Source organism: Candidatus Methanoperedens sp. (assembly GCA_012026795.1).
GTDB lineage: Archaea > Halobacteriota > Methanosarcinia > Methanosarcinales > Methanoperedenaceae > Methanoperedens.
Map to the genome: position 1 here is coordinate 1 of VEPM01000023.1, position 57671 is coordinate 57671.

At 39.9% G+C, this 57671-nt stretch carries 62 protein-coding genes, 1 tRNA gene and 1 pseudogene (1 of these 64 running past the window's edge); 37 read left to right on the forward strand and 27 right to left on the reverse strand.

The annotated features are described in order from the left end of the window. From FIB07_11980 to FIB07_11990, 3 genes are all read left to right on the forward strand, one after another. Window positions 1-516 (forward strand): transposase (locus FIB07_11980; protein NJD53574.1); only part of this gene is annotated, 516 nt, incomplete at its 5' end. Between the two features lie 218 nt (window positions 517-734). Continuing rightward, entirely contained in the window at window positions 735-968 is a 234-nt protein-coding gene (locus tag FIB07_11985; GenBank protein ID NJD53575.1) for a winged helix-turn-helix transcriptional regulator, read from the forward strand. Between the two features lie 91 nt (window positions 969-1059). Further along, window positions 1060-1887 (forward strand): F420-dependent methylenetetrahydromethanopterin dehydrogenase, encoded by an 828-nt coding sequence (locus tag FIB07_11990; GenBank protein NJD53576.1) that lies wholly within the window; start codon window positions 1060-1062, stop codon window positions 1885-1887. A 125-nt stretch (window positions 1888-2012) separates the two neighbouring features. On the opposite strand, the gene FIB07_11995 is transcribed toward FIB07_11990, so the two are convergent. Both FIB07_11995 and yciH read right to left on the reverse strand, forming a co-directional pair. Then, on the reverse strand, window positions 2013-2303 hold the full coding sequence (locus FIB07_11995) for a hypothetical protein (protein NJD53577.1): 291 nt from the start codon (window positions 2301-2303) through the stop codon (window positions 2013-2015). A 177-nt stretch (window positions 2304-2480) separates the two neighbouring features. Continuing rightward, window positions 2481-2789 (reverse strand): stress response translation initiation inhibitor YciH, encoded by a 309-nt coding sequence (yciH, locus tag FIB07_12000; protein NJD53578.1) that lies wholly within the window; start codon window positions 2787-2789, stop codon window positions 2481-2483. Window positions 2790-2845: 56 nt separating this feature from the next. On the opposite strand from yciH, the gene FIB07_12005 reads away from it, so the two are divergent. Next, entirely contained in the window at window positions 2846-3211 is a 366-nt protein-coding gene (locus FIB07_12005) for a DUF192 domain-containing protein (GenBank protein ID NJD53579.1), read from the forward strand. Window positions 3212-3243: 32 nt separating this feature from the next. After that, the gene (gene endA / locus FIB07_12010; protein ID NJD53580.1) at window positions 3244-4299 is read left to right on the forward strand and encodes a tRNA-intron lyase; all 1056 of its coding nucleotides are present in this window, start codon (window positions 3244-3246) and stop codon (window positions 4297-4299) included. Between the two features lie 7 nt (window positions 4300-4306). Here endA and FIB07_12015 read toward each other — a convergent pair whose 3' ends face one another. The 3 genes from FIB07_12015 to FIB07_12025 form a co-directional block, all read right to left on the reverse strand. Continuing rightward, the gene (locus FIB07_12015) at window positions 4307-4513 is read right to left on the reverse strand and encodes a hypothetical protein (GenBank protein ID NJD53581.1); all 207 of its coding nucleotides are present in this window, start codon (window positions 4511-4513) and stop codon (window positions 4307-4309) included. A gap of 110 nt (window positions 4514-4623) precedes the next feature. After that, window positions 4624-5643 (reverse strand): hypothetical protein, encoded by a 1020-nt coding sequence (locus tag FIB07_12020; protein NJD53582.1) that lies wholly within the window; start codon window positions 5641-5643, stop codon window positions 4624-4626. A gap of 66 nt (window positions 5644-5709) precedes the next feature. Next, entirely contained in the window at window positions 5710-7632 is a 1923-nt protein-coding gene (locus tag FIB07_12025) for a molybdopterin biosynthesis protein (GenBank protein NJD53583.1), read from the reverse strand. A 92-nt stretch (window positions 7633-7724) separates the two neighbouring features. Between FIB07_12025 and FIB07_12030 the strand changes: the two genes are divergently transcribed. Together FIB07_12030 and FIB07_12035 are read left to right on the forward strand one after the other, a co-directional pair. Continuing rightward, window positions 7725-8501, forward strand: coding sequence for an MBL fold metallo-hydrolase (locus tag FIB07_12030; protein NJD53584.1), 777 nt, complete (start codon window positions 7725-7727; stop codon window positions 8499-8501). An 82-nt stretch (window positions 8502-8583) separates the two neighbouring features. Next, window positions 8584-9327 (forward strand): hypothetical protein, encoded by a 744-nt coding sequence (locus FIB07_12035; protein NJD53585.1) that lies wholly within the window; start codon window positions 8584-8586, stop codon window positions 9325-9327. Here FIB07_12035 and FIB07_12040 read toward each other — a convergent pair. Both FIB07_12040 and FIB07_12045 read right to left on the reverse strand, forming a co-directional pair. Further along, complete coding sequence (locus FIB07_12040) at window positions 9306-10046, reverse strand: MinD/ParA family protein (protein NJD53586.1); 741 nt, start codon at window positions 10044-10046, stop codon at window positions 9306-9308. The two genes, FIB07_12035 and FIB07_12040, sit on opposite strands and share 22 nt — an antisense overlap. Before the next feature lie 32 nt (window positions 10047-10078). Next, window positions 10079-10483: a hypothetical protein gene (locus FIB07_12045; protein NJD53587.1), complete on the reverse strand. Its 405-nt coding sequence runs from the start codon at window positions 10481-10483 to the stop codon at window positions 10079-10081. Between the two features lie 341 nt (window positions 10484-10824). Between FIB07_12045 and mqnB the strand changes: the two genes are divergently transcribed. Together mqnB and FIB07_12055 are read left to right on the forward strand one after the other, a co-directional pair. Next, complete coding sequence (mqnB, locus tag FIB07_12050) at window positions 10825-11538, forward strand: futalosine hydrolase (GenBank protein NJD53588.1); 714 nt, start codon at window positions 10825-10827, stop codon at window positions 11536-11538. Continuing rightward, entirely contained in the window at window positions 11535-12359 is an 825-nt protein-coding gene (locus FIB07_12055; protein ID NJD53589.1) for a 1,4-dihydroxy-6-naphthoate synthase, read from the forward strand. Before mqnB ends, FIB07_12055 begins: the two co-directional genes overlap by 4 nt. Here the strand turns inward: FIB07_12055 and FIB07_12060 are convergent. Further along, window positions 12356-12673, reverse strand: a complete 318-nt coding sequence (locus FIB07_12060) for a hypothetical protein (GenBank protein NJD53590.1) — start codon at window positions 12671-12673, stop codon at window positions 12356-12358. The two genes, FIB07_12055 and FIB07_12060, sit on opposite strands and share 4 nt — an antisense overlap. A gap of 332 nt (window positions 12674-13005) precedes the next feature. Here FIB07_12060 and FIB07_12065 point away from each other — a divergent pair, with 332 nt between their 5' ends. From FIB07_12065 to FIB07_12075, 3 genes are all read left to right on the forward strand, one after another. Further along, on the forward strand, window positions 13006-13611 hold the full coding sequence (locus FIB07_12065) for a phosphoribosylglycinamide formyltransferase (protein ID NJD53591.1): 606 nt from the start codon (window positions 13006-13008) through the stop codon (window positions 13609-13611). Window positions 13612-13676: 65 nt separating this feature from the next. Then, complete coding sequence (locus FIB07_12070) at window positions 13677-14912, forward strand: serine hydroxymethyltransferase (GenBank protein NJD53592.1); 1236 nt, start codon at window positions 13677-13679, stop codon at window positions 14910-14912. A gap of 6 nt (window positions 14913-14918) precedes the next feature. Beyond that, complete coding sequence (locus tag FIB07_12075; protein ID NJD53593.1) at window positions 14919-15791, forward strand: bifunctional methylenetetrahydrofolate dehydrogenase/methenyltetrahydrofolate cyclohydrolase; 873 nt, start codon at window positions 14919-14921, stop codon at window positions 15789-15791. A gap of 369 nt (window positions 15792-16160) precedes the next feature. On the opposite strand, the gene FIB07_12080 is transcribed toward FIB07_12075, so the two are convergent. Further along, window positions 16161-17009, reverse strand: a complete 849-nt coding sequence (locus FIB07_12080; GenBank protein NJD53594.1) for a radical SAM protein — start codon at window positions 17007-17009, stop codon at window positions 16161-16163. Window positions 17010-17023: 14 nt separating this feature from the next. Beyond that, window positions 17024-18277: a hypothetical protein gene (locus FIB07_12085; GenBank protein ID NJD53595.1), complete on the reverse strand. Its 1254-nt coding sequence runs from the start codon at window positions 18275-18277 to the stop codon at window positions 17024-17026. Window positions 18278-18779: 502 nt separating this feature from the next. On the opposite strand from FIB07_12085, the gene FIB07_12090 reads away from it, so the two are divergent. The 5 genes from FIB07_12090 (at window position 18780) to purL (ending at window position 25697) form a co-directional block, all read left to right on the forward strand. Further along, window positions 18780-20318, forward strand: a complete 1539-nt coding sequence (locus tag FIB07_12090) for a hypothetical protein (protein ID NJD53596.1) — start codon at window positions 18780-18782, stop codon at window positions 20316-20318. 48 nt (window positions 20319-20366) lie between these two features. After that, window positions 20367-21605, forward strand: coding sequence for an ATP-binding protein (locus FIB07_12095; GenBank protein NJD53597.1), 1239 nt, complete (start codon window positions 20367-20369; stop codon window positions 21603-21605). Window positions 21606-21668: 63 nt separating this feature from the next. Next, window positions 21669-22148, forward strand: coding sequence for a 6-carboxytetrahydropterin synthase QueD (locus FIB07_12100; GenBank protein NJD53598.1), 480 nt, complete (start codon window positions 21669-21671; stop codon window positions 22146-22148). A 271-nt stretch (window positions 22149-22419) separates the two neighbouring features. Further along, on the forward strand, window positions 22420-22611 hold the full coding sequence (locus FIB07_12105) for a hypothetical protein (GenBank protein ID NJD53599.1): 192 nt from the start codon (window positions 22420-22422) through the stop codon (window positions 22609-22611). A gap of 155 nt (window positions 22612-22766) precedes the next feature. Continuing rightward, on the forward strand, window positions 22767-25697 hold the full coding sequence (purL, locus tag FIB07_12110) for a phosphoribosylformylglycinamidine synthase subunit PurL (GenBank protein ID NJD53600.1): 2931 nt from the start codon (window positions 22767-22769) through the stop codon (window positions 25695-25697). Between the two features lie 100 nt (window positions 25698-25797). Here purL and FIB07_12115 read toward each other — a convergent pair whose 3' ends face one another. From FIB07_12115 to FIB07_12130, 4 genes and pseudogenes are all read right to left on the reverse strand, one after another. Further along, on the reverse strand, window positions 25798-26373 hold the full coding sequence (locus FIB07_12115; protein NJD53601.1) for a nitroreductase family protein: 576 nt from the start codon (window positions 26371-26373) through the stop codon (window positions 25798-25800). A 111-nt stretch (window positions 26374-26484) separates the two neighbouring features. Further along, window positions 26485-27378, reverse strand: a complete 894-nt coding sequence (fhcD, locus tag FIB07_12120) for a formylmethanofuran--tetrahydromethanopterin N-formyltransferase (GenBank protein ID NJD53602.1) — start codon at window positions 27376-27378, stop codon at window positions 26485-26487. Between the two features lie 132 nt (window positions 27379-27510). Continuing rightward, window positions 27511-27786 (reverse strand): UPF0058 family protein, encoded by a 276-nt coding sequence (locus FIB07_12125; GenBank protein ID NJD53603.1) that lies wholly within the window; start codon window positions 27784-27786, stop codon window positions 27511-27513. A 512-nt stretch (window positions 27787-28298) separates the two neighbouring features. Further along, window positions 28299-28394, reverse strand: a pseudogene (locus FIB07_12130) (energy transducer TonB). Between the two features lie 193 nt (window positions 28395-28587). Between FIB07_12130 and FIB07_12135 the strand changes: the two are divergent. Both FIB07_12135 and FIB07_12140 read left to right on the forward strand, forming a co-directional pair. Then, a complete protein-coding gene (locus FIB07_12135; protein ID NJD53604.1) occupies window positions 28588-29814 on the forward strand; it encodes a hypothetical protein in 1227 nt (408 codons plus the stop codon). 2 nt (window positions 29815-29816) lie between these two features. Beyond that, window positions 29817-30302: a pyridoxamine 5'-phosphate oxidase family protein gene (locus FIB07_12140; protein NJD53605.1), complete on the forward strand. Its 486-nt coding sequence runs from the start codon at window positions 29817-29819 to the stop codon at window positions 30300-30302. Between the two features lie 59 nt (window positions 30303-30361). Here the strand turns inward: FIB07_12140 and FIB07_12145 are convergent, their stop codons facing one another. The 3 genes from FIB07_12145 to FIB07_12155 form a co-directional block, all read right to left on the reverse strand. After that, the gene (locus tag FIB07_12145; protein ID NJD53606.1) at window positions 30362-31006 is read right to left on the reverse strand and encodes a hypothetical protein; all 645 of its coding nucleotides are present in this window, start codon (window positions 31004-31006) and stop codon (window positions 30362-30364) included. Then, window positions 31007-32068, reverse strand: coding sequence for a hypothetical protein (locus FIB07_12150; GenBank protein ID NJD53607.1), 1062 nt, complete (start codon window positions 32066-32068; stop codon window positions 31007-31009). Window positions 32069-32258: 190 nt separating this feature from the next. Next, window positions 32259-33203 (reverse strand): GTP cyclohydrolase I FolE2, encoded by a 945-nt coding sequence (locus FIB07_12155; protein NJD53608.1) that lies wholly within the window; start codon window positions 33201-33203, stop codon window positions 32259-32261. 226 nt (window positions 33204-33429) lie between these two features. Between FIB07_12155 and FIB07_12160 the strand changes: the two genes are divergently transcribed. The 8 genes from FIB07_12160 to FIB07_12195 all read left to right on the forward strand — a co-directional run bounded on the left by FIB07_12160 (window position 33430) and on the right by FIB07_12195 (window position 40844). Beyond that, window positions 33430-34170, forward strand: coding sequence for a hypothetical protein (locus tag FIB07_12160; protein NJD53609.1), 741 nt, complete (start codon window positions 33430-33432; stop codon window positions 34168-34170). Window positions 34171-34221: 51 nt separating this feature from the next. Next, entirely contained in the window at window positions 34222-35967 is a 1746-nt protein-coding gene (mutL, locus tag FIB07_12165; protein NJD53610.1) for a DNA mismatch repair endonuclease MutL, read from the forward strand. 5 nt (window positions 35968-35972) lie between these two features. Then, window positions 35973-36563 (forward strand): hypothetical protein, encoded by a 591-nt coding sequence (locus FIB07_12170; protein NJD53611.1) that lies wholly within the window; start codon window positions 35973-35975, stop codon window positions 36561-36563. Further along, on the forward strand, window positions 36548-37057 hold the full coding sequence (locus tag FIB07_12175; protein ID NJD53612.1) for a hypothetical protein: 510 nt from the start codon (window positions 36548-36550) through the stop codon (window positions 37055-37057). The genes FIB07_12170 and FIB07_12175 overlap by 16 nt, the downstream gene beginning before the upstream one ends. 160 nt (window positions 37058-37217) lie before the next feature. Then, window positions 37218-38399, forward strand: coding sequence for a hypothetical protein (locus FIB07_12180; protein NJD53613.1), 1182 nt, complete (start codon window positions 37218-37220; stop codon window positions 38397-38399). Then, on the forward strand, window positions 38396-39586 hold the full coding sequence (locus FIB07_12185; protein ID NJD53614.1) for an ABC transporter permease: 1191 nt from the start codon (window positions 38396-38398) through the stop codon (window positions 39584-39586). The genes FIB07_12180 and FIB07_12185 overlap by 4 nt, the downstream gene beginning before the upstream one ends. Window positions 39587-39596: 10 nt before the next feature. Further along, window positions 39597-40211 (forward strand): YIP1 family protein, encoded by a 615-nt coding sequence (locus FIB07_12190; GenBank protein NJD53615.1) that lies wholly within the window; start codon window positions 39597-39599, stop codon window positions 40209-40211. A gap of 21 nt (window positions 40212-40232) precedes the next feature. Continuing rightward, window positions 40233-40844 (forward strand): stage II sporulation protein M, encoded by a 612-nt coding sequence (locus FIB07_12195; GenBank protein NJD53616.1) that lies wholly within the window; start codon window positions 40233-40235, stop codon window positions 40842-40844. Between the two features lie 383 nt (window positions 40845-41227). Here the strand turns inward: FIB07_12195 and FIB07_12200 are convergent, their stop codons facing one another. Continuing rightward, entirely contained in the window at window positions 41228-41905 is a 678-nt protein-coding gene (locus tag FIB07_12200; protein ID NJD53617.1) for an ABC transporter ATP-binding protein, read from the reverse strand. 208 nt (window positions 41906-42113) lie between these two features. On the opposite strand from FIB07_12200, the gene FIB07_12205 reads away from it, so the two are divergent. The 5 genes from FIB07_12205 to FIB07_12225 all read left to right on the forward strand — a co-directional run bounded on the left by FIB07_12205 (window position 42114) and on the right by FIB07_12225 (window position 48040). Then, window positions 42114-42374, forward strand: coding sequence for a hypothetical protein (locus FIB07_12205; GenBank protein NJD53618.1), 261 nt, complete (start codon window positions 42114-42116; stop codon window positions 42372-42374). Between the two features lie 246 nt (window positions 42375-42620). Then, window positions 42621-42899 (forward strand): transcriptional regulator, encoded by a 279-nt coding sequence (locus FIB07_12210; protein ID NJD53619.1) that lies wholly within the window; start codon window positions 42621-42623, stop codon window positions 42897-42899. A gap of 84 nt (window positions 42900-42983) precedes the next feature. Continuing rightward, window positions 42984-46493, forward strand: a complete 3510-nt coding sequence (locus FIB07_12215; protein NJD53620.1) for a PGF-pre-PGF domain-containing protein — start codon at window positions 42984-42986, stop codon at window positions 46491-46493. A gap of 63 nt (window positions 46494-46556) precedes the next feature. Next, window positions 46557-47756, forward strand: coding sequence for a bifunctional phosphopantothenoylcysteine decarboxylase/phosphopantothenate--cysteine ligase CoaBC (coaBC, locus tag FIB07_12220; GenBank protein ID NJD53621.1), 1200 nt, complete (start codon window positions 46557-46559; stop codon window positions 47754-47756). Continuing rightward, window positions 47753-48040: a hypothetical protein gene (locus tag FIB07_12225; GenBank protein ID NJD53622.1), complete on the forward strand. Its 288-nt coding sequence runs from the start codon at window positions 47753-47755 to the stop codon at window positions 48038-48040. The genes coaBC and FIB07_12225 overlap by 4 nt, the downstream gene beginning before the upstream one ends. On the opposite strand, the gene FIB07_12230 is transcribed toward FIB07_12225, so the two are convergent. From FIB07_12230 to FIB07_12270, 9 genes are all read right to left on the reverse strand, one after another. Continuing rightward, entirely contained in the window at window positions 48026-49009 is a 984-nt protein-coding gene (locus FIB07_12230; GenBank protein ID NJD53623.1) for an inorganic phosphate transporter, read from the reverse strand. The two genes, FIB07_12225 and FIB07_12230, sit on opposite strands and share 15 nt — an antisense overlap. Before the next feature lie 80 nt (window positions 49010-49089). Next, window positions 49090-49884, reverse strand: a complete 795-nt coding sequence (locus FIB07_12235; GenBank protein ID NJD53624.1) for an MEMO1 family protein — start codon at window positions 49882-49884, stop codon at window positions 49090-49092. A 12-nt stretch (window positions 49885-49896) separates the two neighbouring features. After that, complete coding sequence (locus FIB07_12240; protein NJD53625.1) at window positions 49897-50523, reverse strand: 30S ribosomal protein S2; 627 nt, start codon at window positions 50521-50523, stop codon at window positions 49897-49899. Between the two features lie 13 nt (window positions 50524-50536). After that, window positions 50537-50737: a DNA-directed RNA polymerase subunit K gene (locus tag FIB07_12245; protein ID NJD53626.1), complete on the reverse strand. Its 201-nt coding sequence runs from the start codon at window positions 50735-50737 to the stop codon at window positions 50537-50539. A 125-nt stretch (window positions 50738-50862) separates the two neighbouring features. After that, window positions 50863-50937, reverse strand: a tRNA-Pro gene (locus FIB07_12250). A 3-nt stretch (window positions 50938-50940) separates the two neighbouring features. Next, on the reverse strand, window positions 50941-51126 hold the full coding sequence (locus FIB07_12255; protein NJD53627.1) for a DNA-directed RNA polymerase subunit N: 186 nt from the start codon (window positions 51124-51126) through the stop codon (window positions 50941-50943). 3 nt (window positions 51127-51129) lie between these two features. Further along, window positions 51130-51528, reverse strand: a complete 399-nt coding sequence (locus FIB07_12260) for a 30S ribosomal protein S9 (GenBank protein NJD53628.1) — start codon at window positions 51526-51528, stop codon at window positions 51130-51132. 9 nt (window positions 51529-51537) lie between these two features. Beyond that, window positions 51538-51957 (reverse strand): 50S ribosomal protein L13, encoded by a 420-nt coding sequence (locus tag FIB07_12265; protein ID NJD53629.1) that lies wholly within the window; start codon window positions 51955-51957, stop codon window positions 51538-51540. Window positions 51958-51961: 4 nt separating this feature from the next. Continuing rightward, window positions 51962-52324: a 50S ribosomal protein L18e gene (locus FIB07_12270; GenBank protein NJD53630.1), complete on the reverse strand. Its 363-nt coding sequence runs from the start codon at window positions 52322-52324 to the stop codon at window positions 51962-51964. Window positions 52325-52549: 225 nt separating this feature from the next. Here FIB07_12270 and FIB07_12275 point away from each other — a divergent pair, with 225 nt between their 5' ends. From FIB07_12275 to FIB07_12295, 5 genes are all read left to right on the forward strand, one after another. Beyond that, window positions 52550-53422, forward strand: a complete 873-nt coding sequence (locus FIB07_12275) for a hypothetical protein (GenBank protein ID NJD53631.1) — start codon at window positions 52550-52552, stop codon at window positions 53420-53422. Window positions 53423-53434: 12 nt separating this feature from the next. Then, on the forward strand, window positions 53435-54382 hold the full coding sequence (locus FIB07_12280; protein NJD53632.1) for a MoxR family ATPase: 948 nt from the start codon (window positions 53435-53437) through the stop codon (window positions 54380-54382). 53 nt (window positions 54383-54435) lie between these two features. Then, window positions 54436-55287, forward strand: a complete 852-nt coding sequence (locus tag FIB07_12285; GenBank protein NJD53633.1) for a hypothetical protein — start codon at window positions 54436-54438, stop codon at window positions 55285-55287. Between the two features lie 374 nt (window positions 55288-55661). Then, the gene (locus FIB07_12290) at window positions 55662-56522 is read left to right on the forward strand and encodes a DUF58 domain-containing protein (protein ID NJD53634.1); all 861 of its coding nucleotides are present in this window, start codon (window positions 55662-55664) and stop codon (window positions 56520-56522) included. A gap of 9 nt (window positions 56523-56531) precedes the next feature. Next, window positions 56532-57671, forward strand: partial view of a hypothetical protein gene (locus FIB07_12295; GenBank protein NJD53635.1) — the 5' portion only. It continues 744 nt past the right edge of the window; the window shows 1140 of its 1884 coding nt (coding positions 1-1140); the start codon lies at window positions 56532-56534; its stop codon lies off the right edge, out of view.

The window sequence follows — 57671 nt, forward strand, 5'->3', positions numbered from 1 at the left end:
GGAATATATGAGAATTATTACCAGCTATGGTCAAATGATATGAAAGCTTTGCTTCTTGAAATCAAAAAATGTGTAGATGAAACACGAAACACATCTGATTTCTTAGAACCGGATCAAATCAGATACTTCGAAGAGAAGTATGATACGATAATAAAAATTGGCATGAAGGAAAACCCACCACCTTTGATATTTCAAGATCAGCCAAAAAAACGTGGAAAAAAGAAACAGACTACTGCAAAAAATCTACTCGATCGTTTCATAGGTTACAAAGATGATATTCTCAGGTTTATGCATGACTTTGATGTTCCTTTTGAAAATAATCAAGCTGAAAGAGATGTCAGGATGATGAAAGTGCAACAGAAAATTTCCGGAACTTTTCGTAGTATTCAGGGGGCTGTTACTTTCTGCCGCATCAGGGGTTACATTTCAACAGTGAAAAAAAACAAACTTTCGGTTATCGATGCTATTATGGGTGTTTTTAGAGGAGAAGCATTTATTCCGAATATAGCAGAATAAAAAATGAACTCAATTTTTTAGGATGAACGGAATATGTTATGGGATAATTTGGGGGGTCTGAATAGTCACGAAACAGGATTGAACAAAGGATCGGTCGAATACCACCTGAAAACGATGAAAACAGAAAAAATGATAGAATCTACAAAACAAACGGAAAACTTCGCTATTTTCTGAACCACTCCACCTATACGAAAGAAGATCAGATATTGATTGCTTCGTTGAAAAATGATGTACATAGGAGGATTATTTTAGAGATGCTCAATAATCCAAGTATAAATCATAAAACCCTTGCAGAAAAAATCGGGGTTTCTGGACCTACAATTACGCAGCACATCAAGTACCTGAAAGAACAGGGGATTGTTAAAGCTGATACAAATGGCAGATACACAATTTACAGCATCAATTCCAATTACTTCGATTCTTTGCACAAGTTTATAAGTATAACTGCATAAATTTCAGGCCGAATTGAATATCTCAAGAAATTACCAGAACAATTTCAAAAACCTTATAAATGAACCCAGCGAAATTCCGGTGTGATCAAATATGGTCGTTAAAGTAGGTTTTATTAAACTTGGAAATCTTGGAACCTCACAGGTAATAGATCTATTACTTGATGAGATCGCAGCGAGAGAGGGAATAGCAGTCCGTGTATTCGGAACAGGGGCAAAGATGGGGAAGGATGAAGCCGCAGAAACAGCATCCTTCAAGAATTGGGGGCCGAATTTTGTTGTTATGATCAGTCCCAACTCAAGTGCACCTGGCCCAACAGCAGCACGTGATGTCTGGAAAGATACACCCACAATAGTAGTATCCGACGGGCCCACAAAGAAAGAGGACAGGGAAAAACTGGAGCAGGCAGGCTTTGGCTACATGATCCTTCCGGTTGACCCGTTGATCGGTGCAAAAAGGGAATTCCTTGACCCGACAGAGATGGTTATTTTCAACACCGATGCTGCAAAGGTATTGTCCGTATGCGGCGCAATAAGGCTGGTCCAGACAGAGATCGACAAAGTCATAGACCAGGTGGCAGCAGGCACAAAACCACTTGTGCTCCCAAAGATACTTGCAAAACCAGAGAAATGTGTGGAAAGCGCGGGATTCAATAACCCCTACGCAAAGGCAAAAGCCCTTGCAGCCCTGCACATAGCTACCAAGGTCGCAGAGATCGACTTCCCGGCATGCTTTGTTTTAAAAGAGGTAGACCAGATAGCTACAGCAGCAGCAGCAGGCCATGAAGCCATGCGCGCAGCAGCAAGACTTGCTGATGAAGCCCGCGAAATGGAAAAAGCAAATGACTCAGTGCTCAGGAAGCCCCATGCCAAGGACGGCAGATTGCTGACCAAGACAAAACTCCTGGAGAAACCCCAGTAAAGTGAATCTCTTCACAGCAGGGTTCTGTGAGGATAGTACAAAAAATCATGTCAGGAAGCATTATTGCTTCCTGTTTTTCTTTTCCAGGTAAAATGTTTATTTATAATATCAGGCGGAATTAAGATTTAGCTTGTATCTTCATTGCCAAATCTTAAATAATAATAAACTGCTTTTGAAATTGCTTCTCTTACATGTGCTTCTCGTGTTTTCACTTTCAGTGCAATAATATCATCCTGGGGAAAAATAGATTGTACATGAACCAGGTTTTTTGGTTCGGTTCCGTCTTTCAATAAGCTGTCTGGATTTTCTTTATTATTATTTTTTAGAAGCATCCCATTTCTTCGCAACTCTTTTTCAGCCTTTCGTTTTTGTTTTTCGCGCTCTTCGATCAATTTAATGGCAGTTATAAGTTTCATATTTTTCAACCCGGTCAGTTTATGTCATGATAATAAGTATCATGATTTCACAAAGATAAAAAGATACTTCACACAAAAAGGCTACAATATAATTTCAAAAAATATTATATACATAATTATTGAAAATAAAATCTAAAATGAGAGACCTGTTTTTAGACCCACCCCGCAAGGAATAATTTATATTTTGATCTGTTCCGGCAAAAATCCTTTCTTAATAAGAACTTCTTTCATTCTGCTTTTATGATTTCCCTGAAGTTCGATAACATTATCTTTTATAGTACCACCGCATGCGAATTTTGATTTGAGATAAGATGTTAATTCCTGCAAATTAATCTCGCTTGGATTAAGACCATCGATCACAGTTACTTCTTTTTTATATTTTCGTGTATCTACCTTAATTACTATTCTCTGTTGTTCTTTTGCTACTTCTTCGCAGATGCAAAGCTCTTTTGGCAAACCGCATACAGCACACATTTCTGAACTCATTTATTGGATTAATACCTCCATTCTTATATTACACAAGATTGTTATATAGCTACTTGATGCTTCCCGTATTAAAATATGATGGTGTAATGATAGCGAATAACATTGAGTTTGCACGAACAATGGCAAAACAGGCAATAGGATTGATGTTCAGGAGAAGTATCCTGCCGGATTATTCAATGATATTTATCTTAAAAAAACCATCCGGGGTCAATGTTCATATGTTCTTTGTATTTTTCCCGATCGATGTAATATTCCTGAATAACGAAAAAAAAGTCATGGGATTTTCAGGATTAAAACCCTGGGTTGGATATAAAGCAATGAAGGACATCAAGTATGTTCTTGAAATGAAAGCAGGAACAATCGTAAAGTTCAATCTGTCTATAGGCGGACAAATGGAATTTGATGAGAATTTAAATAGATAGAATATAACCCGAATAGAACATTAACTAATATTATGACACTCAAAGGAAAATTAACTGGAGATAATGTATTACTTGAAAAAAATGCAATTGAAGAATTGCATAATAAGAGTTATTATGGGCGGCCTAAAGGTGACAACCTCGAAGTTTCTCTTACAGAAACCGCCTTTCTCATTTATATGGGAAAAATAAAAGTTGAATTTGGGGGAAAAGAAATTGGTTTTGAGGATTTTTTCCTGAAAGCATCCTCACTACTAAAAAATTTTGAATTATTTTATATCGTTTATAAAGATATGAGGGAACGCGGATATTATGTCCAGCCAGGGGTAACTGGCTTTCGTGTTTATCCACGTGGCGGACACCCCGGAAAAACACCTGCTGAGTTTTTCATATTTGTAACATCAGAAAGGATACCTTTATTACTATCCCAGTTAAGGACCCATCTGGAGACAGTCGAGAACCTTAAAAAACGCCTGGTTCTTGCTATAGTTGACGAAGAAAGTGATATTACATATTACGAAGTGAAAAAAACAGCTCTAACAGGCACTTATGAATTAAGATTGGGCAAAAAGTTATCAACTGCGATCCTGCTTGAAGACAGGGTGATGGTCTGGAACCCCGATGCTTCTTTAGCACTTCAAAAAAATGGTTTTTTTGGTAAACCTATGGATGAAGGCCACCTGCAACTATCACTTATTGAGTCATGTTATCTTTTAAAAAAAGGGATACTGGACATTGAGAACAAGAATAAGGAAGTGCTTGATTTTGATAGTTTTTCAAAATCAGCTTCCGATATAGAATCAAATTTCATGGTAAAATATTCTGTGTATGAAAAACTAAGGAATGACGGGCTCTTTCCGAAGACAGGATTCAAATTCGGAACACACTTTCGGGTCTATAAGAAAATTGATGATATGACAAAACTGCCCCATTCAGATTATCTTGTTCATGCAATTGAAGAGGATCATATTTTTTCTCTGCAGCAGCTTTCACGCGCAGTGCGCCTGGCCAACAGCGTAAGAAAAGAAATGATATTTGGTACAGTCGATTCGCATGTTGATTTTTTTATGATAGGGCGGATGCGACTGTAACCTGTATTTATTCTTCTTCTTCTTTCTGTTTTCTTTTTACTACTTTTTCGAGTTTCTTAGCCCACATATCCTCTACTTTTGTATATTCACACTCAAGGTAATGAGAGACTGCTTTTGCAATTGCATCTTTGGTGCTTGTCTCCCCTGTTTTTTGTTTAAGGGCTTCAATATCATCTTCTGTAAGAACCGTTTGTGCGTGCATTATTTTTGCCATTTTATAACTCCTTAAAAAAAAAGCAATGCCACCACATAGAGGCATACTTTTAATTACTACCTCATTATCATAGGATAGTATTTAAACATTACTGATAAAAATAAAAAACGCTATGGTTTAGACCTGATTATCCTCAACATCATAAAAGAACTTATAATCATAAGAATCAGGCTAACTGCACCAAAACCAGGAGTTTTGTTATTATCATTTGTTTCTTCTGTAGCTGTAGCTTTGATTTCCGTCTTTCCTGATATAGCAAAACTCTTTTCAGCAAGATTTAATTCATTCTCGGCATATCCGATGAATTCAAGAGCAGATGTGCCATCTTTTTTCCAGAACGAAGATAGGGCTGAATTTGCATTATTTGTATTATAATCTTCAGCTTGCTTAAGGTGTGCTTCAGATTCTGTGACATCAATACCTTTCATTTTTGCTTCTTTTATTTGTTTGGATAATGTCTTTGATCTTTCATCGATATCTGCTATTTTTTTCAATATTTCTGAAAATGAGCCTTTTAATATAATAGTGTCCTTTATATGAAGATTTTCCGGGGTCCATGTCGGAACCATATGACTATTCTGGAAAAGTATCCTGAATGGTTTGGGTGTTACTGATATCACTTCAATTCCTTTTGGCAAGAACACCTGGCTCCTGATATCTGCGTCCTGAGAAACCCCGATATCCGCAGTTTTCCCGGCTATTATTGCCTGCGGCATATCAATGGGAATTTCAATTGAATAATCGCCGGCTTCTTTCCTGGCAAAATTCTCTGCCCTGAAACCGATACGCCCGTTCCATGTTTCACCGGTTTTTATAGACGCATTGAAACTCACTGTCAATTTTATCCCATTTCCAACAATCTGCTGTTCTACTACCTGGCCTTTTGAGCTGAAAGTATGTTCGAAATCATATATAACTATAATATTCGATGCAGGGACTACGAATGAAATACCATCAAGAGGTGATGGGCCGCTATTTGCAACCTCAACCTGTATTAATTCATCCACCATGCCGTCTTCATTCACAGTTACGTTCAATATCCAGCGGTTAAGGCTTATATCTGCTGCCGATGCCGGAAAAACCATCAATAAGACAATAATAAAACAAACAAGAACTTTTTTTATGGACATATAAAATCTCCAGCCTATTGTTGACTTTTAGAACTAATAACGTTTGCGTTATGCAAATAATTTTTGTTATTTAATAATTTGTTCTACCACTTGTACTACTTCCCCTGTTCTTTCGTATGCCTTTAGCCCCGAAGGTAAATTATCAATGAGCTCTTGCGATCTTAGCCCTTTCAGGAATTTCTTAATCTCATGATATTCCATAATCCTTTTTGGAATCACAAAATCATATTCCTCATCAGCTATTTTTATGAATTTCAAACCATTCATTTCTGCAACTGTACGAATTCCTACCCCGACATCGGCTTTACCCAGTTTTACCGCAGCAGCGACCGCACTGTGGGTTTTTGCTTCAGTATGATAACCTTTAATCGAATTAGCGAGTTCTTCGAAAGATATTCCACGCTGCCTTGCGACTTCCTTTAGCCTGAGATCGGTCATGACTCTTGTTCCCGAACCTGTATTCCTGTTAATGAACCTGGCATTGATCAAATCCTCAAACTCCTTTATTTTGCTGTCCTTTCGTATTATCAGGCCCTGTTCCCTCAGGTATCCTTTAACAAGAACAACATCAAAAAGCCCGATCCTTTCAAGAAAAGGAATGTTATAGGCACCGGATTCATCAAGGAGATGCACTCCGGCTATATCGGCAATACCGTTTTTGACAGCATTTATTCCGCCGGATGAACCCACATTTATTATCCGCATTTTAAGCCCGGTTATGTCCGCGAGTATATCAAGGCCAAGACAGTGGCTGCCAACAAAGAATATATCAGGGTTTTCAGGTTCACCATACAATGTGACTTCAACATTATCACCTGCTTCTATTATCTCAACTGTTGACGGGATCTCTATAAAACCATCGGCCTCAGAAAGCGTTGTAATAGCTCCCGACCCTTTTTCTATAGGATAGGCGATGCCCCTTATAAGACCTACAGGAAGAAGCTGGCTTCTGCCCTCGGAACGTATCCTGATAGCCGCTCTTGCATGTATTTTATTATTTATGCTTGTTTTTCCGGTCATTTTCCTGATCAGTGGTGCCACAAATTCATTGAAAATCGTAAGGGATGAAGCAGGATATCCAGGTAGCCCAAAAACAGGTTTTCCAAAGATCTTCCCGATAATTGCGGGTTTTCCGGGTTTTATATCGATCCCATGGGCAAGGACTATGCCGTTTTCTTCAATTATCCTGTACATTATGTCGCCAGAACCTGCTGATGTGCTTCCCGACGTGATAATAAGATCACAGTTTTTTGAGAGTTCATTTAATGCTTTTTTGATCTTTGTCTCATCATCCTTTACATTACAGTAACGGATAGGTGTGCCCCCGCACTCACTGACCGCGCATGAGAGTGAAAAAGAATTTACATCATATATCTCACCTGAGTTGAGTGAGCAGCCCGGTGCTTTCAGCTCATTTCCTGTTGAGATTATTCCGACTGTAAGCCCGAAGATGCTTATTTTTTGTTTACCGATCGCACAAAGAACACCTATTTCCCGTGCACCGAGGCAGGTTCCCTTTTTTAAAATCCGCTCTCCGGCCATTATATCCGAGCCTGCCTGCATGACATTTTCATTAATGGAGACAGGACGGTGGATGAAAATATCTTTATCAAAATGCGTATATTCAACCATGACGACGGAATCAGCCCCTTCCGGCATTACCGCACCGGTTGCGATCTCAGCAGCCTCTCCCTTTTGAAGAAAAATACCAGGATCGATTCCCGCCGGGATAGATCCAATAATTTTAAGCCGGACCGGCCTGTCCTCACGCGCAGTATAAGTGTCAGAAGCATAAACTGCATAACCATCCATCGATGCCCTGGTAAAAGGAGGAACATCCACCTGCGAAATAACATCCATTGCAAGGATATGTCCTGAAGCATCTTCTATGTTTACTTCGAATATCTGAGGTTTAATATCAAGGCTGTTGATGATCTGCCTTGCTTCATCACGGGTTACAAGTTTCCTGAATTCTTTTCTCACAGGCATTATTATGGGTCATGTGGTTAAATCGTTTTCCGGAATTTTTAGAAAAATTCTTCAGATATTTTTTTGTACAACTTATACATTTATAATAATATATGTCAAGTGTAACCTTTCTCGGAACTGGCGGCGGAAGGATGGTCGTTCTTAACCAGTTGCGAAAAAGCGGCGGGTTCTGGTTAAAACTTGATGACCTGAATATCCTCCATGATCCGGGTCCTGGTTCCCTTGTAATGATGCACCAGCTTGGCCTTAAACCAAGAGAACTTGATGCTATTATTTTATCCCACAGGCATATAGATCATTCATGTGATGTAAATGTACTAACGGAAGCAATGACAGGTGGAGGATTTACTCCAAGAGGGCGCTTGATCGCACCTTCTGATTGCTTTAATACTGACCCTGTTATACTCCAATATGTGAGGCCTTTTGTTGAAATAAATGAAATTAAAAAAGGAATGGAGATAACTATTAAGGATATCAAAATGAAGTTCCCTGTTGAAAATATGCATCCTGTGGAGACTTACGGCGTCATTTATACCTTCAGGTCCGGGCGCCTTGGATATATTCCTGATACTGAATATTTTCCAGGACTTGCAGATGCTTATGAGGGTATTGATTACCTGATACTTAATGTTGTGCGGATGAAGACCGATAAAAGGATCCGTCACCTGAACATAGATGAGGCATCAGAGTTGATCAACAGGATAAGACCGAAAAAGGCCATACTGACACATTTCGGTTTACAGGTATTGAAATCATCCCCGGAGCACCAGGCAAAGCTCATATCAGAAAAAACCGGTGTGAATGTCATTGCTGCCCGGGATGGCATGACAGTGAATTTTAAGAACGGGAATATAAAGAAATGGTTTTAGAGCTGTCACATCTCATTTTTTTTTATCATGATCATTGAAATAGCAATGTTTAATGCTATTAATGTGCTAAAACAGATTTATTATGAAGGATATTACTGCTGAATTAAGAACTGCCTTATATGGCAGGAGCAGTGTTTTTATGGGCTCTGCAGAGACGCCCACTGAGCGTATCGTATATCATATATTGTATGAAACTGTCATTGCGAAAAAAAACGTTATATGGATATGCCTCAGGGACACACCAAATACAATATTTTCCAAATTTTCCTCTTATGAGTTGCCCCTGGCAGGATCGATTGAGAATATATGGTTTGTCGATGCCACCATCATCGGAGACAAAACAATTGCGCATCAGACCTCCAGGTGCAATCCCATGGACTACACGTGTATGATTATGGAAGTAGTTAAACTGCTGAAAAAATATCCTGCATCCCTGGTTATGCTTGATAACATTGGCATGATGGCGCTGCTTGATCGTCTGGATGTTATTGTGCGTCCATTGAAATATCTGGATACAAGAATACGGGCGGAAGGAGGGGGTTTTGTGACAATGCTGGCAAATAAAGCACTACCGGGAAGCGTTGAATCTGAACTTCTTGGGCTTATCGATGTTATCATCAGCGTTGAACAAAACGAAATTCATGCACAGGTGGGAAGCAAGGAACTGAGTATTCCTTTTTGCTTCACGGGTAGTGAGCTTATCCTTGGTAGCGTTAATGCGGATAAAGATTTACAGGAATTATTCAGCCTGACCACTGAAGAAAAGAAAAAACTGGAGCTTGAAGTAGAGGAGAAAGCGCATCTTTACGGGGAACCGGTTGATTGATTGATCCGTTCCCAGAGTTGTGCTATCTGTTTACTGTATTCCGAATTGGGATATGCATGTACCATGATCTTTCTTGACCAGGCGCCTGCAATTGCTTCATCATACAGGATAACGCCTATAGGTTCAAGACCTAATTTCCGGCTCAGTTCTTCAAGTGTTTTTTTTGAAGCCTCATATTTATTTTTAGGAAGCTTGTTGAAAAGGATATGTGGCCTGGATTTCAAACGCTGGGCCACACCGGAAATAACATAGGTTCCCCGGATATCCTGTTTGTCCAGTGTACATACTACGATGCTGATTTCAGTCGTACCCATGATAAGGAGGCTTGACCTGTTAAGTCCCGGACTGCAATCAAATATTATATGGTCGGGATTATACATGGTCTGGAAATCCCGCAGTAACACCTGAAGCTTTTCTTTTGCCTGGGCAGGGTCTTTTGAGAAACTCACAATATCTTCCTCAGTTGCATACGATGGAATGATATAAAGCTCTCCCTCATCTCTCTTATGTATGATCTCTTCAAGTGCTGCCTTGTTCTGGACGTAATCTACTAATGTCTTATTGGTCTTCAGGCTAAAAAGCGCATGAATGCCAGGGCCTGAAAAATCAGTATCTACCAGTCCGACTTTATAACCCTTGCTGACAAGATAGCAGGCAAGGTTCCCTGATATATTCGTCTTGCCTGTCCCGCCTTTATAAGAATGAAAGCTTATCCACATTTCTTGCACCTTAAATAAATAATTCCATAATCTTAACCCAGTATTTCCTCAAGTTTCTTATCCAGCTCATCTATTGACCCAATCATTTCAGGGGACTCTTCCTCGTTCTTTTTTCGTGATGAATAGTATACTTTTTTTCCGACCCGTTCCCGTTTTAGCCAGCCCTCCCTGACAAGTTCATTAAGGTATTTGTTCTCAATTGACCTGTGGCGGCCTGTCCGGATGCATACTTCATCCGCAGTGGCCTTTGATAATTCTGATACTGCAAAAAGTGATTTTCTTAAACTGTCAGGAATCGTGAGGTATAAAGCAATCTGGTCTTCTACAACCGGGTGAAGACGCGATTCAATCTCTCCTACCCTGCGTTCAAGTGACTGAAGCCTTTTCTCAAAGACCTTCATATTATCGTTTGAGTTTGTTCTCATATCTGAATTCATTTTATTTCCAATGCACAAATGCAAGTCGCATAACCTGGAATATGATGAGCAACGTTTGCACATTACAGTATACTGTGCAAGCACATATATATACCTAACCGATGTATTGCGAAAAACAATATGAAATATACATGTAAATGTTGTTTTTTGCACAATAGTTATATACTGGTATGAGCATATTATGCAATTGTGAGGAAGTTGCACAATAACGCCTCTTCATCCACCCCTCCATGTTGCAACTTCCCTCAATTTTGATAATAAAGATGAATCAAATTGTTGAAAATGTTAACATATTGCTAACATATAAAAGCTATATCCAATGAAACAAATATGGCTTCTATATGGCAAACATCGGGCTTATCACACCTACTCCTTTAGAATCAGAAGATTTGAGATGCCAGATCGACCCCTCGCCTTATGAAGAACAGGGGATTATTACGAAGGGTTATTTACATGGGAATCATGTTATTTTTTCCCATTGCGGCGTAGGCAAGGTGAACGCGGCGCACACTACAACCCTTATTCTTGAAAACAACGAAATAGATTTCCTGGTACTTTTCGGTATTGCTGGCGCGTATCCGGATGCGGATGCAGCTATCGGGGATGTTGTGGTCGCACAGAGTGAGAATTACGGGGAAGAAGGAGTAATGACCGGCGATGGATGGAAGCCTATGGATTTCACAGGTTTTACGCTTGTGAAAAATAAGATCGGATATTTCAATACTTTCCCGATGGACCGGAAATTATCGCAGCTTGCAATAAATGCTTCAAAAGATGCAGGATTAAACACGCATGCAGGTCATTTCATAACAGTATCGCAGTGTTCCGGAACACGCATTAGCGGTGATATCATGCAAAAGCGTTTTAATGGCTTATGTGAAAACATGGAAGGGGCCGCAGTTGCTCATATTTGTTCCATGTACGCTGTCCCGGTGATCGAGGTCAGGGGAATAAGCAATATTATTGAGGACAGGGATATGAAAAAATGGAACATTCCTCTTGCGGTATCGAATTGTAATAAGGCAGTCAGTGAACTGATCAGGAAGATGGAATGAAAATATCTACAGGTTATTCACCATGTCCCAATGATACATTTATTTTCTATGCCATGACACATAATAAACTATCTCCCGATCTTGAATTCAGTGAGACTTTAAAAGATGTGGAAACTCTTAACCGTCTGGCCTTGCAAAAAGTTTTTGATGTAACAAAAGCGTCATTCCATGGATTTGGTTTTTTAAGGGACGATTATTGTCTCCTGCATTCGGGAAGCGCTCTCGGTAGAGGTTGCGGGCCTCTGATAGTGGCCAGGAACGGAACAGGTCAGCAGGAACTCAGTTCGAAAAAAATTGCCATTCCCGGTAAGATGACCACTGCTTACCTGCTGCTTCAATTGTTCGCGCCCGATGCGAAAAATATTGTCGAGATGCCTTTTGACAGGATCATGAATGCGGTTAGCATGGGTGCCGTTGATGCAGGCTTGATAATCCATGAGAGCCGTTTCACTTATCCCCGATATAATCTTGTAAAGGTAATGGACCTGGGTGAGTGGTGGGAAAATGAAACCGGTTTACCTATCCCGCTTGGAGGAATTCTAGCAAGAAGAGATCTGGGAGCAACCGTGATCGGGAAAATCGATGGTCTCATCAGGCAGAGCCTGGAATATGCAATCCGGAATCCTGAAGAAACAGTGAAGTATATCAAAAAGAACGCACAGGAGCTTGATGACGATGTGATTGAGCAGCACATCAGGCTATATGTAAATGATTATACGAGGGATTTAGGGGACGGCATAGCAGCAGTAGAAAAATTGCTGAAAACTGCGGAGGATTTGAAACTGATTCCTCATTCTGAAAAAACGATTTTTGTTGATTAAAGGAAATTCTTTATCAGATCGTCGCTTGACTGTCTGTTGTTGCCCTCATTTATTTTAATAATTTTCTGTGCTTTCCTTTTTGCCGGAGGACAACCTGAACATTCATATATAAAATGGATAAAACCTGTTTCCGGATTTTCTACCGTATTTTTGTGCTCATATTCTGTGTTACAATCCGAACATATTCCGACTATAGGGACTATTTCATTGCAATGATGGCATTTACGAACAACAACATTGATCACTTCATTTTTTGTATTGATAGCAGATAATGAATATTCGTCATCGCTCTTGATTTTTAATTCTGTAGCCATATTCCATTTCAACTTAATAATAACAGGATATATTAAAACTTTACGGGTTTTTTGCGATAATTCCAAAATCATGCAAAACGGAACGTTTATTTTTAGAGACGTTATCATATGATAGACAGAGGTGAACAGTTTGACTGAAATATTTACATCTAAAATAGACTATCTATGCGCTATTGAAAAAGGTTGCTTACATTGTGGTGATAAACATCAACCGGATTGCCCCGTGGGAATGGCAAAAGCGCAAATCAGCTGTACCAACGATTTATTAACCGAATTTTATAAACGCAAATAAACCAAAACCTATTATATTCCTGAAGGTATAAAGGCATCCTGTGACCAGAATAGCAGTGCTTGCTTCAGGAAGAGGTTCGAACCTCCAGGCTATCATAGATAGTATTGAAAATGGCTATCTGAAAGCTCAAATCTGTGTTGTGGTAAGCGATATTGGAGATGCTTACGCACTGGAACGCGCCAGAAAACACGGAATAAATTCTTTTCACGTAGATCCGAAGGGATTCGGATCAAAGGACTTATACGAGGAAGAGATTCTGAGAGTTTTGAAAAACAATAATGTTCAACTCGTGCTTCTTGCAGGATACATGAAAATTCTCGGAAAGACACTGCTTACAGCTTATAAGGACCGGATACTCAATATCCACCCTGCGCTGCTTCCTGCTTTCCCCGGCCTTCATGCACAGGAACAGGCATTCAGGTATGGTGTAAAAGTTGCGGGATGCACAGTTCATTTTGTGGATGAAGAACTTGACTGCGGACCCATAATACTGCAAAAATGCGTGGAAGTGAAAGAAGACGACACAGACCAGACTCTTGCGGAAAGGATACTTGAGCAGGAGCACAAGATTTATCCCGAAGCGGTTAAATTATTCGTCGAAAATAGGCTGCGTTTTGAAGGACGGAAAGTGAAAATCATAAGATAAATCACAAATAAATCAAAATAAAGCACGATAGGTCATGATAACAGAATAAATTAAGAGGAATTATTATGCCGTTAAAAACAATAGATCCTGAAATTTATGAAATAATGAGACATGAAATTGAAAGGCAAAGAACCAAACTGAATTTGATAGCCTCTGAGAACTATGCAAGCCGTGCAGTTCTGCAGGCTCAGGGCTCTGTAATGACGAATAAATATGCTGAAGGATATCCGGGTAAGAGATACTACGGAGGCTGCGAGTTTGTGGATGCCGCAGAAAACCTTGCAGTGGACAGGGCAAAGAAATTATTTAAGGCAGAACATATCAACGTGCAGCCGCATTCAGGGTCGCAGGCGAATATGGCGGTTTATTTTACGATGCTCAAGTACGGGGATACGATAATGAGCATGGATCTGTCTCACGGCGGTCATCTTTCGCATGGCAGCCCTGTGAATTTTTCAGGAAAATTATTTAAGATAGTCCCGTATGGTGTTTCAAGGGAGACAAGAACCTTAGATTATGATGAATTATCAAAAATCGCAAAGGAACATAAACCAAAAATTATTGTTGCGGGAGCAAGCGCGTATCCACGAGAACTTGATTTCAAAAGATTCAGGGAAATTGCGGATGAGGTAGGAGCACTGCTGCTTTCGGATATCGCGCATATTGCAGGATTGGTTGTTGCAGGGGTACACTGTGACCCTGTGCCATATTCGGATTTTGTTACAACGACAACGCATAAGACCTTGCGTGGACCGCGCGGAGGCATGATCATGTGCAGGGAAGAATATGCAAAAGATATAGATAAGACGGTTTTTCCGGGGATGCAGGGCGGGCCTCTTATGCATGTAATAGCAGCAAAGGCAGTGGCATTTAAAGAAGCGATGAGTAAGGAATTCAATGATTACCAGAAGCAAATCGTTAAAAATGCAAAAAAAGTTGCTGGTGAACTGACGATGCGGGGCAATGAACTTGTATCGGGCGGCACGGATAACCATCTTATGCTTGTTGACCTGAATCCTATTGGCATAACAGGCAAGGAAGCTGAAGCAAAACTTCAGGAAGCAGGTATTATCCTAAACAAGAATACTATTCCTTTTGAGACAAAGAGCCCCTTCATCACAAGCGGTATCCGGATAGGCACGCCTGCCGCAACAACGCGGGGAATGAAAGAAAAGGAAATGATTATTATTGCAGAGGCAATCGACGAGGTCATCAGGAACATTAATGATGTAAATAAGATCAAGGAAGTAAGGAGAAGCATTCTTGAGCTTTGCAACCAGTTCCCGATCCCGTACGAGTGAGTAGCTATGGAGCCGCTTCCTGAAGTTACAGATCCCAGGGTAATAGATGGGAGAAAAATAGCACAGGATATTGAAGCTAAGGTGAAGAACGAAGTTGAGGTGTTTGTAAAAGAGCATGGCATAAAGCCGGCTCTTGCCACAATTCTTGTAGGAGAACATCCCCCGTCAAAACTGTATGTAAAACTTAAACACTGGGCTGCAAAACGTGTGGGAATCATATCTGAAGACCACAAATTTCCACAGGAAACAAAACAGGAAGAGATAATCGAACTTATCGAGACCCTGAACAGGCGTCGGGAAATACACGGCATACTTGTACAACTGCCTTTACCCAGACATATCGATGAACGCGCAGTAATGATGAAAATCGCGCCACAAAAGGATGTAGATGGTTTTAACCCGCTCAATATGGGTAAAATGCTCATCGGAAGCGAAGGTTTTGTTCCCTGTACGCCCAAAGGGATAATAAGGGCGCTTTCCAATTTCAATATCGACCCGAAGGGAATGGAAGTTGTTGTTGTCGGGCACAGCAATGTTGTGGGAAAGCCTGCCGCGATTATGCTTTTAAACCGCAATGCAACCGTGAAGATATGTCATGTTTTTTCAAAAGATCTTAAAAGTCAGACACAAAAAGCAGATATACTCATTGTCGCGACCGGTGTGAAGGGACTGATCAAAGCTGATATGGTGAAGGAAGATGCGATCGTTTTTGATGTTGGTATTACCTGGCAGGATGAAAAGGTCTATGGGGATGTTGATTTTGAAGATGTTTTGCCAAAAGTTAAATTGATCTCACCTGTTCCCGGAGGCGTGGGCCCCATGACAATAGCCATCCTTATGGAGCATACGCTGCAGGCAGCGAAGATACAGTGCGAGTAGATTTAAATTAAAAAACAGAAGGGTGCAGGCCATCAAGCGAGCGCCCCGGCAGTCTGGTAACTGATATCTGATAATTCCAAATCGCAGGTGAACTCGTTCCTCGGCACTTCTTAACCACGATTGAAGCCCCAAATTTATTAGCCGATAAGCGAACAAAGAAGATATATAGAAAAATGGATCAGAGAAAAAGCTAAAGCTACGTCACATCTGAGCTAATTTTTTGAGAGCTTTGTCATGCCTACTCATAGTTTCTTCCAGGAATTTCTCTTGCTTGGGAGTTAACCTTTTTTCCTTTTCTTTTTCAACAACAGGCAGCTCTGATTCATCAGCATAGGATTCTTTTCGAGCATATCTCATTGTGAGTATTAATTAGACATCATCATATTTAGCTTTAAGCTGTATCGAATTTGGAAGAAATCTCTCACACCCCACTCCCTTCTCCTCGCATCTCCTCAAAAACGTCTCAAAAATCTCGCTATAATAATCCTCACCCCTCAAGAAAATCCTTTCATAATCGCCAAGCAGATCAGGCTTAAACCCTGAAATAAACTCCCGAACCCTCTCCCGGACTCCTTCCTTCAGTCTCAACCTATCAACAAGCACATATTTCGGCTTCACCCGAGCGATGGCATCGATCAGCGCATCAACATCAGTAATATGTGGCATTACCGGCCCCAAAAAAACCCATGTATTGATCCCATTTTTCGAAAGTTCCTTCAGCGCGTGCAGCCTTTCCTCAACAGCCGATGCGCCAGGTTCAAGTTTTTCCCTCACCCTCTCATCAAGCGCCGTCAGGGTTACCCCCACTTCAATATTTGAAAAACTCTTCAGCAAATCCATATCCCTCAATACAAGTGACGATTTTGTCTGGATGCAAACCGGGAAATCATGCAATGACAGCAGTTCGAGGCACCGGCGTGTAATCTCATATTTCTTCTCAGCCGGCTGGTATGGATCAGTAACCGTCCCAAGCCCCACAACACCTTTTTTCTTTATCCTGAGTTCTTTTGAAAGTATCCGCGGCAGATTCACTTTTGCTTCTACAAGCTCGCCCCACGCCCCCTTCTCCTTATCCCAATAAATGACCGAGGGCGCGTAGCAATAAACGCAGGCGTGTTCACAGCCCCTGTAGGGATTGAGGGAATAGTCAAGTCCGGGAAGTTTTGAGGGTGAGAGAGCAGTTTTTACTTTTACTTCTTTTATCATATTCTTTTTCATTTACTGTTCCCAACTTATGTAAAAAAATCCTCCAGTCCTCTCTGGTATAATGTATTTTTCAAGACCATACTCTCCTTGATCCACCTCGCTTTCGGAATAACAAGCCTGGTGGAGATATATGAAAAAGCATCATCAAGTGATGAGAACTTTTTAGGTGATGCAGCAAGAGCGGCTCTCACATTCTCCCTCACATTCCACACGCCTACTGGCATGATATAACCTGGATGGGCTTCCCTCAGGATCACAACACGCGCCTGCCGCCTTTCTTTTATGAGATATTCATTCACAGCAAGCCGGGCGGCATAATAACAGCCCCCTATTTCAGCATACGTCGTTCGCCCTTCATAACCTTCAGATGATGACATTATTGCCACATCTTTCCCGAACGGGTTCCATACAGTATTCGGATACCATGCCTCTATCAGCTCATAGCTCCAGGCGCGGGGTATCATCATGACCACAAACCTGTTATCAAGCTGCCACGACTCAAAAACAAGAAACTCATTGATGAGGGGAAAATCCTTCATTTTCTCCATAAGATTTGCGCCAATCATGCTGTCAACTGCTGTTATGCTCCAGCGCGTAGGAACAAAGCGGCGCGCTTTTCCTTCCCCGAATGCACCTACAGAAAATGCTTTCTGGATGCTTGATATGATCGTATCTTTTTTATAAAGTTCAAGGACTGCATCCTTTGCTTTGAGGTCAGTATCATTATATGCTTTTTCCATCCTCCGGTCGAATTTTGTGTTCCCAACGTCGATCTTCTTAAGAGGTGCGGTGGGGCCGAAAGGCTGGACCTCGTCATCAAGTACAAGCCTTGTATGTGGTTTTTTCAGGAATTGCGCCTCTACATCAATAGGGGATGCACAAAGAGCCATCTCGCGGGTAGCTTCTACGATGCGGCTGCTGTCAAGGTCTCTTATATGGACAAGATGTTTTCCCCGGACAAGCTGCGAGCGAAAATCAACTATCTCATCGATACTTTTCCCGATCCACATTTCAGGGGTATCAAGAAGGGTGGTATTCCCGTGTGTCGGGGGAATAAGGGGCCCGATAGAAACATACGGATAGCCGATCCTTCCTATAAACACGCCTGGCGGGGAAGAGCCATCAATATTCAGGCTATCTGTCAGCGGTTTGACCTTTACGTTCGAATAGAATTTGACAAGAACAGGACACCTCTGCTTGCCGCATAATAATTTTGAACCGCGACACAGGATGCACAGGGCATCGCTTGTCCCGCTGAATAGCGAATCCGGGCTTTCCATGTATCAGTTGATGATATAAAGGGATATAAAATAAATGCAAGCTATGTGAAAGTGATTGCCCATAAAGTGTTGATCGTCTTTAATAAATGAAGCTCTCTACTCTGAAAAATTAGAAGATATTGTTAATGAGTTTCAGAAAAGAGGGTCGAAGCCTGCGAAGGTACAGCTTACGAGTCAATCTTCATGCGTCGTCGTTATCCGTGCTCATGCCGGCCTAATCGTTCATTTCCCTTGCTCACGGCTTCTACGAAAGCGCACGTCTGTTTCGCGGAGAAGCGTGAAACGGTTGCGTTCGTCCTGCGTTTGTTTATATTTATGATAATTACAATTCAACAACGTCCCATAGTTCTTCGTTTTTTACGGTATCACACATCTTAGTTGGCTCGGCTCATTTACAGTAATTGACATTGATGCTATGAAATGAATTTTTATGAGAAAAATATATACCATTATAGAAATATAATACCATAGAATATGGCTAAACTGAGTATTTCTAACATATATGACAGATGATGGAAAATCAGATGGATTTAATTTTGCAATAATTGCGGTTACTGCCCTATTGGGTTTTCTATCAGCAATTTATATATATTTTTCAAATTACTCGATTGAAGAGAATTGGTATTCTTATGCTTCTCTTCTAATTCCAATCACATTTGTTTCTATTTTATATTTTCTTATATATACTACATTACATGGTATTTCGATAAAAATGCGAGATGACATTAAAATGCGGATAGAAATGGTAGCTGATATCGTTTACAATTCTGCTTTTTTATTTTTCTTAATAATTTTAGCATACTTTTCAAGTCTAATCTTATCTTACACAAATCCAGATAAATATGTTATAATTGTAATATTTATTTATATAGTAATATTCTTATTAATATGGATAATAACTTTGCGCTATTTTTCGTTTTTGTTTTGCTGGGATAAAATTCCAGGAAGAGATACAGAAAAACTGATTGAATTTCTGGTAGCAAGGAAAAATATTAGGTGGGCAAAAACGGCAGTGGTCGAAAAAATCGATAACGGTTCAACCATAAAGCTATCTGCCGCTGATAACCAGCTTTATCTAAGACTTAACAAAAAAGAAACCAGGGCCAACTTAAGTATCAATAACGATAGGTATTCGTTTAGCTGGAACGATGTTCCTGGGAACGATAGCGGAAGACTAAAAAAATTCCTGACACGTAGCTTTGGTATTGATTGGATAAAAGCAGCAAAAATTGAAAAAACAGATGCGGATAGGCTCATAATTATATCTACTAACATGAAATATCTTTTGTTAAAACTTAATGATGACAAAACCAAGGTAGATTTAATAATCAATGGCGAACGGACCCATGAATTCACCGTGAATAAAATAAACAATTTGCGAAATATATACGACATCAATTTCAAAGGAAAATCATTTCTTCTTAGATTTGGGATTATTTTAATATCGATTGTGTCTCTTGTTTTGGGGATTTTTTTATATAAGTCTTTATATATGCTTGGTTTATTTTTGCTTTCATTTTCCTTAATAATTGCAATTATCCTCTATCAATTCATCGTTCCAAGAGGATATTCCAAATGGGGATATGTAATTGCCTCATTTTTTATCTTATTTGGACTAATTATTTGGTCTATATCATTTGTTCCTTTTTCAAATATCGCCAGTGGAGATATTACAACCGATATCAATAGCGTTTATTATAAGAATGGTGGTCCAATTCCTGTAACTATTCATGTCACAGGTCCGAATTCGTATATATCAATAGAATTATCGAAATCAGATAGAGAGAATAATTTATCTAAAATAGATTCGATAGAACGTATAGAACCTAATCACAAGTCAAATATAATTATATCTGGTAATCTTTCTGCCAATTCATTTGAAAATGGAAAGTATGGACTTTTTATCAATCCAACGAATTTGAGTCCAGGATATTATGAATTGAATGCTACTCGTCCTCGTTTAAATAATATGAAAATAGCTATAAGTGGATTCTATTTATTGAATGATAGTAAGAGTAACTACAATTCACCATCGAATTGAAACAATCCCAAACTTAAGCAAAGCTATATAAATCCTGAACCACCATTCATGAATATGGGTTCAGAAATTATATACAGGGATGAGTCCGATGAAATAAAAAAATTAAATGGTTGGATATTAATTTATGGAAGAAGAAAAGTAGGAAAAACATTTTTGATAAAGAACTTCCTGGATTACGATGTCTTTTTCAGGGTAAACAGGGATGGCAGCATTCTAGCCGAAAAGTTCGTCATCAGCACAATAAACAATATGGATGATTTTTCAAGGGCAGTATCGGAGCTGCTTCTTGCTGATAAAAAAGTGGTGATAGATGAATTCCAGAGGCTTCCTGAATCCGTTATTGAGCGAATATCCACTCTTCATCCAAAAGGAAAAATTATTCTTTCCGGCTCCAGTATGAGAGTGATAAAAAAGCTCTTTGGAAGCAAATCACCGCTCCTTGGACTGGCTATGCAGTACAAGCTTGGGCTGATAAGGCCGAATAACATATTACGGGAGCTTTCAAAAAAAATGGATGCAATGCAAGCAATTGAGCTTGCCCCATATCTTGCAGATGCATGGACTATCCCCTTTTTCATGAAAGAAAGCGATAGTGAGAGGGTCATATATGATCTCTTGAAATATTCCAAATTCACGGTTCCTTCGCTTGTCGGGGAAATATTTACGGAAGAGGAAAGAGAGTTCACGAAGGTATACGAGGCTATTTTGAGACTTATAGGAGCTGGCGAATTGGATTACAAAAATATTGCCTCGATCCTTGCCAGCAGAAAGGTGATCGAGCGGGCAGACAGCTCTTTGATAATTCCTTACATAAAAAATATGGAAGGCATGGGGCTGGTTGAATCCCTGCCGATATATTCCTCAAAAAAAAAAATGTACCGCTTGTCTTCACCTATGATGGAGGCTTTTTTCTATCTTGCTGATCGATATAATTTTGAAGATAGAGACGTAAGCTTTGAAGAAGCAAGGCCGACTATAGAAAAACTAAGAAATTTTGCAGTGCAAAACTTTATAGGGGATTTGTTCGCCAGCGCCTACCATGGAAAAAAAGAATATTATGTAACGCCCTCAAAAGAGCTGGACTTCATTATAACCGTAAGAAACAAGGCGGTTATCGTTGGAGAAGTAAAATGGGGAAAATACGATAGCAACGACCTAAGAAAATTCGTGGAAAAAACAACTTTTACCAAAGCAGATAAAATATTCATAACAAAAAATAAAAATGAGACAAAAATTGATAATGTTAAAATAATGGACATAGATGATATTTTGGCTATGGTTAATTAAGAAAATTGCATTTATTCAGACATTGAGAAAAGATTATACTTACATGGGTACTTAAGCAACCTCATGTTCATTGAAATAGACGGCTGGATGGCAAAACTAAGATTTTCAGCATGCCATTTCATCCCCAATCACCCAAAATGCGGATGCCTTCACGGTCATACATATGCTATCAGTGTCAGGATCGAGGGCGAACAGAAAGGTGAGTTCATTATTGATTTTGAGACCGTAAAAGGAATAGTTAACAGGATTTGCGACAGGCTTGATCACAAGATCCTGATTGCAGAAAAAGACCCGCGTCTCATTATAAAGAAAAGCGATAGTGTATCGATTGAGATCATTGATAGCAAAAAAAAATATGTGCTTCCACTTGAAGATATTATGTTCCTTCCCACAGCTTCCGTAAGTGCCGAAGACCTGTGCAAATACTTCACATCCAATCTGGCAAAGGGCCTCAAATCCAGTGGAGCAGATAATATCACGAAGATCCATGTGCGGGTGGACGAGGGGATAGGACAGGGCGCAGGCTGCGAACATCAGTTATAGTCTTTTCTACTCAGATCCATTTTGTTATTTTTCAGCGATTTGAGCAAATGTTGCGCTTTTAGATACTTTTATATACCTTAAGGTATATTGTCATATTGTGCATAAATTGCACAGTATATTAAAATATATCAGGAGGTTCACATATGTTTGGAATAAATGAATTGAGCGTTATAATAGTTCTTTTATCTTTCTGCCTTACGAAGTTAATATCGTTGCCAGCAGCATTTCAAGTTGTGCAAAAATTGCATATAAAATATGAGGAGATTTAAATATGTATATTAAACTAAATAATTTTTGTTTTATAATAATTTTTCTGTCTCTGGGCATAATTGCAGGTTATGCTTCTATACAAACGGCATTTATGACAGGATTAGTAACAGCCCTTGTAGCCCCACCAGCTGCTGTCTTAGTAGGCATGGCGCATGCTGGTAAAAAGTTTCAATCGGAAATTAAAAAATCATAATTGCATCATAAATTGGCCATCATTCTTTTTTTTTGACTCATATTTTTGATTTTATCCAAAATTTCTTGCTCCAATTACATATTATTTTATATCAGCTTCTCGTAATATAACGCGTTTGATGAGTCAGAACCAGGATCAAGAAAAAGGAATAAATAATGGCCAGCAGAATTGAAGTCGGTTTTAAAAAAGGGATAAAAGATGCGCTGGGAGACAGCACGAGAAAAAGGATAGCTGAAGACCTGCATATAAATGTGGAGAGTGTCAGGACACTTGATGTTTATACCATCGATGCAGATATTTCCAATGAACAGGTAAAGATTCTCGGTGAAGAATTGTTTGCAGATCCCGTAATACAGGAATATTCCCCTGAACCGCTTGCAAAGGATTTTTCATGGCTCATTGAAGTTGGCTTCAAGCCTGGTGTTACTGATAACGTCGGAACTACTGCAAAAAAAGCATCTGAAGATATTATTAAAACCACAATAAAGGGAGTATATTTTTCAAGACAATATCTGATAAAAGGGAAGATCACAAAAGAAGATGCTGAAAAGATAGCTGGCGGACTTCTTGCAAATACCCTTATTGAACGATGGATAATAATCAATAGTATTGACTGGGATAAACAAAAAGGTGTATGTCTGCCGCTTCCTGTCATAAAAGGAAAACATAAACCTTCAGTTATGGAAATTGACCTTAATACCAGTGATGAAAAATTAAAGGAATTAAGCATACAGAGACTTCTTGCTCTGAATCACAGGGAAATGATCGCTCTTAAGGAATATTTTAATTCGCAAGAAACGAAAACTCAGAGGAAATATCTTGGACTAACCCTTCCTACGGATGTGGAAATAGAAGTGCTTGCCCAGACATGGTCTGAGCACTGCAAACATAAAATATTCAACAGCCGGATAACTTATTCAGACGATAAAGGAAGCCTTGTAATAAATTCGCTTTTTAATACTTTCATAAAGCGCGCCACAAAGGAAATAAATAAACCATGGCTTGTTTCTGTTTTCACCGATAATGCAGGCGTGATCAAATTTAATGATGACTATAATCTTGTCATGAAGGTGGAAACGCACAATACGCCTTCTGCTCTTGATCCGTACGGCGGCGCCATAACAGGTATTGTTGGTGTAAACCGCGACCCTATGGGTACGGGGATAGGTGCAAGACTGATATTTAACACTGATGTCTTTTGTTTTGCATCCCCTTTTTATGATAAAGAGCTTCCACCGCGACTTCTTCATCCCAAGAGGATATTTGAAGGCGTAAGGCGCGGCGTCGAACATGGCGGGAATAAATCCGGTATTCCCACGGTGAACGGGTGTATAGTTTTTGATGTGCGGTATCTTGGAAAACCTCTAGTATATTGCGGAACGGGTGGAATAATGCCTTCAGTGATCAATGGAAAACCCTCCCATATAAAGGAAATCCATAGTGGTGACCTCATAGTAATGGCCGGGGGGCGCATCGGGAAAGACGGCATCCACGGCGCAACTTTCTCATCACTGCAACTTGATGAGGATTCACCTGTTACCGCTGTACAGATCGGAGATCCTATAACCCAGAAGAAGATGCTTGATTTCCTGCTTGAAGCTCGTGATAAGGGATTATATGGATCAATAACAGATAACGGCGCAGGCGGCCTTTCGTCATCGGTTGGTGAGATGGCGCAGCTCTGCGGAGGATGCCTGATCGAACTTGATAAATGCCCCCTGAAATATCCTGGCCTTGACCCCTGGGAAATCCTTGTTTCCGAGTCGCAGGAGAGAATGACGCTCGCGGTTTCTCCCGAAAAAATTGATGAATTCCTGAATCTTGCTAAAACAAGAGACGTTGAGGCCACTGTTATCGGAACATTTACAGATTCGGGCAAATTCCATGTAAAATACGGAAATAAAAATGTGGCTTACCTGGATATGGAGTTTTTGCATAATGGTCTTCCAGCCATGAAATTGAATGCGCGATGGGTACAGCGCAAGTTTGAAGAGCCTGTTCTTGGTGTTGTGGATTCGACCGCAATTCTTAAAAATCTTCTTTCGCGCCTCAATATATGTTCAAAAGAATATGTCATCAGACAGTATGACCATGAAGTCCAGGCAGGATCTGTCATCAAGCCATTAACCGGGGATGGCCCGAGTGATGCAGCGGTTATCCGCCCTCTGCTTGATAGCATGGAAGGAGTTGTTGTTGCAAACGGCATCTGCCCGAGGTACGGTGATGTTGATACATACCACATGACGGCCTGCGCCATCGATGAGGCGGTACGAAATCACATTGCAGTGGGCGGTTCATTTGATCATCTTGCAGGTCTTGATAATTTCTGCTGGTGTGATCCTGAAAAATCAGAAAAAACACCTGACGGCGAATATAAGCTCGGGCAGCTTGTGAGAGCCAACATGGCGCTGTATGATTATACAAAAGCATACGGTGTCCCCTGCATTTCAGGAAAGGACAGCATGAAGAACGATTACCAGATAGGGGGCAGGAAGATATCCATTCCCCCAACTGTTCTTTTTTCAACGATCGGGAAAATTGAAGATGTGCGAAGAGCAGTGACAATGGATGCGAAGTGTCCAGAGGACAGGGTTTACATCCTCGGAATGACGAAAGATGAACTTGGAGCTTCAGAATATTATGCATCTCTGGGATTTATCGGGAACGATGTGCCGCGTGTGAATGCCAGTTCAGCGAGAAAATTGTATATCGCCCTTGAAAAAGCGATCAGCGAAGGTGTTGTCGCTTCATGTCATGACTGCTCTGACGGTGGTCTTGCCGTGGCGCTGGCTGAAAGTGCATTTTCAGGCGATCTTGGAATGATAATCGAACTGACAAAAGTACCTGTTGAGAACATCAAGCGTTCAGATACGATATTATTCTCAGAATCCCAGAGCCGCTTTGTTGTCACAGTGGCGCCTAGAAATGTGAAAAGATTCGAGGCGCTCATGAAAGGTAATGTGTTTGCGGATGTTGGCGCAGTCACAGCGCGGCAGGAATTTATTGTGATGGACGGGGAGAAAGTGGTGCTCAGAGAAAGGATCGATGTGCTTAAGAATGCATGGCAGAAGACGTTAAGATGGTAATATCAATTTCGCGCATTTATTGCGAGAAGAAGCGCCTGAAATTCCCGACCTTTTCATGAGAAATAGAAAAGCGCTAACAAAAAATCAACCATTCTCAATCCTATTTCACCCACACCACTTCAGGCTCTCTCCTTTCAGGCATTTCGGTATCGCCTCTCGGATACCCGAATATCAATGGCGCAACAATAATGTATCCTTCAGGTATGCCAAGTTCTTTCATGATTTTTTCATCCATCAGGGCACGCTGGACGCCTCCTATCCAGCAGCTTCCGATTCCTATGGAATGGGCAGCAAGCATCATTGTCTGGGCTGCCATTGAGCAATCATAAGCTGCCGTAGGTGCTTTATTATTCCCGAGGATGATCACCATAACAGGTGCATTATAGAACATGTCTGAACCTTCTGTTTTAAGAAATGCAAGAAAATCAGCAGCCCCCTGTGAGTTATCTTTAAATTGTTCCAGCAGCGGGATCATGGATTTTTTTCCAAATTCCGAAAGCCGCCGCAAAACGTCCTTATTTTTTATCACCATAAAACCCCATGGCTGCATGTTCAAACCTGAAGGAGTATACCCGGCGCAGTCGATCAGGAATTTAATATCCTCATCAGGGATCTGGTCTTCTTTGTAATTACGGACACATCGCCGTGTTTTTATTATTTCAATAATGTCTTTCATGCGGTTCACCTATTATTGAATGTTGTTTCTTATTAGAATAGATTTCCGGATAATATAAAGAATTTCAGTAAAAATGAAAAAAGGAAAATAAAGGGGGAATTCACCCCTTGTTTAAATGAGGTCTTTAAGGTAGAATTTATGCGGGCCCAGCGTACCGCCATAGTTCCCTGCGCTTATCTTCTTGACACCAGGGACCCTTACAGCCGCAGCGATACCGGCTTTCATGGATCTGCTTATTGATTCCGCATCAAGGCCATTGATAACGATCTCATATATGGCATTTACATCAGCAGGCACATGAGTATCTTTTATCTTTGCTTTTATCGAAGGGCTGAATTTTTCATTTGTTGTTGCCTTCATGAATTTATAATTTGTAAATCCGACCTTTGATCCGCTTGCCACAACGCCGCCAGGGAAAGGAGTGATCGTACCTGTCAGCATCATTATTGCATCAACCGCATTTTCAGCAGCGGTAAGAGCCGTCATCTGCGTATCTGCCATAATAAAGAAATTGCCCCCTGCAATGCCTTCCTGCGCTCCGATACCGTGCTCAGTAATGAAGTCACCCTGCATCATGGGGATCTTATATGCTTTCCTTCCACCAATATTGGTTTCGGATTCAAACCCGTCTCCGAAGAACTTGAGCTTGAATCCGGTATCAAATTGTTTCTCAGCGTTCGGAAGCCCATTCCACATTGCAGCAGTCGGGGCAGTCAGGACACACTGGCCCAGACGTTTTAATAACTGTTCTTCCAGGGCTTTATAGCCAAATGTGCATATATAAATATACACACCAGGCCTTCCATCAGGTGTTTCGCTGCCATCAACAACCTTTTCAATGCCGGCCTCGGCTGGGCACATTATTACAGAGGTTCCAAAGCCTGTGGCTTCCTGTGCCGCAACCATGGCCCATCGCCGTGTTGCGCCTGTGATCAATATTCTTGCTATCTTTATCGGAAATGCTTCCGCAAATGTGTCTTCTATCTCTACTCCATTGAGTTCCATAAATATCCCTCACATGATGACCCAAAAATATCAATTACGGGTCATCAAACAATCCGTCATTTTTATTGTAGTACCTAATATATGCTTCGAAATGTTTCGAAAGCTTAAAAAAAGAGACGTTTTTTTACTTTTTTAATGCATTATTTCATCAACAGCGCGGCTTGCAAGTTCCTGCATTCTCACCTGTGTTCTTCCCGGTCCTGAGAATTCATCAAGTGTCATCACGGAAGCTATCTCTTTACCAAGAATAAAGATTGCATGTTTATGTTCGGCTTTGCTTCGATGTACATGTATGGGGCTTATCTGAAGGGACTGGTATTGTACAAATTCTCCATGGCCATTTTCCTCGAAGAACTTCTTCATTTGCACCATTAGTGTATGTAGCTGGATTAACTCTTCTTTGTGTATAAAACCGCCTCCTATCTCTTATTTAGCTGTTTACTGCTAAGCAGTAATGCTATTCTATTCACATCAATCCGATACTAAAATGATTTTGTTAGGAAGTGCATTTCCTATGTTTTACATTTAAAGTTTACGAATTAATCTTCATGATTCATAATGATTAATTCGTTTAAAATTATTTTTTGGTTTTTACTTCAAGGATTCACGATGATTTTCTGATGAGTCACTTTTGGGAACTCCTTTATATAAACCTCATAATTTCCAGGATTGTTAAATGTATAATTGAACCAGCTCAAATAATACCTCAGCCTGGAACTGGAATTATCCCATAAGTTCTCCTGGCTTACGACCGTTAAGCTGTAATTCGCGTCTGTTACACTTATCCATTTGACTGTATCACCTGAATTAATTGTAAGTGTACGATTAGTATAATTTGATGAAACATTTGTTGTAGTAACCTTGCGAAACCCATATAAGTCATCAACTTCAGAAATATATAATCTCTGTGTTCTGGCAATCGTCGGGATAGGGGTTGGCTGCACAGTTGTCGGAACCACTGTGGGCGCTGGAGTCGGTGTAGCAGTCGACGTTGCCGTTGGTGTCGGAACCGGAGTTACGCCAGTTTTCTCATCAACGCATCCCAGGAAAATCAAAGATAATGCCATGATAAATATTGAAATAATTTTAAAGTTCATTATACTCACCAACGGCATAAATGGCATAACTTATAAATAATATTATCTATTTGTTCTCTGATAATGATTAATATTATGGATTTATTATTGATGCCTTCCATCAGGACATTGAATGGATACTGAGCCCATGAAGGAAAAGAAATGGATATATGAAGAGATCGTTGGCAGAATACCTCCTTTTTCTCTACTGTCCTATAAATACAGCATCCTTCTCCAGTTTTTATTTCTTCTTATAATTGGCATAACCCTCGGTTTTATCTTTGACCTGGGGCAGATTTCCCTGCTATATGGCTCACTTGCCATCTTTGTAGCAGTATCATGGAGCCTTCTGATCCTGCAACTTGCGCCAACGCTTCGTAAATTCAGGGCCCCGTTAAGTAAGGATGAAAATGAATTACTTGAGAGATATAAAGAGATACTTTTCCATAAAAACCATTATGAGGCTGTGCCAGGGCTGGTTATTTTCATCCCTTTTATGTTTTATCTTTACTATTTTGGCACGGATTTACTGGATATGTGGCTTGGAAAAGCTCCCCATCCGGTTTTATTATTATTCGTAAGTCTCCTGATATGGGATATTTGCTACAGGATGGGGCTTGGGTTATGGACATCAGTCCTTGCTTTGTGGAGATCCTTAAGACTTAAAAAACTTGCGGAAAAGAGAAGCGAGCTTGAACATACACCATATACTGAACTTCGATACCTTCAAAAACTTGATATCAACAATGTCTTTTTCGGACTGATTTCGCTTTTTTTACTGCCCCTTTTCAAGACAGATAATTTTTTAGTTGTTATTACGTTGCTTTTCATGTGTTTTGTAACCCTTACCTCGCTTTACTCAGCATACATAATCTCCATAGTGCCATGGCTTCCTCCCGACATCTATAATCTGGTAAATGAATCAAGTTTTGCATATATCGGTACTTCCCTGAAAGGAAAAACCCATGTAACCCCGGTTGTTTATGTTTTTGACGGGCAGAAAATCTTTTTTAATACATCTAAAGAAGCAAAAAAACTAAAAATCATGCAGGAGAACAACAAGGTCGCTTTCCTGATAGATAGAAGGGACATGAGTAATATATATGAAAATAAAGCCGTTCTTTTTACCGGGGAAGTCAAAATCTACGGAATGACAGATGTTCCAATACATTTAATAAATATGCTTGCTGCCCTTAAGTTATTCATGAAAAAATATCCCGAATATACAAAAAAATATTCAACTTCGGAATTACCAAAAGCATGGCAACTGACACCAATTATTGCAAGGATACTTGTGGAAGTGAAACCAGTTAAAATAATCTATTGGAGAGGCGCAAAACAAATAAGCGTGCCTGTGTAAATATGCGGATCCCTGAGGAAATACGTAATATCCTGTACGGTAATTATTTCGGTTATGTATGCACAAGCGATAAAAATGACCAGCCGCATCTGACCCCGGTCTTTTTCATATACGATGAGAATTCACAGAAACTTTTTTTCATCACAAATGATCGATCAAAAAAGGTCAAGAACCTGTCTGAAAATCCCAATATCAGTATTACAATCGATATCCGTGATCCTGTAAACCCTTTCAATAATGAAGGGGTTATGGCCCAGGGTACAGCTGCTATTACAGATAAAGCACCAATATATTTCCTGTCTGAAGAAACGCTGCAATTATACTATGATATCTATCAGGAATTTAAAAGCAAATACCAGAAAGTAATAGAGAATAAGCCCCTTGGCGAGAACGATGTGATCATACAGATAAATGTTGAGAAGATGGTATACTGGAAAGGCCCGCATTTCAAATCACTGAAGTTCAAAAAAGACGAATGGGTTTCTTGATAAATCTGACAAGCGACTGTCCGGGTTAGACTCTATCCGGATTATTTTGGTTAAAGCAGTTATTTTGACTTCCCGGTGATATTGCTATTGCTTTTGTTATTGCTTTTGTTATTGCCTTTGCTCTTGTCCCTTCGGGCTGCTTTTTTTATCTTTATATTTTGGTCCATAATATCCATAAATATCTTTTGTCTCATCATTTCTTTCCGGTTATCAAAAAACGATTTTTCAAGCTCCCTTATCTTTTCCTTCAGATCCTCAATTTCCGCATACTTTTCCTCCAGTTCCTGCTCAAGATTATTGATGGTTACTTCGCGGCGGTGTATACTGATCTCCATCTTCTTTTTTTCAACCGGGTGAATATGTTCTGCTGACTTTATCAGGATTTTTTTCTCAACATCAGGTTTCGCTTTTCCTGAAAAAGGAACATTTAGAAGAGAATCGTTTATATCCTCCCCTTTTAACTTCTCAATAAAAAGCCTTGATATTCTCTGTTCTTCGGCAGAAAGGGTCCATGAAGCCCCTTTGTAGCGTTTCTCCAGGCCTGCGATATCGAGTAGTTTTTCAGCCGCTGATCCACTGATCCAGCCTATGCTCTGGTAGTAATTAAAAAGCTTCGGGAGATTGTTATGGCCGACCCTTGCAAGAAGGAATTTCAGCCATTTCCTCTGGGTTTCAATTGTTGTGTCAGTAAGTCTTTCCAGCATCTATGCAGTTTGCCAGAATTCAGGCGGCATATCCTGTGCCAGTTTCAGTGCTCCATTAGCACCGCTAAAAACCGGGTCTGTATCTTTGAAGACCTTTCCGCCATCTATCAATTCAAGCTCCTTGGTCAGAACAGCATCGATGTTCCTGATCTGGCTTCCTCCGCCTGCCAGCCAGATATTATTGCGCAGATATTCCTGGAAGTCAGGATCATATGTGGATATCAGTTTGGATATACCGGACATTATATCCGGAATAATGGATTCACATGCCATTCTTATATCTTTTGTAATTGATAATTTAAGTATAGAAGAATCAACAGGTACATCAACAACAATTTCTTCCTGAGACTCACCAACGAATGAACTCTGTTCTTTCCATTTTTTTGCTACCTCATTTGTTACCCTGACATTGGTATATTCTTCGGAGATCAACCTCACTAATTCAGCATCAATATAATCACCTGCTTTATTGCTGCTTATCTGGTCATCAGGTTCCGGAAGCGTACCATGTACCCTGCATATATCCGTGGTCCCTGCCCCTATGTCCACGACCAGGGAATGTTCCATCTCTCCCAGGTTATATGCGACACAAAAAGGTTCGCTTGCAACCATTACGCCATCAAAGAAACCCTTTGCCATTTCTGTAATGATCTTTTTATTAAGTACGCTGGCCTGGGACGGAACTCCTATAATGGCATACTTTTTTACATTGTGGTTAGCATCCACAAGTCCCATTATATGTTGAAGAAGGCCCTTTGCAGCCTCAAGATCCTCTCTCTGGTTCTTTAATAACCCGGACTCGACAGGTTTGAACATATTTAGCGCAACCCTGTGTTTTAATGCTTCATCACCATACAGGCGCTCTTTTTTCAGGAATTTTGATGCTACTGCATCTTTCGGAATACCGACAATGCTAAGAATACTCTTTTTTTTCCCTTCACTTGTCGATATTGCAGTATGGTTTGTTCCAAGATCAATTCCTATATATAATGCCTTATTTTCTTTTACACGGGTTGCACCCGTCTTTTTGATCAGTACTTTTTTCTTATTTGCCAAAATTATCCCTCATGATGATTATGTATATCATACAAATGCATTACTTAAATATATACTTTACCTCGTGTAAATGTACATTTACATGCTGGGATAATATAGAATTTTCAACCGCAAAAACTCAAAGATCGCAAAGATTTTGCTGTTACGCTTTGCGAACTTTTCGAACTAATTTTGTCATGTGATATTAATATATCACTCAATTATTGATTTCCTGCCTCAATTCCCCAAGCGTTGATTTCCTTTCCGCGAATGCATTATGCCTGTGGATGCTCTCTTCATTTATCTGTTTTACCACAATAACAGAATCATCCGGCAGTTCAGGGAATTGATTGATGATTTTCTGGGCCATTGTCCGCACGCAATCTTCTACAAATTTGGGATTCTTGTGTGCCCTTTCAACGATCATAACCTCATCGGCCCGCTTCAATAATTCAAACATCTGCGAACTCATGGAATTCTCGATGATATTTATGATCTTTTCAAGTGAAACAAAATGACTGTCATGAGTTTCTATCGAAATTACCCCCCGCCCTCTCTGGTTATGTGTGGGCATAGGCACATTATTCAGGAATTTCTTAATTACATCTGATTCCACGCCAAGCGTCTTTAATTCCTTTCGTGCTTTATCAACCATTATTTCTTGGGCGCATGGGCATGCAGTGATGCCAAGCACCTCAGCGCCTACAAGTTTTCTTATGGTTAGTGTTTCACCGCGTATCGCTTTTGCCTCGGCAAAAATATTCACCACTTCCTGGCAATTCAATTTAGTCGCAGGTGTTTCCCTTTTAAGGATATATTCGCTTTTCATCCTTACTTCAGCGATCAAAGCATATTCATGCCTGTCGATCAGCCTTTTTGCGACTTCGCTGCATAAATCTTCTATTTCATAAACAGGGGATGCGATCATTTCTTCAAGAACTTCGTCTATGGCCTCAAAATTCCTCGATAAATTCGCGCCCTTCCTGTCAGAAGGAAGGTCAACAAAGATATCAAACGTAGATACAAGCACGATAGGGCGCTTATCCTTTCTTGCCACTTCTACAAGTTTCTTGACATCCGTTACCCCCACGCGGGTCAATGTTATAGCTATATCAGGCTGGTTCGCCTGTATGTCTGGTAGATGAACTACAGGAAGTTTCATTCTTGATTATCTCCGAATGTTTATTAATTAAATAATTTTACACTCTTAACAGAGCACAATAACAGTTCTTGTATTATTAAATTATTGCTATTTGAGTTTTGATTCTTAATTGCATCAAATTGTTTAAATACCCTTAATTATATTTTGTTTTCAGAGGGATACTATCAAATTCAAATCAAATGATTTTACCAGGATACTGGCGATTGTAGCCGGAATTGCATTTATAATGATCTCTGTTGCCTATGGGCTCACATATATTTTCCAGACCGGTAACATCGTTTTTCCCTATGAGCCATATTATTTCCTGTTCATATTCTCTATAGGGTTCGTGATTTTCACGATATATTTTGAACGGGAGAAAAAAGCTTTTTTTCAAAGGGAGCTTATCGGTGGCGCGATAGCATCCGCATGTTTGACTTTCCTGATAATAGCGTGTCTGGCTGGAATAAAATATATATGGGAAAAGGGGTTGTCAGGCATTGGCATCGAGACCCTTGCGTATGCATTCTCCATATCCATGATACTGAGCCTTATTTTATATTTTGTCATAGGTAAAATAGAATTTAAATTCGTCCCCGGGGATTTTACCAGGGTACTTTCGATAGTCCTTGGGATCGCGATCCTTATAATGGTAACAGTGGTCTATGGGATAAATTATATTATTAAGATCAATCCATTTCCGGTCAAGCCTTACGTTCTATTTTTCATGTTCGCGATACTTTTCGTCCTTGCTTCCGTTTTTTATGAAAAAAGAGGGGCGCTGTATCCCTGGTTCCTTCTTGGAGGCGCCGTGGCTTCAGCCTGTCTTGTTTTCATCATTGCGGCAATCATCGGGGGATTGAGGTATGTATTAGAAAAAGGATTTACAGACCTTGGCACTGATACTGTATTCTATTCTTTGTCAATATGTATAATCCTGAGTATGATTTTATATAAGCAGTATGATATTATAATGGAAAAGCTTTGAAGATAACAAAACAGAATACAATAGAATAAAAATGAATTTCAGGTTGATAAAATGGGAAAAATCCAGATCCTTGATGAAGCATCGATAAACAAGATAGCAGCAGGTGAAGTGATCGAGCGCCCTGCTTCTGTTGTCAAGGAGCTGATCGAGAACTCAATAGATGCAGGTGCGGATACGATAAGGATCGAGGTTACAAAAAGCGGTAAAAGCTCTATCCGCATCACTGATAACGGCTGCGGGATGAACAAGGATGATGCTGCGCTGTCTTATGTGAAACACGCTACAAGCAAGATCAGGAAAATCGAAGATATAGAAACTGTGAGAACAATGGGATTCAGGGGTGAGGCTTTATCATCTATTTCTGCAATTGCCAATGTCGAGATCATTACAAAAACAAAAGATGAACTATCCGGTACAAGAGTTATAATCCAGGGCGGGAAACTGGTAAGCATTGCAGAAACCGGAGCCTCGGATGGGACGACAATTGTAGTAAATGACCTCTTCTACAATACACCTGTCAGGAAAAAATATCTGAAATCCGATGCAGTTGAACTTACTCATATCATCGATATAGTTTCAAGGATAGCTCTTGGACATAACAACATTTCTTTTTCTCTTTTCAACAATGGGAAAGAGTTGCTGCGTTCACCCGCAGCAGAACTTAAAGATACGATAATTCACATTTATGGCCAGGAAGTCGCACGGGAAATGCTTCCGGTGGATCTTGAATCTGCTATTGTGCGAATAACAGGTTTTGTCTCAAGACCTTCCCTGACGCGGGGCAGTCTTGATTACCAGTCATTCTATATAAATGACAGGAGTATCAATTCAAAAGCGATCGGTTTTGCGCTAAGGGATGCCTATGGTACCCTTATGCCAAGAGGGCGTTTTCCGATAGCGATATTAAAGATATATGTTGACCCGCGGGAAGTGGATGTAAATGTCCATCCTACCAAGAACCAGGTGCGCCTCGACCATGAGAGGGATATTTGCGATATGGTTACGCAGGCTGTGAAGAATGCACTTGCTCACAGAAATCTTATTCCTGATATAAAGATACCAATGCAGCAGACATTTTACGAAACTCCGGCTGCCGGATCTTTCCAGGTAAAAGAGATTGTCACTGATTTCAGGCAGTCTGTAAAAGACACAGAAAGAAGATTGAGACAATCAGAAAGAGCAGGCATGGAAAAGGAAATTGCAGGGGCTGCTGAGGTGACTGCTGTGGTGCCTGATGTAAAAGTATTGGGACAGGTGGATAGCCTGTATATCCTTGCAGAAACAAAGAACGGTCTGATGATCGTAGACCAGCATGCAGCGCATGAACGTATATTTTTTGACCTTATCCGGGAATCAAAGAGGGATGATTCCCAGGAGTTGATCGTTCCAATTAACATTGAACTTGATTCCAGGGAGAAGATATTAATGAAAGATACTATTCCCTATCTTGAAGAGTTCGGCTTTCGGATATCAGAATTCGGGCATGATTCATTTGCAGTAACGGCTGTCCCTGTTGTCCTGGGAAAGCTTGAAGACCCCGGGATGGTGCATGACATAATATCTGATATTCTTTCAGAAGGAAAAGTAAAAGAAGAAACCGGGATATTTGAGCGGGTAACCAAAAGCATCGCATGCAGAAGCGCCATCAAGGCCGGAGCTGATTGTTCCGGCTCCCAGATGGAAAGCCTCATCAAACAGCTTTTCAAGACACAGAATCCATATACATGCCCGCATGGAAGGCCAACGATGGTATCTTTTAACAGGCAGGAACTGGATAAGCTATTCAAAAGAGTGTGAAAACCATGACAGACTGTTTCTTCTGCGGCAAGCCTTCCCGTAAAACTTATAAATATTACACCCTGGATATATGTCAGAGATGTTATCTCAAGCTTAAATTAAAAAAACTGGAGAAGAAATCTATTCCAGATGATATATACTTAAAATCACTTGTTGGTAGTAAAGAACAGCCATACGTGGATGCACTGGACCACTTTGCCACATTTTTCCCAAAATCCCTTTCAGAAGACCTGCTTGGAATGATACTCTTCTCTTCTGATAAGAATGGTGATATCGATCCTATATTTGCAAATTCCATGATAATTGCAGCACATTCGGTATCGCTTTTCGGGGAAGGTGTGAAGGCAAATAAAAACGCAAGTGAAGTACATGCGCTTTACGCCCTTGGAAACCTTGTAGGTATTTCTATTATAGGAAACCTGACATATTCCCACAGGAATGCAAATATGGATGAAGAAGCAATCATGTCTGCTGTTTCTAAAGAAATTGACAGGACTATGATCGATATCTTAAATGACATAGGTAAAAACGATGGGGCTTTGCATGATCTTATTGTGGATACTATTGATTTGATAAAAGCATGGGAAGAATCATGATCAGAATCCTGGAAGGTACGATATTTATCGAGGATATTGAAATTTTCCTTTCAAAAATTAAAGAAATGAGGAACTGCAAAGATACTGTCATCCTGGCGCTTGATGCAGATAAACTTGCAGGGAAAGAGCATCTTATGTTCGCTATTGAAAAAGCGATTGATTCATTCAAAACAGGGAGAAATATCGCAAACGACCTCGGGAAAGAAATAATGCTTTATGCATCAGGCACGCGCCAGATAAACCGTGCCATGAAAATCGGTGTGCATAACGGAAAGAACAATATTGTACTTGTGGCTATTGGTGATGATGTTGACCAATATGTATTTGATGAGATAGAAATAAAGCCAGAGGATGTTATGCGCTACGAGGAATCAAAGAACAGGGTTTTGATGGACATTTTCAATATTACTGATGAAGAGATCAAAGCTGCTGGTATTGAAAAGATCCCTGAACTTGTCCTTGAGAGGGTTGCGCTTGTGGATGTTTTGAAATAGTTATGTTCGCTACATTAAGCCGTAACCCAGCATGTTTTGCTTAATAATAACTGGCAATAAATGATTTCTCCTGATTTCATCCACAGCCGTAATACGAAAAAGATTTATAGCATATCAGAAATAGGAGCATACGGAGTTTAACTAAAAAGTGGTATATAATATGAAACTATATTTATGTATTAGTATTATTATAATTACAGGATTACTTTTTGTTCAATCTGCTTCTGCTCTGGAAGAAAGTCAGTTTGATATTAGTGTAATTAAATATGATCCCCAGCCTGTGGAGCCGGGTCAGAATTTTGATATATGGGTTAGAGTGAAAAACATAGGAAATTCAGACGCTAAAGATGTAAATATCGAGATTCCCGGTAAGTTTCCTTTTCAGCCCCAGACCGGGGAAACAGGGGTCAGAACTGCGCCCTTGATAATAAAAGGCGACAGCTATACTTACCGTTTCAGCATGAAAGCTGATGATAACTCTGTAAAAGGAAATAATAAAATTGCCATCGGATACCGGCAAAATAACTATTTAACATCGCGGGATTTCGATATTCAGATAGGTTATTCAGTTACTGATGTGAAAGGCGTTATTGAATTGGAAAAATATGTGGTGAGCCCTGAAGCCCTCATGCCTGGCGATACAGGGCAGGTAACATTGACATTTAGAAATGCTGCCTCAGGTTCTTCATTAAAATTTGATGGAAAAGACTACAGCACTAACGCTCAGATCCAATCAATAACAATGCTCGATAATCCAATGATCAAAGTATTGAGTGATTCTTATAATAATGTGGGTATAATCGGGCCAGGCAGCGAATTCGATGCACGTTATACAATTAAAGTGGATAATAACACACAAAATGGTATATATTTTATTGAATTTGATGTTGTTGGAAGTTCGAATTTGCGTGGAAAAATACCTATGAAAATAGAAGATTCGGTTGTTGAAATTATTCCCGTTGAGATTTCCGGCAGTAGCATATCCTTGAATATTGCAAACCAGAGGCCCAATAATATCGAAGCAGTCTCAATTATTCCTTATGCGAATAACACGATTTTCAAGCCAACCCAGTATTTCATAGGTACGATGCAGCCAAATGAGGTATCCACAATAAAATTTGAAAAATCCAGCAATGAGAATGAAAACATAATGCTAAAAGCCCGATTCAAGAATGATGCAAACTGGCACGAGTCCGAAATTAAAATAGCATCACAAGTTAAGGGTAATTTAGTGGTACAATCTAATGCTGGTGGAATTAGCGGATCAATATTCCTGGTCACAACTATCTTTCTTATCGGTTTCTATACATATATGAAACAGAAGAGAAGGAAAATTTCATGAAGCTGTCTGATACATTCGAATATATATATATAAGCTTTTTAAGCAATAAATTCAAGACGATTTTATCGAGTTTAGGAATAATAATAGGTGTTATAGCAATTGTAGTAATGCTATCTGTGGGCGAAGGTCTTTATGTAAATGTCAAAGGAGCCATGGGAAATCTGGATTTAAACACACTGACAATCACTCCCGGAGGCTTGTCACCGGGGCAGTTTAAGAAAAACGCAGAACTTACCGAAAAAGATGTTAAGACTATAGAAAGTATTCCCGGAGTAAAATTTGTCTCACCAAGAAAAACCATAAGTGCTACCATTATTTCCAAAGAAACTGAAAGAACAATAACGCTTGTGGGTATTTATCCGTCAAAGGAGCAGAAACTTGGAGAGGGAATAATGCTTGGCAGGTTTCTCACGGAATCAGACCAGAACGGTATAGTTCTAAAAGAGCAGTCTGCGCAGAATATGTTTAGAATGCCATTGAACCCGGGTAGTATCGTGAAAATAAAGAACAACGAAAATGGCAAAGAGGCAGGATTTAAAATTGTAGGTTTGCTCGCCGAAGCAAAACAATCTTATTTTGGGGGTGTAGCTAATGCAGAGGTATATACAAGCCTCAAAAGTCTGGAGGAAATTTCTAATGGAAGTTCATATTCAATGATTCAGGTAACTGTTGAAGAATCAGAGGACGTTGAGGAAATGGGGGTACTGATCCAAGAATCTCTTGAACGCTCACATAGAAACGAAGCATTGTCAATTATAGCTATGAAAACTTTCCTGGAAATGGTAAATAATGTAATGGGCATGATCAAAATTGCGCTGGGAGGGATAGGTGTTATCTCCCTTGTGGTAGGGGGGATTGGAATTGTTAACGTGATGATGCTTACAGTGAATGAAAGAGTGAGAGAAATAGGCACTATGAAAGCTATGGGAGCAACAGAAGCTGATATCAGGACTCTATTTGTATTTGAATCGGGATTTCTGGGTCTTATTAGCGGGCTTATAGGTGTTGTGCTGGGCTCAGGTATCGCATTATTAATCTCAGCGATTGGAGCATTCCCACTTGATGTGACATTGAGTTCAGTATTGGTCGGGTTGGGTTTCGGGGTCATAACCACAATGGCGGCGGGAATATATCCAGCAAGCAGAGCTGCGAGACTTGACCCTATAGAGGCATTCAGGGCTGAATAGGAGAAAGAATATGGGTTTCATAAAAAGAATAATAGATACTTTGAAAAGACCTAAAGAAGCGATGCGGGAAATTTCAAATATTCCTCTAATAGAGGAGGCTGTTATGATAGTGGGAATATATGCCCTCTTTTCTGCAGCTGACCTGTACGTGCGATCTTCCAGAATTGTGCTGGTCACTGAAACAAATCTTGAATTTGCGCAAATAATAGGAGTGATAACCGGGATACTTGCGGCATTTATAACATGGTTAATATTGACAGGTATTATCCATAATATTTCTCTTGCCATCGGTGGAAAGGGTAGATTTTATCCTCATATGATGGTTCTTGTAGGATATGCCATGCTGCCACTAACTTTTTCTGCAATCCTCAGCACGCTTATCATTTATTCGACCGGGTCAAATATTGTTAATGTAAATCCATTTAATAGTCAGCAGATGCTTGAGGAAATCCAGAATAGTACACCTTACGTAGCTTCTGAATTCATAAGTTATATAGCATGGATATGGTCGTTTTTAATTATATCTTTTGGGATTCAGCTTCATCAAAAGTTATCAAAAAAAAGCGCATTGATTACAGTTGCAATACCGCTTGGTTTATGGTTGGGTTTATCTCTATTATTTTAATTATTGGCATGGGTGATTGGAATGGAAAATCAATTAATAAATAGGTTTATTCGAGATATTAAAAATGTAATGACAAGGGAAAACTTAAAGGAAAAACTGAAACTTCCAATATACATTTATATATTAAGTTTTTTTATCGGTTTGATAATTGTAGGGGTTATTGGCCTTTTGAAACCTGATATGTCAATGGAAGCAATAAATCCTGAAAAATTCCAGATGAATTCATCTTCAACATGGTGGTTTATCATCACAAATAATACCAAGGTAGTTATTTCGCTATTTATTAGTGGGATACTCCTATATATAGGCCCTCTATTGGGTATGGGTGCCAACGGTTTTATCCAGGGGCTTTTATTGTGGGCATCAATCCAGAGCAGTGGTGCAATGGGAATAGTGAAATATTTGATCCTGATAGTTCCACATGGAATGTTTGAAGTGCCTGCCTTATTATTGAGTGGGGGTGCCGGAATTATCCTTTCTCATGAACTCAGGAATTTGATAATTTGGAGGGTGATTAATAAGAGCAAGCTATATGAGGCATTTATTTTTCTTTTCATCGCTTTTTGTTTGTTTCTGGTCGCATCAGTTATTGAAACACAAATCAGCTTCAGATTTGCAAATTTCATCAAATGATTGCTTTTTATTTAACTATGCCTGCAACAAACCCTGTTAATATAAAATGATCTCAATAAAAAGAAACTAAATTATGAAATAGTGTTTCTTTCTTTTTTATATAGCTTTGTGTGAATGTTAAGTTAGTGGATCTAGGGTGGTCCAACTCATAAATTGGAGGTGAAAGAATGATAGCATCAGTAATAGGTTTCCTGAACACTGTGGGAGCACCAGCACTTGTAGTTGAAATACTCAAACAGTTATCAGCAGTATATGCAAAACTTGGCTTACTCTTGATTGTAGGTTAAGATACCAAGACAGTTACTCGGCGTTAATATTCAGAAAATACAAATGGGCATTTTGGCTTATTGCCTTATGCATCTTTTTTAGGATTAAATATATCATCAACTATTAACTATCTTTCCATCTTCAATCCTTATTGTCCTGTCAGCATACTGAGCAGTCCTGATATCATGAGTGACAAGAATTATTGATCTCCCCTGGTCATGCAGGTTTTTGAAAATCTTCATTATCTGATCTCTGGCCTTTGTATCAAGATTTCCAGTTGGTTCATCCGCAAGGATAATGGATGGTTCATTTGCAAGTGCCCTTGCTATAGAAACTCTCTGTCTCTCTCCACCTGATAGCTCCGTAGGCCTGTGCAGTATTCTATCTTCCAGTCCCACATCCCTCAAGAGGACTTTTGCCCGCTCGATCCTTTTTTGTTTCGGGATTTCCTGGTAAATCATAGGAAGCTCAACGTTCCTCAGGGCATTCAATCTGGCAAGAAGATTAAAATTCTGAAAAACAAAACCTATTTTTCGTCCTCTGATCTTTGCCAGCTCGTCATCGGATAAATTTGAGGTGTCAGTATCATCAATAAATATTTTTCCTGTTGAAGGCCTATCAAGGCATCCTATAAGATTCAATAACGAACTCTTACCACTCCCGGAAGGCCCCATTATTGCCACAAACTCTTTTTTTTTAATAGCTAAATATACATCTTTAAGAACAGGCACAGCCATATCTCCAAGTTGATATACTTTATTAATATTTTCAACCACAACCACATTACCAGACATATAGCTTTTTCATAGAATCAATAGTTTAAAAGTTTTCCGCATACTTCTTAATAACTAAAATAAAAAACTTCATATATCATGAACATTATGTTTGAACTGAGTGTGAATGGAATAATCCGGAAAAGGGGATGCAAAAATGGTATTATGTTTCGTGACTCATGATTGGATTACCTTTTCTGATTGAAGAATTCCTGACGGAGTTGATGGTATGAAAAGAACTAGAAGAACATCGATGGAACTTATCGTTGAGATTCTAAGAGCTTGCTGCAATGGTGGTGTAAATAAAACAAAAATTGTTTGTTCGACAAACTTAAATTCTAAAATCACAAATGAATATCTGAAGTTTCTAATTGAAAAGGAATATATAACCAATGGGAACCATATATTTCAAATTTCTAATAATGGTAAGAAATTCCTGACCCAGGTTAATGAAATAACCCCATTACTAAATATTAAAAGATTAAAATAGTATAATTAAAATATTATTTTATTTTTCTGTGTTATGTGTATAAAAATAATCATAGGTATATTTGAAAAACGATAAATATATATGCAAAGAAGCTGTTAAATAAATTCTTAATAAAAACGGTATGGGATTGTGGTGCTTATATGATTGAAAGTGTGGATTAAATCATATCTCTGACCAGTAAATCTGGAAAAAAGGGGAATTGTAACAACAAGTAAAACATTAATGTGAACCACATCCCGGGAGAATTTGGTATTATTAGTTGGTGGTGGTATCATTAAACGAATTAGAAGAACAAAAATGGAACTTATGATTGAAATTCTAAGAGCTTGCTGTAATGGTGGTGTAAACAAGACTAAAATTAGTTATTCTTCGAACTTAAATTCTAAAATCACAAATGAATATCTGAAGTTTCTGATCGAAAAGGAATATATTATCAATGGAAATGATAAATATCAAATTTCCAAAAATGGTCTGGAGTTCCTGAATAAGATCATTAATATACAAACATTACTTAAAAAACAATAATACAATCAGATTTAATATAATGAGCATAACAATGATAATTATTATATTTAAAAAGCGATAAAGATATATGCAAGAAACGCTTGTATGTTGTATCCTCAAACCAATGAGGAAAAAAAGGAGTATGGTGAATGGTTTATGATTAGAAATGGAATTAGGAAAACATTTATTATTATTGTTATTTTAATATTAATTGGACAGGTCGCTCAATCTACCGAGGAATATAATTTAAGCGGCTATGTATCAAATATTAATGGCGATGTATTAGGTGGGGTGCAGGTAAATAATGGCTTTTATAAGAATACCACATCAACAAATGGATTTTATTTGATCACCGGTCTGCCGAATGGTACTTATAACTTCAGTTATTATAAAAAAGGATATTATATTAGTTATTTACCAGTTACAATCAGCGGTAAAGATAATACGACTGCTAACCTTAAATTGCAGGCGGAACCTGTGGCTAAGGATACCGTCGCACCGGTCATCACCCTACGAGGCCCGAATCCAGTATCTGTTGAAACAGGCTCCTCATATACCGATGCAGGTGCAACTGCATTGGATGATGTTGACGGTAATATTACCTCTTCCATAATAACTGTCAATCATGTTAAAACAGCAGTCGTTGGCACATATACTGTCACCTATAATGTAAAAGACTCAAACAACAATAATGCCGATCAGAAAACAAGAACGGTCAATGTGGTAGATACAAAAAAACCTGTCATCACCGTACTTGGCCCTAATCCAGCAACCGTTGAATCAGGCTCCTCATATACCGATGCAGGTGCAACTGCATCGGATAATGTTGATGGTAGTATCGCAGTTACAAAAACAGGTACTGTAAATACATCAAAAGTCGGAACATATACTATCACATACACAGCTACCGACTCCTCAAGCAATACTGCAACAGCATCAAGAACGGTAAATGTAAAGTATACGAATAAACCGCCTGTCCAGGCTCCAATCGGTCCTAAATCAGTTTCAGAGCAAAATATATTGAGTTTCACGGTATCAGCCACTGATCCGGAACATGATCCGATAACGTATAGTACAAACGCCAAAGGATATCTGAATCCTTCCACAGGCCAGTTCACCTGGACGCCCACATATGGGGATCAAGGTATTTACACATGGACTTTCACTTCTACGGATAGCTCTAAAGGGGCAGCAAGTGAAACGATAACGGTTACAGTGAATGATGTGCTATTGAATATAATATTTTCTGAACCTACTGCCAGTCCGACGACACAGATAGGTCAAGGAATGTGGTTTAGGATATCCCTTAATAGAGCAGCCAATGTAACCTGGTATATAGATGATTCTATTGTTAATAAAAGTTCAAATGTAGCAGAATCAGGCTACTATAACAAAACAATAGGTGTTGGGACACATACTGTTAAAGTAATTGCCTCTGATGGTTATGATTCAGTCTCAAGGACATGGGGCTGGGCTGTTGATGGTGGCACTGGAAAGATTCATAATAAAAATACAGGAATAAATTACAACACCATTCAGGCGGCAATAGATGATCCTTTAACTTTAGATGGGCATACGATATTGGTAGACCCTGTTACCTATAATGAGAATGTGATAGTGGGAAAAAGACTGACTATAAGATCGGAGCCTGCTGGTGCAGCCATAACATCAAATAAGAACGATACGATCTTTAAAGTAACAGTGCCCTATGTAAATATCAGTGGATTCTCAATATCGGGTGCTAAGGATACAGGTTCAAAAATCGCAGGGATATACCTTACTAATGCAGCACATCACAGCACTATTTCCAATAATGAAGTAACAACCAGCAACTACGGCATTTATCTGGATGCAAGCAGCAGCAACATCCTTGATCATAACAATATTTCGAATAATCAAGGGGTACCAAATGAATTTTGTTTCCTGGATACTTGCATACCTCTATATGGAACCTCTTCAGGCCATGGCATATATCTAACCAACTCGAACAATAACAAGATAATACACAATAAAGCTAATTCGAATTATATCGACGGTATCTATCTGACTAATTCCCACAATAATACCTTAACTGACAATAATGCAAACTCTAACACTGAAAATGGTATTTATCTGAACAATTCTAATAAAAACAATCTCACCAGCAACATAATGGATGGAAATAAATATAATTTCAAGCTGGATGCGAATTCTGATTCAGATCTTAATAACAAAATCGACACAAGCAATAAGGTGGACGGAAAACCAATCTATTACTTAAATGGAGCTATAAACACAATTTATGATTCGTCTAAAAATGTTGGAACTTTCTATTGTATAAACTGTGCAAATATAACCATTAAAGAGCAGGATTTGAAGAATAACGGTGTTGGAATATTATTATGGAATTCAAGTAATGCCAGAATATATAACAACAATCTAACTGGTAATCAGAAGCAGGCAATAGTAAACGGTGGAAATGGTAATGTCTTTAACCTCACATCAGAAACCGGAGGCAATTACTGGAGCGATTATACTGGCACAGATGCTAACAGTGACGGCATTGGCGATACACCATATGTAATAATTGCAGGGGTGCAGGATGCCTATCCTTATATCAAAGCGAATGGCTGGAAGCTTCCCAGGGAACTGTCGATTAAAATAAATGGTGGTGAAAGTTTAACTCTTGTTTCGAATGTAACTCTAAATTTATCTGCAAAAAATGCAAATGAGATGAGGTTCAAGAACGAAAGTGGCGACTGGACCGGCTGGGAACCCTTTAATTCCACGAAACTATGGACCCTATCCGGCGGCAGTGGCCTGAAAACCGTTTATTTTGAAGCCAATAATAGTGCGGGTACATCTGTCCCGGCAAAAGATGAGATTATGCTGGGAGGAAGTGGTGGCAACACTGGCAGTAGCGGCAGCAGTGGCAGCAGCGGCGGAAGCGGCGGGGGCGGTGGAGGAGGAGGTTCCGGTGAGAATTACTCCAATATCGAAGTAATTGAGAAATATGACCTGGCTATTTACAAGGATAAGCTCACATCATACATATTCAAAGACAATAGAAATCCAATAAGGTTTGTTAATATAACAGGTGATGTGAATGCAGGGGAAATTACCTCAATGATAGAAGTCCTGAGAGGCACTTCCACATTATTAGATGTCGCTGCGCCCGGGTTGGTTTATAAAAATGAAAATATCTGGATCGGCACAACCAGTTTCGCAGCCCGAAAGAGTATGAAGGATGCAGTCATAAGATTCCGGGTTGAGAACTCCTGGATGGCAGACAATAATATCCAGAGCGAGGATATTTCGATTTTTAAGTGGGGTGGAATATGGAACAAGCTGGAAACAAAAGAAGTTGGTGAAGATGACAGCTACCATTATTTCGAAGCAAAGACAGATTCCTTCTCCCATTTCGCAATAAGCGCACTTAAAGGTGGAGGAGGACCAGTAGGAGGCGGAATATTTCCGGTATCTGTGCCAAAGCAAACACCTGCTCAAGAAGTCAAAACCTATGTTCTGCCTTACAGAGGGACAACTGAAAAGGCACCCGGTGCAGAAGGATTTGAAGTTATTTTGACTGTAGCTGCATTTTCAATGCTATATGTATTATGGCACAGAAGAAGGTAATTTTAGAAAAATTTTATCACACGAAAGCAAATTATAAGCATTAATACAATATATCAGGAAGTGATGGGAACCCGGATAATACAGACTTCAAAATCTCTTAAAGAAATGACCATCGCTATCGGGATTACTGGCAGCATAGCCGCGGTCCGGTGTGTGGAGCTTGCGAGGGAACTACGAAGGCATGGCGCTGATGTCCATGCTGTAATGACTGATGCTGCCCGGAAGATCATACACCCTGAAGCAATGCGCTATGCTACAGATAATCCTGTTATAACAGAAATAACAGGAAATGTAGAGCATGTAAATTTTTGCGGCATGGGCGGAAGGGCATCTTTACTTTTGATCGCTCCATGCACAGCGAATACCATTGGAAAAATAGCACATGGGATCGATGATACAACTGTCACTACCTTTGCGACAACTGCTTTTGGTTCAGGTATCCCGATCATCATTGTTCCCGCCATGCATGAATCCATGTATGACCATCCCGTAGTCATTGAAAACATTGGAAAACTTACGGAACTCGGAGTTGAGTTTGTAAATCCCGTAACAGAGGAAGGTACTGCAAAAATTGCCAGTATTGAAGAAATAGTACTCAGGGTTGAAAGGGCTGCCGGAAAAAAGACGCTTTCAGGCAAGCGGATAATTATCACAGGAGGCGCAACAGCCGAGACCATCGACCCGATCCGGATATTGACGAACCGCGCCTCGGGGAAAACAGGTATCGAAATGGCACTTGAAGCATTCAGGAGAGGCGCTGATGTTACTCTTGTTCACAGGAATTGCCTTGGGATACAGGGGATCTGCGAGTTCTATGCAGAAAGCGCACAGGATATGATAGATGCTGTTATCGAAGAGCTTGGTAAAGGATATGATTTACTGATTAGTGCTGCTGCAATCTCTGATTTCACAGTAATTCCTTCAAAGGATAAAATAAAGTCCGAAAAAGAGTTCACCCTGGCATTGAGACCAGCGACTAAACTTATAAAGGAAGCGCGCTTTAAATTTCCGGATTTGAAAATAATAGGATTTAAAGCAGAAACAGGGATATCTGAAGAAGAGCTTATCAAGCGTGCCAGGAAGTCGATGGATTCATCAAATCTAAATATGGTTGTTGCAAACGATGTATCTTCCGGGGGTATGGGGACAGAAGAAAATAATGTTTATCTGATCGATGGCTCTGTCAAACCTGTCTCTGGTACGAAGCGCCAGATAGCAATAGAGATCATGGATAAGGTCGAAGAGATTATGAGGAATAAATGAAGATAATCACTATTGACCCATGCTTCACAAAAGGCGATGAGGACCTTTTCAGCGGCGAAGCTGAGCTTGGTGCTATAAAAATTACACCGCCTGCGATCGAAGAACTCAAAAAACAGTTTGACAGCGTGCAGGTTACACCTGGTAACGAGATGATAATACTTACAAATCCTCCGGTTGAAAAAATAATAATTTTCGATACGGGGCGTGTAATAATCAGGCGAATCGCAAGTAAAGATCTTGCGATAAGCAGATTTGGGCTGATTGAAAATTTACTTGTAAAATAGGAGATTCATTAATCCGAACGCAAGTACTCCAGCAAGAAGGGGAGAAACTACCCATGCGATCAATATTTTCTTAACGACATCACCTTTTACAACATGCATTCCGCTATTAGCGCATCCAATGCCGATTATCCCAGCGGCGACGATTTCACCTAATGAAACCGGTATCCCTCTTATGGATGCTATATGGACTATGAAAGCTGATGTGAATTCCACGAATGTAGCTCTTATTACGCACAGTTCAGTGATTTCTTTCCCAACTGTATCAAGCACCCTCCCTCCCATAAGTAATGCGCCAAAGCCAATTGCAAGACCTGCGAAAATCGCTCCTGGAATGGATCCTATGATCCCTGCTCCCACAAAAGGACCAACTGCATTTGCAGCATTATTGGCGCCTGCGGAATATGCAACATAACAGCCTGAAATAGTCAAAAGAATATTGAGGGATTTCCTTATTGAAGCATCGGACTGATGGTGGTCTGCCAGCCAGATAAGGATATGGGTATAAAGATATTTCCCCATTAAATAAGCGAGCACCCATGCCAGGATTGGAGTGATGATCCACCAGCTTACAATATAACCAATAAAAGCTACATTTATTTTTGAAGCTCCATAGAAGAACCCGATCCCGACAACAGACCCGACTGCTGCCTGGCTTGTAGATATCGGAACTCTTAGAATATTGGCAAGAAAAACAGTAATTCCGGATGCAGCTACTGCAATAATAGCGCCTTCCAGAACGATTGTTCCCGCCGGAAGAATCCCTGTCCCAAGTGACTTGATAACCTCACCCCCATCTATTACTGCACCAAGTACGGAAAATACGCCAATAAGTAATACAGCCTGGTATTTTGTCCTGACTTTTGCCCCGTATGCAGCACCCATTGATGCGGCAGCATTATTACCGCCGATATTAAGTCCCATGAAAAGAGAAACAGCAACTGCAATTATAAAAATAAATGAAAGATCCATAATATGTTTTTCAACTCAGGCTCAGTAAGGTAACATTATAATATAAAGTAATATTATCGGCAAAAATTGACACATCATTGTTATTCAACAATAATCCCTGCATATCCGACAACGGCCGAAAAATCCCCGGTTGCATCGCCGCTCGTACTGTAATTGAGTAATGTTGTTTTTTTTGCACCAAGTTCCTTTGAGGCCGTAAGCATTGCAGCAATCGGGCCATATCCGCAAACTGAGGCATTGCGTTCGTACAATTTCCGGTAAAAACCGGGAATATCCATTTCAAGAATTGAACTTATGAAATAAGTATCGTCCCAGCGCGCAACCTTATCCGGTTTATAATGGGAGAAATCACTTGATGCTATTATCACGATTTTTTTATTCACCTTGCGTACAGCTTCGGCAAGTTCCATCCCTACATCAAGAGCTGTTTCTTCATCCTGCATCCCCATACATATAGGAACTATTTTGAAATTACTGAACCTGTGCTGCAAGAAAGGAAGCTGTACTTCTATTGAATGCTCGTACTTATGAGCAGCTTCGTCAGTATCGATGATCCTTCTGGGCAATGCCTTTATGAATTCCATATCTGAATCAATTTCACCCATAGGTGTGCTCCATTTTTCACTTGATACAGATACAGGGGAGCCATATCCTGTATGATTTGGCCCTAACAGGACAAAAGTGTCAGCCTCTGGCAGCGTTGAATATACATAAGCTGCGGTTTTTCCCGAATAGATATAACCCGCGTGAGGAACAACGGCTCCTAAAACCTGTTTCTTACCAGAGGGTACACCTTCAAAGCATCGGCTGATCTCCAGTTCCAGGTCGTTTTTATTACGCGGGTAAAATTGCCCCGAAACTGCCGGAGCCCTCATATTCTCATCCTTTTAAAGCTCTGCTTCGAAATCCGCTACTGTATGGGTTATAGTGTCTCCTCTTTCCTCAAGGGTCTTTTTTGCAAGGAGCCAGTATATCAGAGCGAGCGCTTTCCTCCCTTTATTGTTTGTTGGAATTACAAGGTCAACATTACCTAATGAATTGTTGGTATCGCAAAGGCCAATCACAGGTATACCGATATTGACTGCTTCGTTTACTGCCTGCATATCCCCTGCTGGATCTGTTACCACAAGAATATCTGGTTCTATGAACTTATGTAGTTTTGGGTTTGTCATTGTACCCGGGATAAACCTTCCTATTTCTGCTCTTGCGCCTATTACCTTTGCGAACATTTCCGAAGGATAATAACCATATTGTCTTGCAGATACGACCAGGATCTTTTGCGGGTCATATTTTGCAAGCAATTTTGCTGCAAGTCTTATTCTCTGGTCGGTTGCCTGTATATCCAGCACATATAAGCCATCAGTCCTGACGCGATATACAAAGCGCATCATTTCTTTTGTTTTTTGCTGGGTACCAATATGTATCCCAGCAGTCAGATATTCGTCCTGCGGAATGATCGATTCATAACCAGTATCCTGTTTTACATCCTGTTTTATATCAATAATATCTTCCATTTAAACACACACCTTATGAAGCCATTTTTAATTCTTTTTCTTTTACTGTTCTTTTCACTGTTATCGGGATTACTCCCTGTTCCAATTCTGCCAGAGCCAAATCTATAGGCTCACCTTTATCAATATCTATCAAAACCGGTGCCCCAAGGGAGATCTGAAGCGCCCTTGCACCGATAAGTCTTGCACGCTCATATCGAGTCAGCTTTATTTCTATCACTAAATCACCTCAAAAATAACCTTAGTACCTTAAAGTTCAATGAATTCAATTGTTATGCATATTTTTCCCGGAGTCCCTCCGGGAGTGGTTCATGTTCTTTTCAATAGCCGTGTCCTGAGAAATGGGGTTGCTGAGATTTGAACTCAGGTCACAGCGTCCCGAACGCTATAGGATGGACCAGGCTACCCTACAACCCCTCCTTACTGGTACGGTGCCAGGAGGTCCACTAACTCTACATGGGTCAGCAGCATTCGCCTGCAGCAGTATCGTTCAATTCCAAGATCAGTGAGGACTTTACCTGCGTCCTCGGTCTGAATTCGTTTCTTGTATTCATCCCAGACACCTGAGACGACTTTACCGCATGAAAAGCATCGTACCGGTATCATGTTTCACCTGTATGATTTCTGTCTCCTCTTTCTGGCTCCGCGACCGCCGAATTTCTTTGGTAGTTTGTAACGGGTGTCGTTCACAAGCAGACTCCTGTCATACGTTGCCATCGCATCTCTTAGTGCGGTGTCATTTGTCCATTCCACAAGTCCTCTTGCGATAGCTGTACGAACAGCACCTGCCTGGCCAAATATGCCGCCGCCATGGACATTTACATCAATATCGACGGTGGAGATGACATTATTTGCAAAATCAAGAGGCTCTGACATTTTGAAACGGATCAATTCCGGTTCGAGTATTTCTATGGGTTTCTTGTTTACTCTTACACGCCCCTTTCCTTCCCTTATGGTTGCCCGGGCGATTGCGGTTTTCCTTTTTCCTGATGAATTAACGATTTTCATATATAACACCTAAAATTTTGATCCTAATCTCTTGCTCAAGTCACCAAGCACAGTATAATTACTGGTGGATAGACGTGTAATACTTGCATCATCTATGGTGATCGCCTGTTCTTTACTCAGTTCAGCCGGAACGCCGACAAAGACCTTTAATAAGTTATAAGCATCTCTTCCTGAGGTTTTTGTATGCGGGATCATACCCCTGATCGTTCTTGCCACAATCTGGTCCGGCCTTCTTGGAAAACGAGGGCCGAATTCCCGTGAACCGCGGGCTACATAAGCATGGTATCGGTCGAATGTGGCATCTTTCCTGCCTGAGATGATCGCTTTTTCAGCGTTTATGATATTGATCTGTTCACCATTTAATATTCGCTGTGCTACCGTACTTGCCATTCTTCCCAGAATAAGATTATTTGCATCTATTACTGTCATGTTATCACCCGATTATTCTTACCCTGGAGCCTTCCGGGTTTTTGTTCATCAGTTCCTCTATTGAGAGGCATGAGCCACCGGCTTCGATAATTTTGCTCCTTGCGCCTTCACTGAAACTTACAGCTGCAACAGTTAATTGATGATTCAATTCTCCGGCACCCAGGACCTTGCCAGGTACGAGTATCAGGTCTTTTTCTTTTGTGTACCTGTTTATCCTGCTGAGATTGACTTCAGTAGCTTCTCTTGTGGGGCGTTCAAGCCTTATCGCAATGTCACGCCATAGTGGAACCTGTTTGTTCCTGGATTGTTCTTTCAGACCTGAAATAAGGTCTAACAATCTTCCATTTGTCTTGTAATTATTTTTCATTCTTTTCCTCCGTAAGACCATTTAAGATCCGACTCATGCAAACCTTTCAGGCTTTACTGCATTCGAATTGTTTCAATTCATACGCCGCAGGCCAAAGCCTGCTACGGTTAATGTTGAACCAATAGCATTTGGTTCAGGTTGCCTTAATTCATTTTTAAATACATAAACCTACCTATCCCAAGACTTAATATAACTAAAACCAATAATGCGAGTGAAGGTGACTGAATGGATGAATTTCTGGATAAGCTAAAACAAACCAGGATTGAATTCCTTAGCAGGATGCGGATGCTTCTCATCCTTGATCTGATCGCTTTATTCAGCATTCTCTATGCAATTTTTATTATTATAAATCTTGAATATCTTATAAACAAATTCTTACCTGTTACATCTATTCTGATCAAATTCATCCCTCCTGTTCTGGCAATTATATTTGCTGTCTTTTCATCATTTTTATTGCATAGAAAAGATAATAAATTAAACATTATTAGAATTATTGAAAATAAGTATCCTGACCTGAATGAAAAACTCAGGACAGCCTACGATAACCGCGGTGAGAGCAATATAATAGTGGATTCATTAAAAACTATAGTTTCAGAATCCATGAAGGTTGTTTCACCTTCAAATCTTCTGGCTAAAAGCAGGATTATCTCAAAGGTCATTATAACGATCATTTTTATTGCAGGCATGGTTTTTATTTCAAATAACCCGGAAGAGTATCAGATACCGGAAAACACGCTTTCAAATATTACAAAAACATTTACGGGAGAAGAAAATATTACCGGCCTGACCGACATCACCGGACGCCCTGAGAATAGTGAAGCCATCGGGAGAAACGGGTCAGGGGATATTTTCGGAAAGCCAAAGATCGCATCCATTGAAGGGAAGAATATCGACCTGACATTATATTCCGGGGTGGATACGGGCTTTGATGTGGGGGATACGAGCCAGACAAGTAACCAGTTCATCAAATCAGCGGCATTCCCTGTCGATATCCTTGGTTCCAATGTTTCTGATGGCGGTTACAGTATGCTTATGCAAAAAACAGAAACAGAGAAGCAACTTATTAATAAATATGCAGTCGAAAGGAGTAAAATATGAAAGAGGTTAAAAATGAGTAATGAGACGTACGCAAGCTCGCCACGGATTTTCAAGGAGCTTCTTGATGAGATAGGGAAAGTTGTTGTTGGCCAGCATGAGGCGGTTGAACACATGATGATAGCGATCCTGTGCAACAGCCATGCTCTTGTCGAAAGCAACCCTGGCCTGGCCAAGACACTTACGATCAGCACAATTTCAAAAGCGCTTGACCTTAAGTTCAACAGGATACAGTGCACGCCTGACCTTATGCCATCGGATATCACAGGCACGTATATTATTGAGGATATCGCAGGGAAGAAACAGTACAGGTTTGAACCAGGCCCAGTGTTTGCCAATATCGTTCTTGCTGATGAGATAAACAGGGCATCGCCAAAGACCCAGAGCGCCCTGCTTGAAGCAATGCAGGAAAAACAGGTAACAGTAGGTAATAAGACCTATCCTCTGGATAAGCCGTTCTTTATTCTTGCCACCCAGAACCCCATCGAGATGGAAGGTACATATCCACTCCCTGAAGCGCAGCTTGACCGGTTCCTCCTTAAGATCCTAATGGACTATCCAACGTTTGAGGATGAGAACGAGATCGTTAACAGATACACTAAAAATATTGTTCCCTCCGTAAAGAGCGTAGTCTCAAAAGCAGAAGTCCTTGAACTCCAGAAACTCACGCGTGATGTTCCCATAGCAGAAGATATCAAGGTCAGGGCGATTAAGATCGTTGGCGCTACAAGGGGAAAGAGTGAGCATATTGAATATGGGGCATCGCCAAGGGCTTCTATCGGTATAATACTTGCAGCAAAAGCGCGCTCACTTATGAAAGGCAGGAATTATGTAAGCAAGGAAGATATCGATGTAATGGCATATCCGGTGCTTCGCCACCGCATCATATTGACATTTGAGTCAGAACGCAAGGGGATGACAACTGATCAGGTCATTTCGGATATTCTGAAAAATGTGAAATAGATGTGCATATTGAGACGGTTAAGCGTAAAAACAATTAGTATGGAAGATAACTTATGCTAAACGTAGCTAATGAACTTTTGTTTAACCCGATGTTAAAGTATTCGGAAATAGGGTGGGATGATAATGAGGCTTTAATAGAGGCATTCAGTGATAGAGTTAAAGGATTTTATTTAGAGCCAGCCCAAAAATTGAACGATTGTGAAAAATATGCATTTGCGACAGGCGTATTATGCGTATCAACCATCGACTTACTTGCCTGTATAACAATATCTTGTAATTCAAGGACGGTTGGGACGAGGTTTAAACAATGGGTAAAAGAACACATAACGGCGTTCGATAATTCGAATCCTAATAGTGAAATACTTGCTGATAAATTTTATAATGAGTTTCGCAATGGACTTGTGCACGAAGGACGAACCAAAAATGTTGGGCAATTTTCGTACGACTACAAAAAAGAATTAGTCCATATAGTGAAGGAAATGTATTTATTTAACTGGGATAAAATTCCTGGAAACGATAATGAGAAACTTTTAAATTTTATATACAAGTTTTATGGAATTAATTGTGAGAGGACGCCTACGATTGAAAAAATAGAAAGTGGTAATACTATAAGGGTTTCTACAGAAAATAACCGTATTTCGATAAAACATGACAATGGAAACAATAAGGCAATCCTAACAATCAATGAGCTATTTACTGAAACACTCAGCATAAAGGCCGAAAGCGGTAATTTAAACATCTACAAAATAATGATTTTAGTTAATCCAAACTTTCTTCTAAAAGAAGTAAACATTGCCTTTGAGAGATATATAAGGAAGGTTAAAAGTGATAATTCTGAATTTTCTAAACTTAAAAAATATTTGGAAAGATTTAAAGGAGAAATCGAATATGCGAATAGCTGTTAAGGCTAAAAAATATAATAAGCCGCAGATAAACGCAGATGAACGCAGATTTATTTATCGGTTACATTTGCGCTTAATTGATTATATTACATTGCAAAAGGCGAAAAGCATAGCAGCGATGTTTTTTGAGACCTTTCTGGCCAGGTCAGGAAAAATTCCAAAATCACAATATAGAACACGGATGACGCGAATCGGATGGATTTTCACGGATCTGTGCGCATTCGCGTCATCCGTGCAATCCGTGTTCCATCTCAATCCATCTGCGTTTATCTGCGTTCATCTGCGGTTAATACTTTTAATACAAGAAAAAATATTTATATTTTTCTATAAGTTAAAGAATAAAGCTGATATTATTATTAATCATAAAAGTGGAATAAATGATAGACACCTCATTCTTTAAAGAACTTGACCGCTTCTCATTCATGGTGCGTAAACGCGTATCCACTGCATACAGTGGAAGCAGGCGCTCTATACTCAAAGGCAGGGGAATGGAGCCTGTAAGCTACCGTGAATACACGCAGGGAGACGATTTCAAGACCATAGACTGGAAAGTTTACGGGCGAACTGAAAAACTTTATGTAAAGGAATTCGAGGAAGAAAAAAGCTTAACCACACATATACTGCTTGATACCAGCAAGAGTATGGATTTTCGCAATAAATTCGAATATGCAGCGATGATGGCGCTTGGATTTGCATATCTTGTAACCAAGGATAATGAGAAATTCGCGGTTGCAACGTTTGCTGAAGAGATAAATATCACAAAACCCAAACGGGGCAGAAAATATCTTTCACTTACAATTGATCTTCTTAACAGCATCCAGCTTCTTGGAAAAACACGTTTTGATTATTGCATGGAAAAATATGCAAGCGTTATAAGATCAAGGTCACTCGTCTTTATAATTTCTGATTTTATGACGGATATAGAAGCTATCAAGAATTCCATATTCAGGCTCGGTGATAATGAACTTGTGCTTATACAGGTGCTTGACCCTCTTGAGAGAAGTCTTGACCTTGGCGGAGAAGCAAAATTGATCGACCTTGAGACAGATGCAAAAATGGATATATACACAAGCCCCAGGCTTCGTGCCGAGTACCAGCAGAGATTAAATGACCATATTGCAAAGATCAGGGAAACCTGTATAACGGTAGGGGCTGATTTTCATATTGTGACTGCTGATAAGCCGATCTTCGATTCAATATTTGAAGTTGTGAACTCCAGGGAAGCGGGGAAAATATAGAGGGATGTAATGGCATTTTTAGATTCATTCTACGCAAATCCGATGCAATTTGCCAACGAAACCGGACTGTACGCTCTTTTATCAATTATTCCGCTTATTATAATTTATCTTCTCAGGCCAAGAGCAAAAAAAATAAAGATCCCTTCTGTCATGTTCCTCCTTGACATTGAAAAGAAAAAACGCCTCAATATTTTCAGGAAATTCCTGAAAGATCCGCTCTTTCTTATCCAGCTCCTTGCACTTATTATAATGTCACTTTCAGTTGCCGCCCCTTTCATTATGGCGACAGAAGAAGCAGGCGGAGGTTCAACCGTCATTGTCCTTGATGGCTCAGGAAGTATGCAGGCAGACGGAAAATTCACAAAAGCAGTGGCTGAAGCAAATAAATTCTTAAGCGCCAAAAATACCATCTTTCTTGCCCAGAGTGTTCCCTTAATGGTAATGAAAGAAGCTCCTGCAAGCAGTGCTACGGATGCTCTGTCAAAACTCAAGGCAAAAGCCACAGGCGTTGACCTGTCAAGTGCTATCCTCCAGGGGCGAAGGATGCTTCCTGAGGGCGGAAGGATCGTTGTAATATCGGATTTCATAAACTGGGACGGTGACAGTCCCGCAATAGCAAAGAAAGTCGCAGAAGCAAGCGGCATCAGGGTTGATTTTATCACCGTAAGCGGAAGGACTGATAATATAGGTATCGTTAATGGCTGGTTTGAATCGGGAGGGGATTACAAAGTAGTTATTAAGAACTTCAATAACGATGCACGGGATGTAAATATCGATGTTACGATAAATGATAAGAACGCAGTTAAGGATACGATCAATGTCAAAGGCATGTCAAGCGAATATTTCAGCATCAGCGACATCTCCCTTAATCCGGGAATTACGAAGATATCAATAGATTCCAATGACGCTCTTCCTGTTGACAACAACGCCTTCGTTTATATACCGCCATCAATGCAGCGTGATGTCCTTTATATTACGGATAATCCAAAATCGCCCTCTATTGTTGCTCTCGGTCTTATTCCCAATACAAAAGTCACAAAAGCAGGCCCGGAAAGCATACCTTCAATGTCGGGTAACATCGTTGTAGTAAGCGCCCCCCTCCCCCAGGATGCGGTTAAAAAACTTGAAGAGTACGTCAGCAGCGGAGGG

Bases quoted from the DNA above. Each gene is read 5' to 3' on its own strand.
- FIB07_12280 (NJD53632.1), top strand. From the start codon at position 53,435: ATGAGTAATGAGACGTACGCAAGCTCGCCACGGATTTTCAAGGAGCTT.
- FIB07_12095 (NJD53597.1), top strand. From the start codon at position 20,367: ATGAATATGGGTTCAGAAATTATATACAGGGATGAGTCCGATGAAATA.
- FIB07_12105 (NJD53599.1), top strand. From the start codon at position 22,420: ATGTATATTAAACTAAATAATTTTTGTTTTATAATAATTTTTCTGTCT.
- FIB07_12145 (NJD53606.1), bottom strand. From the start codon at position 31,006: ATGCTGGAAAGACTTACTGACACAACAATTGAAACCCAGAGGAAATGG.
- FIB07_12175 (NJD53612.1), top strand. From the start codon at position 36,548: ATGGGAAGAATCATGATCAGAATCCTGGAAGGTACGATATTTATCGAG.
- FIB07_12270 (NJD53630.1), bottom strand. From the start codon at position 52,324: ATGAAAAATAATTACAAGACAAATGGAAGATTGTTAGACCTTATTTCA.
- FIB07_12190 (NJD53615.1), top strand. From the start codon at position 39,597: ATGGGTTTCATAAAAAGAATAATAGATACTTTGAAAAGACCTAAAGAA.
- endA (NJD53580.1), top strand. From the start codon at position 3,244: ATGACACTCAAAGGAAAATTAACTGGAGATAATGTATTACTTGAAAAA.
- FIB07_12185 (NJD53614.1), top strand. From the start codon at position 38,396: ATGAAGCTGTCTGATACATTCGAATATATATATATAAGCTTTTTAAGC.
- FIB07_12070 (NJD53592.1), top strand. From the start codon at position 13,677: ATGCCGTTAAAAACAATAGATCCTGAAATTTATGAAATAATGAGACAT.
- FIB07_12100 (NJD53598.1), top strand. From the start codon at position 21,669: ATGTTCATTGAAATAGACGGCTGGATGGCAAAACTAAGATTTTCAGCA.
- FIB07_12225 (NJD53622.1), top strand. From the start codon at position 47,753: ATGAAGATAATCACTATTGACCCATGCTTCACAAAAGGCGATGAGGAC.
- FIB07_11995 (NJD53577.1), bottom strand. From the start codon at position 2,303: ATGAAACTTATAACTGCCATTAAATTGATCGAAGAGCGCGAAAAACAA.
- FIB07_12260 (NJD53628.1), bottom strand. From the start codon at position 51,528: ATGAAAATCGTTAATTCATCAGGAAAAAGGAAAACCGCAATCGCCCGG.
- FIB07_12240 (NJD53625.1), bottom strand. From the start codon at position 50,523: ATGGAAGATATTATTGATATAAAACAGGATGTAAAACAGGATACTGGT.
- FIB07_12235 (NJD53624.1), bottom strand. From the start codon at position 49,884: ATGAGGGCTCCGGCAGTTTCGGGGCAATTTTACCCGCGTAATAAAAAC.
- FIB07_12045 (NJD53587.1), bottom strand. From the start codon at position 10,483: ATGAATTCAGATATGAGAACAAACTCAAACGATAATATGAAGGTCTTT.
- FIB07_12005 (NJD53579.1), top strand. From the start codon at position 2,846: ATGCTTCCCGTATTAAAATATGATGGTGTAATGATAGCGAATAACATT.
- FIB07_12170 (NJD53611.1), top strand. From the start codon at position 35,973: ATGACAGACTGTTTCTTCTGCGGCAAGCCTTCCCGTAAAACTTATAAA.
- FIB07_12290 (NJD53634.1), top strand. From the start codon at position 55,662: ATGATAGACACCTCATTCTTTAAAGAACTTGACCGCTTCTCATTCATG.
- FIB07_12215 (NJD53620.1), top strand. From the start codon at position 42,984: ATGTTGTATCCTCAAACCAATGAGGAAAAAAAGGAGTATGGTGAATGG.
- FIB07_12035 (NJD53585.1), top strand. From the start codon at position 8,584: ATGAAGGATATTACTGCTGAATTAAGAACTGCCTTATATGGCAGGAGC.
- FIB07_12155 (NJD53608.1), bottom strand. From the start codon at position 33,203: ATGAAACTTCCTGTAGTTCATCTACCAGACATACAGGCGAACCAGCCT.
- FIB07_12090 (NJD53596.1), top strand. From the start codon at position 18,780: ATGACAGATGATGGAAAATCAGATGGATTTAATTTTGCAATAATTGCG.
- FIB07_12180 (NJD53613.1), top strand. From the start codon at position 37,218: ATGAAACTATATTTATGTATTAGTATTATTATAATTACAGGATTACTT.
- FIB07_12265 (NJD53629.1), bottom strand. From the start codon at position 51,957: ATGACAGTAATAGATGCAAATAATCTTATTCTGGGAAGAATGGCAAGT.
- FIB07_12195 (NJD53616.1), top strand. From the start codon at position 40,233: ATGGAAAATCAATTAATAAATAGGTTTATTCGAGATATTAAAAATGTA.
- FIB07_12015 (NJD53581.1), bottom strand. From the start codon at position 4,513: ATGGCAAAAATAATGCACGCACAAACGGTTCTTACAGAAGATGATATT.
- FIB07_12060 (NJD53590.1), bottom strand. From the start codon at position 12,673: ATGGCTACAGAATTAAAAATCAAGAGCGATGACGAATATTCATTATCT.
- FIB07_12255 (NJD53627.1), bottom strand. From the start codon at position 51,126: ATGATACCGGTACGATGCTTTTCATGCGGTAAAGTCGTCTCAGGTGTC.
- FIB07_12275 (NJD53631.1), top strand. From the start codon at position 52,550: ATGGATGAATTTCTGGATAAGCTAAAACAAACCAGGATTGAATTCCTT.
- fhcD (NJD53602.1), bottom strand. From the start codon at position 27,378: ATGGAACTCAATGGAGTAGAGATAGAAGACACATTTGCGGAAGCATTT.
- FIB07_12205 (NJD53618.1), top strand. From the start codon at position 42,114: ATGAAAAGAACTAGAAGAACATCGATGGAACTTATCGTTGAGATTCTA.
- yciH (NJD53578.1), bottom strand. From the start codon at position 2,789: ATGAGTTCAGAAATGTGTGCTGTATGCGGTTTGCCAAAAGAGCTTTGC.
- coaBC (NJD53621.1), top strand. From the start codon at position 46,557: ATGGGAACCCGGATAATACAGACTTCAAAATCTCTTAAAGAAATGACC.
- FIB07_12075 (NJD53593.1), top strand. From the start codon at position 14,919: ATGGAGCCGCTTCCTGAAGTTACAGATCCCAGGGTAATAGATGGGAGA.
- FIB07_12285 (NJD53633.1), top strand. From the start codon at position 54,436: ATGCTAAACGTAGCTAATGAACTTTTGTTTAACCCGATGTTAAAGTAT.
- FIB07_12230 (NJD53623.1), bottom strand. From the start codon at position 49,009: ATGGATCTTTCATTTATTTTTATAATTGCAGTTGCTGTTTCTCTTTTC.
- FIB07_12115 (NJD53601.1), bottom strand. From the start codon at position 26,373: ATGAAAGACATTATTGAAATAATAAAAACACGGCGATGTGTCCGTAAT.
- purL (NJD53600.1), top strand. From the start codon at position 22,767: ATGGCCAGCAGAATTGAAGTCGGTTTTAAAAAAGGGATAAAAGATGCG.
- mqnB (NJD53588.1), top strand. From the start codon at position 10,825: ATGGCAAACATCGGGCTTATCACACCTACTCCTTTAGAATCAGAAGAT.
- FIB07_12040 (NJD53586.1), bottom strand. From the start codon at position 10,046: ATGTGGATAAGCTTTCATTCTTATAAAGGCGGGACAGGCAAGACGAAT.
- FIB07_12080 (NJD53594.1), bottom strand. From the start codon at position 17,009: ATGAAAAAGAATATGATAAAAGAAGTAAAAGTAAAAACTGCTCTCTCA.
- mutL (NJD53610.1), top strand. From the start codon at position 34,222: ATGGGAAAAATCCAGATCCTTGATGAAGCATCGATAAACAAGATAGCA.
- FIB07_11990 (NJD53576.1), top strand. From the start codon at position 1,060: ATGGTCGTTAAAGTAGGTTTTATTAAACTTGGAAATCTTGGAACCTCA.
- FIB07_12085 (NJD53595.1), bottom strand. From the start codon at position 18,277: ATGGAAAGCCCGGATTCGCTATTCAGCGGGACAAGCGATGCCCTGTGC.
- FIB07_12140 (NJD53605.1), top strand. From the start codon at position 29,817: ATGCGGATCCCTGAGGAAATACGTAATATCCTGTACGGTAATTATTTC.
- FIB07_12030 (NJD53584.1), top strand. From the start codon at position 7,725: ATGTCAAGTGTAACCTTTCTCGGAACTGGCGGCGGAAGGATGGTCGTT.
- FIB07_12020 (NJD53582.1), bottom strand. From the start codon at position 5,643: ATGTCCATAAAAAAAGTTCTTGTTTGTTTTATTATTGTCTTATTGATG.
- FIB07_12055 (NJD53589.1), top strand. From the start codon at position 11,535: ATGAAAATATCTACAGGTTATTCACCATGTCCCAATGATACATTTATT.
- FIB07_12025 (NJD53583.1), bottom strand. From the start codon at position 7,632: ATGCCTGTGAGAAAAGAATTCAGGAAACTTGTAACCCGTGATGAAGCA.
- FIB07_12160 (NJD53609.1), top strand. From the start codon at position 33,430: ATGATCTCTGTTGCCTATGGGCTCACATATATTTTCCAGACCGGTAAC.
- FIB07_12200 (NJD53617.1), bottom strand. From the start codon at position 41,905: ATGTCTGGTAATGTGGTTGTGGTTGAAAATATTAATAAAGTATATCAA.
- FIB07_12135 (NJD53604.1), top strand. From the start codon at position 28,588: ATGGATACTGAGCCCATGAAGGAAAAGAAATGGATATATGAAGAGATC.